The following is a 57,671-nucleotide window of genomic DNA, read 5'->3' as shown; positions in this document are numbered from 1 at the left end:
TGATAATGTCGCTCGCTCCGGTTCATGCCAAAGATTCCGCCGATGACATTTCCCAGGTCAACACGGCTTTCGATTCGGTACTCGGTACCGAACTGCGCGGGCCTCCGACCTATTCCACGCCGTTCGAGCGCCAGCTTGCCTCGGTGGCCGAAGCCTCCAAGGGCCGCATCGGTGTCGCCGCCGTCGATCTCGCCACCGGCCGCACGATCGACGTGCTGGGAGACCAGCGCTTCCCGATGGCCAGCACCAGCAAGATCGCGATCGCCGCGACGTTCATGGCCGGCGTCGAGCAAGGCAAATGGAGCCTGACCAGCGAATTCCCGCTGCTGATCCCGGTCAGGTCCGCACCGTTCTCTACCCCCGTCGCTCCGGTTCGTCCCGGCGCTTACATGACCGCGCGTGACCTGATCGAGCAGATGATTACCCGCTCTAACAACTATGCGACCGATGCGCTGCTTAAGGTGGTCGGCGGTCCTCAGGCGGTGAACGACTGGGTGTATAACACGGCCGGCATCACCGACTGGAGCCTCGACCGCGACATCGCCACCCTGGTGCGCGATGACGGGGCGATCGATCCCGCGCAGGTGATCGACAAGCGCGATAGCGCGACCCCGCTGGCCATGGCCCAGATGCTGACGGGTCTCTACAACGGCAAGTGGCTGAAGGCTGAAAGCCGTGACGTCATTCTCGGCGCGATGAGCCGTTGCCGCACCGGGCGTCACCGCATTCCGGCGATGATGCCCGATGGCGTCGTGGTCTCGCACAAGACCGGATCGCTCAACAATACCTCGAGCGATGTCGGCATTGTCGAGACGCCTGACGGCCGCGCCTTTGCCGTCGCCATCTATGTGACCGGACAGGGCAGTCGTCCGAACCGCGAATCGCGCATCGCCCAGATCGCACGCGCCGTCTACGACGGCTATCTCACCGAAAGTTCCAGCTATCTGCGCACAGCTTCGCGCTGAAGCGTGATTGCTGGGCGGGCCTCCTCGGGCCGCCCGCCACGGGAAAAACAAAGGCCCGCCGGGAAGATCCCGGCGGGCCTTTGCCGTCAACTTTGCCTGAGAGCCAGGCTCAGTTGGTGTTGCCGTTGTCGAGTTCCGCCTCGGTATCCTTTGCGGCCTGTTCGGCATCAGCCGCGATGTCGTCGGTAGTCTTTTCCGCGTCCTGCGCCGCGTCCTTGGCGGCATCGGCGGTATCGTCACCGGCGTCGCCGATCGCGTCCCCCGCCGCATCGATGGCGTCGCCGGCGTCGGTGGCGAGGTCGCTGATGTCGTCAGCGGCCGAAGTCGCGGCGGCTTCGGTCGCGTCCTGCGTCTGCTCCGAGCAGGCGGCGAGCGAGAGGGCCGCTGCGGCGGCGGCGGCGGTAATGACGATCTTGCGCATCTTGTTACAATTCCTCGTTTGCGATTTGAACCCCGACGGCGAAAGCCACGAAGCAAACCGGCCCCGCGCCGGTCTTGGTCCCGAAGGATTAGGAGTGCCTTCGCGGCGTTTCAAGCATTCGCGTCAGAACGCACCGACGCCGGTACGGTTCCCGGGAATGTTTGCTGCTGGCTGCTGACGCCCAGCTTCCGCGCTGCTAGGGCCTTTGGCATGGATTCCAAGCAGCATCTCTATCTCGTCGACGGATCGGCCTATATTTTCCGCGCCTATCACCGCTTGCCCCCGCTGACCGACCCGGAAGGCACGCCGGTAGGCGCGGTTTACGGCTATACGACGATGCTGTGGCGACTGGCCGAGGATCTGCACAAGGCCGATGGGCCGACGCATCTCGCCGTGATTCTCGATGCCGGCAGCAAGTCCTTTCGCAACGACATCTACGAAGATTACAAGGCCAACCGGCCGCCGCCGCCCGAAGACCTGGTTCCGCAGTTTCCGCTGATCCGCGACGCCACTCGCGCCTTTTCCCTGCCCTGCATCGAGGAGCAGGGCTATGAGGCCGACGACCTGATCGCCTCCTACGCGCGCGAGGCGACGCGGCGGGGCTGGGACGTGACGATCGTCTCGTCGGACAAGGACCTGATGCAGCTCGTGGGCAAGTGCGCCGAACCGGATGACGGAATCGAGGGTGGCTGCATCGACATGCTCGACACCATGAAGAACCAGCGCATCGACATCGCCGAGGTGATCGAGAAGTTCGGTGTGCCGCCCGAGAAAGTGGGTGACGTGCTCGCGCTGATGGGCGATTCGGTCGACAATGTGCCCGGCGTCTTCGGCGTCGGCCCCAAGACCGCGACCAAGCTGATCCAGGACTATGGCGATCTCGAATCCGCGCTTGCCGCAGCGCCTTCGATGAAGAAGTCCAAGCTGCAGGAGCGGCTTATCGAGCAGGCCGAGCAGGCGCGCCTGTCCAGGGTGCTGGTCACGCTCAAGGAGGACTGCGCGCTGCCGATGCCGCTCGACGCGTTCAAGCTCAACAGCGTCCCGCCCGAGCCGCTTTCCGTCTTCCTTGCCAGGCATGGCTTCACCAGCCTGTTGAAGCGTCTCGATGCCGGCACCGGCAGTCCGACGCCGACGACCCGGCTCAATCCCGCCAAGCCCGTCACCGCCGGGGCCAATCCGCAGGAGGGCGCCGCGCGCCAGCCGCTGCCGGAAATGCCGGCGATCGACTATGACGCCTACGAATGCGTGCAGACGCTCGCCGCGTTGGAGGCGTGGATCGCCAGGGCCGCGAATGCGCGCCTCGTCGCCGTGGATACCGAAACCTCGATGCTCGATGCCATGCAGGCCGACCTTTGCGGCGTGAGTCTGGCCATCGGTCCCAACCAGGCCTGCTACATTCCGCTGGGCCATGGCGGCAGCGACATGTTCGCCGAACGGCCCGAGCAGGTCCCCCTCGAAGAGGCGATGGCGCTTCTCAAGCCGCTGCTCGAAAGCGATGCGGTTCTGAAGGTCGGGCAGAATATCAAGTACGACCTCAACGTGCTGGCCCGCTACGGGATCGAGCTGGCCCCGGTTGACGACACGATGATCGAGAGCTTCTGTCTCGACGCCGGCCGCTCGATTGACGGCATCGGCGGCGGGCACGGCATGGACGAACTTTCCCAGCGACACCTCGATCACAAGCCGATGGCTTTCAAGGATGTGTGCGGCACCGGCAAGAAGGCGATTCCCTTCGGCGAAGTCCTGCTGCCCAAGGCGACCTGCTATGCCGCCGAGGACGCCGATGTCACCTGGCGGCTGCACGCGCTGCTGGATCCCCGCCTGTCGGAGGAAGGCGGCACGCGGATCTACGAGCGGGTGGACCGTCCGCTGATTCCCGTGGTGGCGCGGATGGAGCGCCACGGCATCAGGGTCGACCGCGAAAAGCTGGCGGGCCTCTCCAGCCAGTTCGCCGAGGCCATCGGGGCGCTCGAAGGTGAGATCCACGGCCTTGCCGGGCAGGCGTTCACCATCGGCAGCCCCAAGCAGCTGGGTGACATCCTGTTTGACAAGCTGGGCTACAAGGGCGGGCGCAAGGGCAAGTCGGGCCAATACTCCACCGATCAGTCCGTGCTCGAAAAGCTTGCCGGAGAGGGCGCGGTGGTCGCCACCAAAGTGCTCGAATGGCGCCAGCTCTCGAAGCTCCGCTCGACCTATACCGAAGCGCTGCAGGCGGCGATCAACCCGCGCACCGGGCGTGTCCACACCAGCTATTCGCTGGTCGGCGCGCAGACGGGACGCCTCTCTTCCACCGAACCCAACCTGCAGAACATCCCGATCCGCACCGAGATTGGCCGCCAGATCCGCGACTGCTTCGTCGCGGAGCCGGGCAATGTCCTGCTCTCGGCCGACTATTCGCAGATCGAATTGCGCCTTGCCGCACACATGGCCGACGTGCCGAGCCTCAAGGAAGCCTTCGCCCATGGCGAGGATATCCACGCGCGCACGGCAATGGAGATGTTCGGCACCGTCGACCGCGACACGCGAGGGCGGGCCAAGACGATCAATTTCGCGATCCTCTATGGCATCTCGCGCTGGGGTCTGGGAGGGCGTCTCGGCGTCGAGGCGGACGAGGCGCAGGCGATGATAGACCGCTATTTCGAGCGCTTTCCCGGCATCCAGCGCTACATCCACGAAACACTCGAAAGCGTGCGCGAGCGCGGTTATTCCGAGACGCTGTTCGGCCGCAAGACCTGGTTCCCGCGCATCAATTCGAAGAACCAGGCCGAACGCCAGGGCAGCGAGCGCGCCGCGATCAACGCGCCGATCCAGGGCACCAGCGCCGATATTATCAAGCGCGCCATGGCCCGCATGGAGCCGGCGCTTGCCGGGGCGGGCCTGGGGCACGTCAAGATGCTGCTGCAGGTCCACGATGAGCTTGTCTTCGAACTGCCCGAGGCTGACGTTGCTGCAGCCTCACCCGTGATCGAACGGGTCATGGCGGGCGCCGCTGAGCCGGCGGTCAGGCTCGACGTGCCGCTGGGCGTGGAGATCGGCTTCGGACCGAGCTGGGGCGCGGCACACTGAAGCGCAGGAGCGCTGTCATGCCCTTGAAATGGCGGCATGGTCGCCTAACCTGCCGGCCATGATCGAGTTCATCGAAGGCAACGTCACTGCCCTGCCCGACTGGGCCGAGCGGCCGCTTCTCACCGCCGCGGCCGCCATGATCGGCATCGCCGTGGCGCTGGTGGCCCATGCGGTTCTGTTCCGGATATTGCGGCGTGTTGCCCGTTCGAGCGAAAGCGACGCGGACAATATCGTGGTCAAGCGGCTGGCCCGTCCCACCCGCTACGCCTTCATCGCCCTGGGCGTCGTGTTCGCCGCGCGCGAAGTGCCGACGCTCGAGGCGATATGGTCGCGCTTCTCGGGATTCGTCATGCCGCTGCTCACCGGCTGGGTGGCTATCGCCATCCTGCACGCCTTCGTCGAGGCGATGATCCTGCGCAACGACATTACCGTCGCGGATAACCGCAACGCCCGCCGCCGCCGGACGCGGCTCGCGATCCTCAGCCGCATCGGCACGTTCCTGATCGTCTTCCTCACCATCGCCGGCATGCTTGTCTCGATCCCGGGAGTGAGAGAGATCGGCGTCACGCTGATGGCCTCGGCGGGCGTTGCCGCGCTTGCGGTCGGTGCCGCCGCGCAGCCCGCGCTCAAGGCACTGATCGCCGGCTTCCAGATGGCGCTGACCGAGCCGATCTCAATCGACGACGTCGTCATCCTCGACGGAGAATGGGGCCGCATCGAAGACATTCGTACTACTTACGTGGTCGTGCGCCTGTGGGATGACCGCCGGCTCGTCGTGCCTTCGCAGCGCTTCCTCGAGGACACGTTCCAGAACTGGACGAAGACCGGGTCGCAGTTGCTCGGCACGGTCCTGCTCTACCTTGATCATGCGGTGGACGTCGCCCCGATCCGCGAGGAATTCACCCGCCAGATTACCGCGCATCGCCTGTGGGACAAACGGTCGCAAGCCGTTCAGGTGACCGATTGCCGCGAGGAGTCGGTCGAGGTGCGCCTGCTGATGAGCGCGCAAGACGCGGGCAGCCTGTTCGATCTGCGCTGCGATATACGCGAATCCATGCTTGACTGGATCCGCCGCGAAATCCCCGAAGCGCTGGTGCGCCGCCGTACTTTGCCGGCCGCCCCGGTGGAGCTGGCGGCAGGTCCGTCGATGGCGGAGGCGATCGCGGGCGACGGCAAGGCGGCTTCGACGGGCGAACGGGCCTGAGGCGCAGGGCCGCCGCTCGCCGGTCGGCCCCACAGATCTTCGAGAGCCGGCCGGAGCCGCGAGGCCACGAAACGCGCACCTTCGTTGCTGAGGTGGTCGTCGTCCCGATAGAGAATGGCGCCGCCGGCTACCGTCGAGCAGAAAGATTCCTCCGCGCAGAAGTAGGCGCGCGGCAAAATTACCGAGACCCCGGGCGTTTCGAAGTCTGCCAGGACACGGTCGGCCAGCGGACCCCAATGGCTGTCCTTTGGCGGTGCCTTTCGACAATATTCGGGATCGGAGCCGAGCTTTGCCGCGCGGGCGAAGCAGTTGGCGGGCCAGAAGTTGAATTCCGGCGTCGATCCGATGATCAAAATGCGCGTGTCGGTGCCTGTCGTGGCCCGGATCCGGCGAACAAGAGATTCGAGACGTCCACGCAGGGCCGACATCGCGGCATGGTCGCGCCGCGGGCCTTCGACCTGCGCAGGCGCGGCATTGGCGATGCCCTGCAATATCGCCGACCAGCGCGCACTCACTATAATCGCGCCCAGGGCCGGCTGGGCGGCCGCTTCGTCAAGCGTCGCGCGGTGCACCTTCGCGCATGACGGATGCCGGGGATCGCTTGAGGACGACAGGATGGCGAGCGGGGAGCAGCCGGACGCCGTGGATTGCCGGATCGCGAAGCCCTCGCTGCGTGCAAGCCCTGCCAGTCCCGGCATGAGGTGATCGGCGTGCGAATCCCCCCAGAGCAGCACCTGGTACCCGCCACCCATTTGCCCGGTTCCGGCCATGCAGTCCGCCGGTGCTGACAGCGCTGCGGTATGGCCATCGTTATGGCAGCGCGCCCTGTAGATGTTCACGCTTTTCGTTGCATGCTCCGCAGCCGCGACCTGGGGTGAAACGAATGCTTCGAAGCCGTTGGCGACCCAGCCTCCGGCGCCGGCTGCCGCGAACATCGTCAGCATCGATCCACTCGCCCCCAGCGCGGCGCGGCGGCTGAGCCGGATCGCCCCGCGCTCGCGGAAGGGCTGCTCGACGAAGCGCAGGGAGAACGCGGCCAGAGCGAAGGCCGCGAGCACGGCCATCGCTGCTTCGGGTGCATGAAGCGGCCGGTTGAGCGCGATGTGCAACAGTACCAGCACCGGCCAGTGCCAAAGGTAGAAGCTGTACGATGTGAGCCCGACGAAGAGCACGGGCCGCCACGAAAGCATTTGCCCGGCGCGAGTCGGGGCACCCTGGCCGGCATGGATCAGCAGCAGCGTACCCAGGCAGGGCGGTACCGCGGAGAGTCCGGGAAACGGCAGGTCTTCGGTATAGATCAGCATCGGGAATGCGATCAGCGCGAGGCCTGCCCAGGCCGCGCCCTCGCGCTGGAGGCGACCGCGAAGTGACGGCAGGGCGCCGACGGCGAGTAGCGCGCCGAAGCCCAGTTCCCAGGCGCGATAGGGGATCAGATAGAAGGCCTGGCTCGGCCAGAGCCGCACGACGATCTCGGAAGCGGCGAGCGAGACCAGCACCGCCGCCCAGACGAACTGTTTGAGCAGCCGCCGGTGGCCGAGTGCGATCAGCGCCGCCGCGATCAGCGGCCAGACGATGTAGAACTGCTCCTCCACCGCCAACGACCAGGTGTGCAGCAGCGGCTTGTCACCCGCCGGCCCGTCGAAATAGCCGCCCTCATGCCAGAACAGCACGTTCGATCCGAAAGCGGCGACCGCGAGCAGGCTTTGTCCGTACTGTTTCAGTTCGCCCGGCGGCAGGATCACCACGGCGGCGCACGTGGTGATCGCCAGCATGAACGCGAGTGCGGGGAGAATGCGGCGGAAGCGGCGTTCATAGAAGCCGCCGATGGAGAACCGGCTGGCCTCCGCGTCCGATGCGATGATCGAGGTGATGAGAAAGCCGGAGATGACGAAAAAGACATCCACGCCGACGAACCCGCCGGGAAGCACGGCGGGAAAGGCGTGGTAGATGACCACGCCGCCAACCGCGACGGCCCTCAGCCCGTCGATGTCCTTGCGATACCGCATCTCCACCTTCCCGCAGCCGCGAGAAGGCTATCGAGCCGTATGCTCCCGGCTTTGGCAAGCCTGCCCGCAGGCGCGGAGACGCGAAACGCGCCGATCGCCGTCATGATCGCGACGAAAGGCGCTGCAACGTTCCGACGGCGAGTCTACGGCCTCATTCCCCGTGCTTCTTGTCGCGCGTCGATTCCACCATGCCCGGCGTGATGAAGCCGATTGGCGTCACTTCCATGGCGCGCTTTTTCAGTTCGCCCTTCATGCGGAGGTATTCGGCTTCCATTTCCTCGGTCACCGTGGCGCGGCTGTCCTCCAGGGCCTCCTCGAAGTCGGCCATGGTCACCGTGTCGACATCGGCGCCGTGCTTGCGGATGGCGGCGAGGCCGGCGCGGCGGGTCACGTCCTCGAGGTCGGCGCCGGTGAAGCGCGTCGTGCGTTCGGCGATCTCGTGCAGCGAGACGTCGTCGGCGAGCGGCATCCGGGATGTGTGGATGCCCAGGATATGCTCGCGGCCAGCCTCGTCGGGCGCGCCGACATAGACCAGCTCGTCGAAGCGGCCGGGGCGCAGAAGCGCCGGGTCGACGAGGGCGGGGCGGTTGGTCGCGCCAATCAGGACGACCGATTGCAGTTCCTCCATGCCATCCATCTCGGCCAGGATGGTGTTGACGACCCGCGCGGTCACTTGCGGTTCGCCCAGGCCGCCGCCCGATCCGCGCGCGGGTACGAGGCTGTCGATCTCGTCGATGAAGATCACGCAGGGCGCGACCTGCCGGGCGCGGGCAAAGAGCCGGGCGATCTGCTGTTCGCTTTCACCGTACCACTTCGAAAGCAGGTCGGACGATTTGATCGAGATGAAGTTAGCCTCGGCTTCCTTGGCGACGGCTTTGGCGAGCAGGGTCTTGCCGGTGCCGGGCGGGCCATAGAGCAGGAAGCCCTTGGCGGGACGGATGCCCAGCTTGTGAAAGGCTTCGGGCGTCTTGAGCGGCAGTTCGATGCCTTCCTTCAGCTTGAGCTGCGCTTCGTCGAGGCCGCCGATATCGGCCCAACCGATGTTGGGCACCTGCACCATGACCTCGCGCATGGCCGAGGGCTGGACGCGCTTGAGAGCCTCGAGGAAATCGTCGCGCACGACGGAGAGGCTCTCCAGCACTTCGGCCGGGATGGTGCGTGCTTCCAGGTCGATCTTGGGCATGATCCGGCGCACCGCCTCGATCGCCGCCTCGCGGGTGAGCGCGGCGAGGTCGGCGCCGACGAAGCCATGCGTCGTGCGGGCCAGTTCCTTGAGGTCGACCCCTTCGCCCAGGGGCATGCCGCGCGTGTGGATCGCCAGGATTTCGCGCCGGCCGCCTTCATCGGGAACGCCGATCACGATTTCGCGGTCGAAGCGTCCGGGCCGGCGCAGCGCCTCGTCGATCGCTTCGGGCCGGTTGGTGGCGGCGATGACGACGACGTGGGCGCGGGTGGTGAGGCCGTCCATCAGTGTCAGGAGCTGCGCGACGAGGCGCTTTTCCGCTTCGCCGTGGACCTGGCTCCGCTTGGGCGCGATCGAGTCGATCTCGTCGATGAAGACGATCGCGGGCGCGGCCTTGGTCGCTTCCTCGAAGACTTCGCGCAGCGCCTTCTCGCTGTCGCCGTAGCCGGAACCCATGATTTCGGGTCCGTTGATGGAAAAGAAGTTGGCCTCGCTTTCATTGGCGACGGCCTGGGCGAGGCGAGTCTTGCCGGTGCCCGGCGGGCCGTGCAGCAGCACGCCCTTGGGCGGCGCGACGCCGAGGCGGGTGAAGAGTTCGGGATAGCGCAGCGGCAATTCTATCATCTCGCGCAGCTGGCGAATGGTATCGGACATGCCGCCCACGTCGTCGTAGTTGACGTCGCCGCGCGCGTCGTGCGCTTCCTCGTAAGTCTCGCGCAGCTCGACTTCGGTATTCTCGTCGATGTGAACGATGCCGCGCGGCGTGGTCGAGACCACGGAGAGGCGAATCTGCGTCAGCGCATAGGCGGGCGCGTTGAACATGCGGCGCAGCTGCGGCGGAATGTCGGCGACCTGTTGCTGCCCGGTCGTGGCGACGAGGTCGCCCTGGACCATCGGGCGGCCGGCGAAATTGCGCTTGAGCGCGGCGGTTGGGCCTTGCAGGCGCATGTCCTTTTGCGCCGGCGCGAAAACGACGCGTTGGGCGGGGCGGGATTCGGCCTTGCGGACGGTGACGTGATCGCCCGAACCGACTTCCGCATTGCCGCGTTGCAGGCCGTCGAGGCGAATCACCTCGAGCCCCTCGTCTTCGGGATAAGCGAGCACGGCCTGGGCCACCGTCATCGCCTTGCCGGTGATTTCCAGAACGTCGCCTTCCATCGCGCCGATTGCCGTAAGCGAGGGGCGCGACATGCGGGCGATGCCCTGGCCGCTTTCTTCCTGCCGGGCGGCGGCGACTTGCAGCCTTACCGTCCGTTCTTCCACCTGGGGTTCCGCTTCCGCCATGGGTTTCCTTTCCTGCTGCCTCCCCTTTTTCACATCCATCGCGGTTGGGAATTGCGATCGCTCAAGGGAGTGAACCCGAGCTAGGTATGACGCAGGGCGTTTTCAAACGGGCAAACCCGCCTGCGACCGGATCGGTTCCAAAAATTCGCGATAGGGAGCCATTCGGGCGAGGCAAAGGCCTTGCGGGAACCGGCCGAAAAAAAGGCCCGGTCGTTACCGACCGGGCCGTGGAAGTTTTGGGAGAGGATGCCTGAAAGGCAGTTTCGTTATGAGTGCAGCCCGGATTTTGTGCAAGTGCGAAAGAGCGAATTGAAGATGTAAAATATGCAACCTTCGTTGCGCGTCCTCCAATCGCCTCCAGGACTGGACGCATTTCCAGCGGAAATACGCCGTTTTCTCATTCGGCCGCTTTCAGGATCGATTCGCAAATACGCGGCCAGGGGTTTTCAGCCTTCGATGCGGTAACGCTAACTGCTGCGCCGCGACATTTGCAGCCCGGCAAGGCCACTGCCTTCGCGGCGACTTCCCCGGATATTTCGCGGTCAGGCGCACAGGCGTCGGCGGATCGGTTTATCGACGCCGCGATCCGGTGCCTGACGGCGCGAGGGATCTCAGTGAACCAGAAGCAGCGCGGGCGCCTTCGCCTCGTTCAGGAAATAGGCCGTCACGCCGCCGAACAGGAATTCGCGCACGCGGCTTTTGCCGTAGGCGCCCATGACAAGAAGCTCCGCGTCGTTTTCGGCGACGGCGGCTGCGAGCGTCTCCTCGGTCGATCCCCGCTGCTCGTGCTCTTCGAGCTCGGCGTGGATTCCGTGGCGCGAAAGGTAACGCAGCGCGTCGGTCGTCGGAAAGCCGCCGGGTTTTTCCGCCACGCTGATGAGCTTGACCAGCTGGCAACTTCCCAGCAGGGGAACGGCCGCCCGCAGCGCGGCTGCCGCCTGCTCACCGCCGTCCCACGCGACGCAGGCACGACGTACGGGCAGTTCGAGCGGCTTGCCGTCGGGCAGCGCCAGCACCGGCGTGCGGCACGTGAGCGCGAGTTCGCCGGCCAGGCCGCCCGAGCGCGAGACAACAATCAGGTCGGCGAGGCGCGCTGCCCTGGCGAGTGCGTTGATCGGGTCGTCCTCGCTGCGAAAGACATCGAACGGCACGTCGTCACGCGCGAGGCGGGCCTCGATGGCCTTGGCAGCGGCATCGTCCTCCTCGCGCGCGCGTTCCAGCGCGTCGGCGATGACATAGCTGCCGCCCATCGGATCCATGGCAACGTATCGGGAAACCGGCGTGTCGACGAGCACGGTAACGTGGCCGCCCGAACGCCGAGCGAGATTCAGAGCCGTTTCTATTCGGGTATCGTTGTCGGCCCGGCGGTCCGCATTGACGAGAATCGAACGCATATCCTTGTCTCCCATTGCTTTTCGATCCTAAGGCCAATGGCGACTCGCCACCATGACCGGGATCAATTTCTATTCTGGAGCCAGGATGGAACTCCTGTCGATTGTCAGTCGTCCAGCCCGCTCGAACAGATCGAGAATCACCGGTTCGCGCTCGCGCGTACGAATCGCGGCCTCGAAATGTACTTTATGGGGAGGACGCGGCAAAATTTCCACGAGCGACCCGCCAAGCAGGTGCTCGCGGACCATTGTTTCGGGCAGTACGGCGGCACCCTGTCCCGTGGCGACGATCTCTATGAGCATGCGCACGTTATTACAGGTGTGCAGGGCGCGGGCGGCGATACCGTGGTCATCGAGAGACGTGATCGTGACATGATGAATCGGAGAATGATCGGGAAGCGACCAGACCGGCAACGGACTTGCGAAGCCGCCTGCCGCGCCGACCGCCGGACTCGCCGCCCAGACCAGCTCGACCGAGCCGATCGGCACGGTGCGGATGCCGGGGCTCGCGACCGGGCCGGCGAGGAAGACGATGTCGCGCATGCCCGAAAGGAGCTGTTGCAGGAGGCGTGCCGTCAGGTCGAGCTCGACTTCCATCGTCACGCCCGGCCGGTCGCGCTCGATGTCCTGGATGAAAGCGGGAAGGCAGCTCGCCGCCGCGATCTCGCCCGAACCAATGCGCACAGCGCCCGTGGCCCCGGCGAAGTCGCTCGCTTCGAGAAGGACCCGTTCGAGGCCGCTGCGCAGCGGCTCGCAGGCCTGCACCAGCCTTCGCCCCCGGGCGTTGAGGACCATTCGCCGTCCGTCGCGCTGGAACAGCGACTGGCCCAGTTGTTCCTCGATCTCGCGCACGCGGGCCGAGACCGCCGGCTGCGTGGTATTGAGCCGCTGCGCCGCCGCCGCGAAAGTGCCCAGGCGGTCGATCCACATGAGCGTCTCCAGATGGTAGAGTGCAATGCGTTTCATAATAATCGCATATCGGAATGCATAAAAAACAATCGCTATTCGTAATGACATGGCGTGTCTAGGGTGCCGCCAACGCGAGAGGAGAACCGATGAACAAACTCTACCCCAGCGCCGCAGCTGCGCTCGACGGGCTGCTCGGGGACGGCATGCTGATCGCCGCGGGCGGTTTCGGCCTTTGCGGGATTCCCGAGCGCCTGCTGGATGCCGTGCGCGATTCCGGCGTGAAGGACCTGACCTTCGCCTCCAACAATGCCGGTATCGACAATGAGGGTATCGGCAAACTCCTGCGCACCCGGCAGGTTAAGAAGATGATCTCGTCCTACGTGGGCGAGAACAAGGAGTTCGAGCGGCAGTTCCTCTCCGGCGAGCTGGAGGTGGAGTTCTGTCCGCAGGGCACCCTGGCGGAGCGGATGCGCGCCGGCGGCGCGGGCATTCCCGGCTTCTACACCAAGACCGGCGTCGGCACCCAGGTCGCGGAGGGCAAGGAAACCAAGGAGTTCGACGGGCAGGAATACGTGCTCGAACGCGGCATCTTCGCCGACCTCAGCCTCGTCAAGGCGTGGAAGGCGGACGAAACCGGTAACGTCGTGTTCCGCAAGACAGCGCGTAACTTCAACGTACCGGCCGCGACGTGCGGCAAGGTCTGCGTGGTCGAGGTGGAGGAGATCGTGCCCACCGGTTCGCTCGATCCCGACTGCATCCACCTGCCGGGCGTGTTCGTCCAGCGCCTCGTGCTGGGCGCGCCCTATGACAAGAAAATCGAATTCTCGACCACCCGCGAGAGGGAGACCGCCTGATGTCCGAGGAAATCAATAAAGGGTGGGATCGTAACCAGATGGCCGCCCGCGCGGCGCAGGAACTGCGCGACGGGTTTTACGTCAATCTCGGCATCGGTATTCCGACGCTGGTGGCGAACCATGTGCCCAAGGGGGTGACCGTGACGCTCCAGTCGGAGAACGGGATGCTCGGCATCGGCCCGTTCCCCTATGCTGATGAGGTCGATCCCGACCTTATCAACGCCGGCAAGCAGACGGTCAGCGAACTGCCGCATTCGGCCTATTTCGACAGCGCGACCAGCTTTGCGATGATTCGCGGCGGGCATATCGACCTTGCCGTGCTCGGCGCGATGGAAGTGGCCGAGAACGGCGACATTGCCAACTGGATGATCCCGGGCAAAATGATCAAGGGCATGGGCGGCGCGATGGACCTCGTCGCCGGTGTCAAGAAGATCATCGTCGTCATGGAGCACACTTCCAAGAACGGCGATCCCAAGTTCATCCCCGAATGCACGCTGCCGCTCACCGGCAAGAACGTGGTCGACATGATCGTGACCGACCTGTGCGTGTTCCAGCGCCCCGATCACGACACGCCGTTCAGGCTGATCGAGCTGGCGCCGGGCGTCACGGCGGAAGAAGTCGCGGCCAAGACCACGGCGCACTATGTGAGCTGAACATCGCCCCGGCGTGACTTGCGGTGGTCACGCCGGGGCCGCATAACTCCGGCGTAACACTTCACGCACGGGAGCTTTCCAATGGCCGACCTTTCCGCAATTCCCCTGACCCGCATCGATGGTGCCAGCGATAGCCTCGCCAATCACAAGGGCAATGTCCTGCTGGTGGTCAACGTCGCTTCCAAGTGCGGCCTCACACCGCAGTACGAAGGGTTGGAGGAGCTCTATAAGGAGTACAAGGGCCAGGGTTTCGAGGTGCTTGGCTTTCCCGCCAACGACTTCGCTGGGCAGGAGCCAGGCTCACACGACGAGATCATGGAATTCTGTTCGCTCAATTATGGCGTCTCCTTCCCGCTATTCGCCAAGGCGGACGTGACCGGTGAAGATAAGCAGCCGCTCTATGCCGCGCTCACCCAGGCGAAGCCCGAAAAGATCGGTCCGGCGGAGGAATTCCGTGAGCGGCTGAAAGGCTATGGCAAGACGCCTACCGAGGACCCGGAGGTGCTGTGGAACTTCGAGAAGTTCCTGATCGCGAAGGACGGCACGGTCGCCGCCCGCTTCGCGCCGGGCGTCGAGCCCAAGGCCCCGGAACTCGTCGGCGCGATCGAGGCCGAACTGGCGAAGTAGCGGCCAGTCAGCCCTCGCCCGTCGCCACCGGGCGGGCGGGGTCGCTGATCCATTCGCTCCACGAGCCCGGGTAGAGCCGCGCGCCGGTGAGGCCGGCGATCTCCATGGCGAGCGCGTTGTGGCAGGCGGTGACGCCCGAGCCGCATTGCAGGACGGCGGGCCTGCCTTCCAGCAGTACGGTGAACGCGGCGGCGAGTTCCGCTGCGGGGCGGAAGCGGCCGTCGCTGCCCAGGTTGTCGCGAAAGAAGCGGTTCTTCGCGCCGGGAATATGACCCGCAACCGGATCGAGCGGATTGGGTTCGCCCCGATAGCGCGAAGGATCGCGGGCATCGAGAACCTGCGCTTCGTGGCTGGAGACATTGGCGAGCACGTCCGCAGCGTTCACCGGTGCGCCGACGCGCGGTTCGCCGGGGACGAAATCCCCCGTGCTTCGCTGTAGCGGCGTACCGGTCTCCAAGGGCAGGCCCGACGCGGCCCAGGCCGGCTTGCCGCCATCGAGCACGGCGACCGGCCGGTGCCCCATCCAGCGCAGCAGCCACCAGGCCCGCGCCGCCCAGGCTCCTCCATTCGAATCGTAGGCGACGACCTGCTGCCCCCTGCTCAATCCGATCCCGCGCAGCCACGCGGCAAACCTTTCCCGGTCGGGAAGAGGGTGGCGGCCGTTGGTGCCGTCAGGCGTGCCCGCAAGATCCTGGTCGAGGTGGGCGTAGCACGCGCCCGGCAGATGCCCCGCGGCATGGATCTGTCTGCCCTTTTCGGGCGCGCCGAGATCGAATTCGCAGTCGAGCAGGAGCACATCGGTTCCGCCCGCGAGAAGGTCGCGCAAGTCCTCGACCGAAATCAGCGTCCCGTAGTCCATATCGTCTGTCCAGCCGCTTCCCGGTCGGATGCACAAGCTTGTTTCGCATCGGACCCATATCGGGTTCTTCAGATAACGCCTGCGCACCTGTTTCGGCAACCTTGCGAATCCTGCCGGGATTTGACTGGACAGACCGGATTTCCTTGGGAAAATCAGGTCATTCTGGAACGAGGAACACCCATGACAACCCGCTCGCTAACCCTGCTTGCCGGCACTGCCCTGTCGCTGGCGCTCAATTCCGCTCCCGCCGCCGCCGAAGAGGGCATGTGGACCTTCGACGGTTTTCCGCGCGCGAAAGTGCAAGCCGAATACGGCTGGGCACCCGATGGGGCCTGGCTCGACAAAGTCCGCAATTCCGCCGTGCGCCTGACCGGTGGCTGCTCGGCCAGCTTCGTTTCCGGAAGTGGCCTCATCCTCACCAACCATCACTGCGTCGCTTCCTGCCTGTTCGACAATTCCACGTCCGGCAACGACCTGCTCGACAAGGGTTTCGTCGCCGCGAGCCTGCCTGACGAGAAGAAGTGCCCCGGCCAGCAGGCCGAAGTGGTCACCAAGATCACCGACGTGACGGGCGACATAAAACGCGCGATCGGCGCCAGCACCGGAGAGGCGCTGATCAAGGCGCGCGATGCGCGGATCGCCGAAATCGAGGCCGCCGGCTGCACCGATCGTGAGAAGACGCGCTGCCAGGTCGTCACCCTGTTCGGGGGCGGGCAGTACAAGCTCTATACCTATCGCAAGTACTCCGACGTGCGGCTGGTATGGGCACCGGAGGACCGCGCGGCGACGTTCGGGGGCGATCCCGACAATTTCAATTTCCCGCGCTACAGCCTCGATGGTGCGTTCCTGCGCGCCTACGAGGACGGCAAGCCGGTCAGGACGCCCAACCACCTGAAGTGGAACCCGCGCGCGCCCAAGGAGGGGGAGATGACTTTCGTCGTCGGCAATCCGGGCTCGACCGCGCGGCTCTATACCGCCAGCCAGCTCGCCTTCGAGCGCGAAGTGCGCCTGCCGGTAACCGTCGCCACTTATTCGGAACTGCGCGGGAGGTTGATCCGCGCGATGAAGGAGAGCCCCGAGCATGAGCGTGAAGGGCTCGACGCGCTCAACGGCATCGAGAACAGCCTGAAGGTCTATATCGGCCGCACCAAGGCGCTGAATGACCAGACCTTCGCCGCCCGGCTGGCGAAGGCCGAGACGGACCTCAAGACGAAGAGCGCGGGCATGGCGGGCATCGGCGATCCCTGGAGCGAAATGGACAAGGCGGTTCAGGCCTATCGCCCGCTCTTTCTCGCCTACCGCTTCACCGATCCCGCTGGGGAACTCTACGGCTATGCCCAGACGCTGGTCATGGCCGCCGCCGAGCGCGCCAAGCCCAATGCCGAGCGCCTGCCGGGCTATACCGAAAGCGCGCTGCCGCTTACCGAAAAGCGCCTGCTCGATTCCGCGCCGGTCTATCCCTGGCTGGATGAGCTGCGGCTCGAATGGAGCCTGTCGAAGGCCCGCGAATACCTGGGCGCGGACGATCCGGACACGAAGCTGCTGCTGGGCCGGGAAAGCCCCGAGGAACTGGCGCAGCGGCTTGTTTCCGGCACGAAGCTGGCGGAGCCGGTCGTCCGCAAGCAATTGTGGGAAGGCGGACAGGCGGCGATCGAGGCCTCGGACGACCCGATGATCGTCTATGCCCGCAAGCTCGAGGCGCGCCAGCGCGAACTCGAAAAGCAGGTCGACGAGGCCTATTCCGGCCCGGCCACCGCTGCCGCCGCGAAGCTCACCGAAGCGCGCTTCGCGGCCTTTGGCGATACGATTTATCCCGATGCGACCTTCACGCTTCGCATAAGCTACGGCAAAGTCGTAGGCTGGCCCGAGCGCGGCGCGCAGGTGCCCTATCGCACCACGCTCGGCGGCACGTTCGAGCGCGCCACCGGATCGCCTCCGTTCGACCTCGCTCGTGCCTTCGCGGCGAAGGAGCAGCAGATCGACAAGTCCGTGACTTACGACTTCGTCACCACCAACGACATCATCGGCGGCAACTCCGGCTCACCGGTGATCGACCGGGCGGGAACGGTGATCGGAGCGGCCTTCGATGGCAACATCCATTCGATGGGCGGCAACTACGGCTACGATCCGGTGCTAAACCGCACCGTGATCGTTTCCACGGCCGCGCTGCAGGAGGCACTGGAGACGATCTACCCCTCGCCGCGACTGGTGAAGGAACTGGCCGCGAAGTAGAGCACAAATCACGTCGTCCCGGACCTGATCCGGGACCGGTGGAGGTTTTTACGAGCGGCCTTGCCGAAAGGGCAGGCCGAACGACCGCCGCCGGTCCCGGGTCGAGCCCGGGATGACGGCCTTTTCGGCGATGCCTCCCTTTGAGCCCGCCTGGCTCAGCCCAACGCGGCCTTGAGCGCGTCGACGAGGTCGGTACGTTCCCACGGGAACAGGTCGCCCTCAGGCTTGCGGCCGAAGTGACCGTAGGCGGCGGTCACCGCGTAGATCGGTTTGTTGAGGCCGAGGCCGAGGCGGATGCCGCGCGGGGTGAGGCCGCCGAGCCGGTCCTTGGCGACCTTGACGATCGCCGCTTCCAGCGCCTCTTCTGAGACTTTGCCGGTGTCGTGCAGGTTGACGTAGAGCGACAGCGGCTCGGAAATGCCGATGGCGTAGGACACCTGGATCGTGCAGCGCCGGGCAAGCCCCGCCGCGACGACGTTCTTGGCCAGGTAGCGCGTCACATAGGCGGCCGAACGGTCAACCTTGGTCGGGTCCTTGCCCGAGAACGCGCCGCCGCCATGCGGAGCCGCGCCGCCATAGGTATCGACGATGATCTTGCGGCCGGTAAGCCCGGCATCGCCGTCGGGCCCGCCGATCTCGAACTTGCCGGTCGGGTTGATGTGCCAGACAGTCTCGTCGGTGATGAAGCCCTCGGGCAGGATCTCGCGGACGACCTGCTTCACATAGCCCTTGAGCTCGGCTTCCTTGCCGCCTTCATGATAGCCCGGCTTGTGCTGGGTGGAGACGACGATCACGGTGGCGGCAACCGGCCTGCCATCCTTGAAGCGCAGCGTGACCTGGCTCTTGGCATCGGGCTCGAGGAACGGTGCCGCGCCGGATTTGCGGTCTTCGGCAAGGCGCTGGAGGATCTTGTGGCTGTAATCGAGCGTGGCTGGCATCAGGTCCGGCGTCTCGTCGCAGGCGAAACCGAACATGATGCCCTGATCGCCCGCGCCTTCATCCTTGTTGCCGGCCGAATCGACGCCTTGCGCGATGTCCGCGCTCTGCGGGTGCAGGTGGTTCTCGAACGTCAGGTCGGTCCAGTGAAAGCCGTTCTGCTCATAGCCGATGCGCCGCACCGTCTCGCGCACGACGCGCTGGATTTCCTCCTGCGCGCCTTCAGCCCAGTGGCCGTTCGCGTCGATCATGCCGCGCCCGCGCACTTCGCCGGCCAGCACGACGCGCTGCGTCGTCGTCAGCGTCTCGCAGGCGACGCGCGCCTCGGGGTCCCGCGAGAGGAACAGGTCGACGATGGCGTCCGAAATCTGGTCGGAAACCTTGTCGGGATGGCCTTCCGAAACGCTTTCGGAAGTGAAGACGTAGTCACTGCGCATTGTGGGACACCAGCCATATAAAGAAATCTTTATGTCTTGTGCCGTTTAACCCCGGCGGCGGCTCAGTGCAACCACCGAAACGGCCAGCGCCGCCAGCAACCCGGCCAGTGCCAGCGGCAGGGCGTTGCCGTGGCGGGCGAACGGTGTCGGCTGATGGGGAGGGGGGATGCGCCCGTCGAGCCGTCCGGCCGTGCGCCAGGGCATATGCCCGCGAACGATGCCATCGGCATCCACCACGGCGCTGATGCCGGTCGTGGTGGCGCGCACGACGGGCAGGCCTTCCTCGATCGCGCGCAGCCGTGCCTGGGCGAGGTGCTGGGGCGGGCCCCAGGCGCCGAACCAGCCATCGTTGGAGGGATTGAAGATATAGTCGGGCCGGTTGCGCGGGTCGACGACTTCGCCGCTGAAGACGATCTCGTAGCAGATCTGGACCCCGGCCTCGCCATAGCTGCCGAAGTCGTAAGTGCGCGGGCCCGGGCCCGGCCAGAAGTCGAGCGATCCGGCCACGAGGCGCCGCGCACCGAGCGGTTCGAGCAGCCAGCGCAGGGCGAGGTACTCGCCATAGGGCACGAGGTGTGCCTTGGAATAGCTGGCAAGGATGCGCCCCTTGCCGTCGAAAGCGGTTACCGTATTGCGCGCGCCGACTTCGTCCCCGTCCTCCATGACGAGGTCGACCGCGCCGGTCAGCAGCAGGCTGTGGGGGCCGATGACGCGGCCGATCCGCTCCCGGGCCAGCACCGGGTCGCCGGCGTAAGTGTAAAGGCGATAGAGGTAAGGAGGATATCCGTCCCGCAGGTAGTCGCCGAGGCCGGATTCGGGCCAGAACACCACGCGTTTGTCTCCGGATCTTTCCGGCAGGGACAGCATGGCCAGTTTGACGAAGTTTGCCTCGAACTGGCGCGGATCGTCGATCACTTCCTGCCGCAGGTCAGGCTGGACGAGAGTGTAGCGGATCTGGCCTTCGTCGCGGGAGGCCCAGCGATCCGGGCCGGTCATGACCAGCACCAGCGGCACGGCGATCGCCAGCGCCGGCGCGGTCCAGATCCAGCGCGCAAGGCCGCTTCTCGCCGCGCCGAGGCGGATGAACAGGCCCGGCAGACAGGCCAGCAGCACAAGCACGCCGGAAAGGCCGTAAGTGCCGATCCACGGCGTCAGCAGGGCAAGGCCGCGCGTGTCGAACGGTCCGAGCAGGGCGATGCCCAGCGGGTTCCAGGCAAAGCCGGTGAAGGCCCAGGCGCGCATCCACTCGGTGACGATCCAGGCCGCCGGGAATGCGAGGGCCAGCGCCAGGAACGGCGCGCCGCCGCGCAGTGATCGCCAGCCGGCCAGCGCCGCGAGGCCGGGGAAGACCGCGAGGTAGAGAGAAATCAGCACGACCGAGATCCCGCCCAGCCAGGCCGGCATCTGCGCCTGATAGGTGAAGGCCGTCGCGATCCAGTTGTTGCCGAGAGCGAAGTGGCCGACGCCGAAGCACCAGCCGGCAAGGAAGGCCCGCCGCCCGCTGTCGCTACGCGCGACGAGTTCGGCGAGCAGGGCGATCCCGAGGATCGTCAGGGGCCAGAGTGCGAGCGGCTGGAAACCGCAGGCGGCAAGCGCCCCCGCCGCGATGGCGGAAAGTCCGGCGGTAAGCCGGGGGAAGCGCTGGAAGGTCGCCGGTGCGCTGTTCAGGGCCGGTGCATGCCGAAGGGAATCCATCGGCGCTGCTATGTAGACCCGCCGGGCGACGACGCAAGCAAAGTCGCGCCTCGTCCGGTCGGTCGGTTGTCTGTCAGTCTACGGTTTCGAGCGTGCCGCCGGACCCGTCGGTTCCGTCGGTGGACGGGCCGGCCTTGCGGGTGCGGCGCCGCTTGGGCTTTTCCTCGCCTTCCTCGCCTGCCGGAGCATCGGCGGCTTTGGGCTTGGCGCGAGTACGGCGCTTGGGCTTTTCCTCCGCACCGGTCGAGATCGAGGGTGGGAGCGTCTCGGGATCAAAGCCGCCCGAAGAGGCTTCCTTGTCCGCCTCCTGCTTGCCCGCGGCGTTTTCGCTTCCGCCGGTTTCCTCGCCGTCCTCGCGGCCGCGGCGCGGCCGGCGCTGCTTCAACCCGCCGCGAGCGCCGCGGTTGTCGCGCAGGAATGGGTTTTCCGTCGGCTCATAGGTCGGGCGTTCGTCTTGCGAACCGCTCTCGTCCCCGGTTTCGGCAGGTTCGCGCTGTTCCTGAGCAACGGCGCGAGGGCTGCGCTCCCCGCGCGGCTCGCGATCCTGCTGCGACCGATCCTGCTGCGACCGATCCTGCTGCGACCGATCCTGATACGCCCGGTCCTGATACGCCCGGTCCTGATACGCCCGGTCCTGATACGCCCGGTCCTGATACGAACGAGCGGCTTCGCCGTACGTATCCTCGTCCGACGACGCATCGTCGCCGTAATCCTGCGAGCGATCGTCTTGCGAGCGGTCGTCGCGGCGCGGTTGACGCGCCTCTTCCTGGCGCTGCTTCTGGTCGGCGATGACGCGGAAGTAATGGTCGGCGAACTGGAGGTAATATTCCTCCTGCACGCGGTCACCATTGAGGTGCGCGTCATGCGCCAGCTTCTTGTATTTCTCCAGCATCTGCGGCGCATTGCCGCGCGCCCTGCTGTCGATACGGTTAGTCTGCTGACCGCCCTGTTGACGATTGCCACCGCGGCCACGCCTGCGGTTATTACCACGATTATTATTCAAGGATATTTTCCTCAAAACCCCTGGCTGCCGACCGGGTATCCGGGCGGATTGCCTTGCGTCGCATGATCACGGATCACTGCGATTGCCGTGATTTCCCCATTTGCCGTGCAGAGGCGCCCCAAGCTGCACCGCTTGCAAATGGTGGAGGTGAACCAAGCATGGGAAGTCTTCGTCCATGGACTGGTTCGTATCCATGCTTAGGCATTCCGGCGGCCGATTCCAAGGGAAATCTTATGCCGCCGGTGAAAATTCGAGGACGCGCGCGCGTCCGGCGAGGTCGCGGTGGAGACGGGCATCGAGCCCTGCGGCCTTTCCTATCGCGCTTACCGCGTCGGCCTGGGCATGCCCGATCTCGACCAGCGCGGCGCCGGCGGGAGCGAGCAGGCCGGGCAGTTGCGGAACCAGCACGCGGTAATCGTCCAGCCCCTCGGGGCCGGAAAAAAGCGCGCTGGCCGGCTCGAAGGCACGGACCGTCCGATCGAGCGGCGCCGCATTCTCGACATAAGGCGGGTTGGCGAGGACAAGGTTGAACGGCCCGCCCAGGTCTGCCGCCCAGCCCGGCTTGTTCCAGTCCGCCTGAACCATGCGAACCCGTCCCGCGAGGCCCAGCGCCTCTGCATTGGCCCGCGCGACCGCAAGGGCGCCGGGCGAGCAGTCGACGCCCACGCCGCGTGCGTCCGGCCGGTGGGAGAGCACCGCCAGCAGCAACGCGCCCGAACCCGTGCCGCAGTCGAGCACCGCGCGCGCATCGGGCCTCGCGGCCAGCGCGGCCTCGACCAGCACTTCGGAATCGCCGCGCGGGATCAGCACGTCGGGCGTGACTCTGAAGGGCAGACCGTAGAACTCCTGCGTCCCGGTGATGTAGGCGACCGGTTCGTGGGCCACCCGGCGCGCGACCAGCGCGGCGAAGCCGCCGGGCGCGGGAGCGTTCATATGACGCAGCAGCATTTCGGAGCGCGTCGCGCCCAGAGCATGGGCCATCAGCACTTCGGCGTCGAGCCGCGCGGTATCGCTGGTCGCGCCGAGGCTTTGCGCGGCTTCGCGGAGGGCCTGGGCGACCGTATTCCCCGCGTTCTCACCCATCCATCGCCGCCAGACGCTTCGCCTCGTCCTCGGCGATGAGCGCGTCGATCAGTTCGCCGAGACCGGGCCCTTCGAGCACTTCGGGCAGGCGGTGCAGCGTCAGGTTGATGCGGTGGTCGGTGACGCGCCCCTGCGGGAAGTTGTAAGTGCGGATGCGTTCGGAGCGGTCGCCCGAGCCGACCATGGCCTTGCGCGCCTCGGCCTCGGCGCCCTGCGCCTCGTCGCGCATCTTCTCATAGAGGCGCGCGCGCAGCACCTGCATGGCCTTGGCCTTGTTCTTGTGCTGGCTGCGCTCGTCCTGGCAGATCACCACCAGGCCGCTGGGCAGGTGGGTGATGCGCACGGCGGAATCGGTGGTGTTCACATGCTGCCCGCCCGCGCCCGATGCGCGGTAGATGTCGATCTTGAGGTCCTTGTCCTCGATCTGCACATCGACTTCGCTCGGTTCGGGCAGCACCGCCACCGTCGCGGCCGAAGTATGGATGCGCCCGCCGCTCTCGGTAACCGGCACGCGTTGCACGCGGTGGACGCCGCTCTCGAACTTCAACTTGGCGAAAACGCCGGTGCCCGCGATATTGGCGACCACTTCCTTGAAACCGCCGATGTCATTGGCGTTGGCCGAGATCATCTCGACCTTCCAGCCCTGCTCGGCGGCATAGCGCTCGTACATGCGGTAGAGGTCGGCGGCGAACAGCGCGGCCTCGTCGCCGCCGGTGCCGGCGCGGATTTCGAGCATGGCGGGGCGCTGGTCGGCGGAATCGCGCGGCAGCATGGCAATGGCGAGCTTGCGTTCGGCCTCGGGCAGTTCCTCCCTGATCCGGGCGATCTCCTCTGCGGCGAGCGCGCGCATGTCCGGGTCGGGATCGTCGAGCTTCTGAAGCGACGCCAGTTCCTCGCGCATCGAGGCGACCTGGGCGGCGACGCGCGCCACCGGCTCCAGTTCGGCGTAATCGCGGCTGGCGGCGACGAAGGCGTCGCCTTCGAGCGTCCCGCTCGCGAGGCGCGCTTCGAGTTCGGCGAAACGGTGCGCGATCTGGGCGAGGCGGGCGTCAGAGACGGTCACAAATAGATTTGCTTCGAAAGAACTGCATTGATCTCATCTTCGCGAGCGTCGTCAATCTGAGTGCGAGAACTGTAGCCGGGCTTTCCGTCACGAAGCTGGATAGAGGCGAGAAGGTCGGCATTCAGCTTGGCGGCTTTGTCGTAACGCTTGCGCGGCGAGCCGAAGGTTACAAGTTCAACCGAGAAACCAGCGCGTCGCAATTCGGCAGCAGCTCTAATAGCAGCGTTCAAGAGCTCATCAGCCTCCACCGCGATGGCAACATCAAGTGGCGTGTCGTTCCGTGCGCCCACCAGCATCGCCAGCCGCTCGATCCCCGCCGCCCAGCCGACCGCTGGCGTCTCCGGCCCGCCCAGCGCTTCCATCAGCCCGTCGTAGCGCCCCCCGCCCAGCACCGTGCCCTGCGCGCCCAGCCGGTCGGTCACGAATTCGAAAGCAGTGTGCCGGTAGTAGTCCAACCCGCGCACAAGGGCCGGGGCGCGGACGTAGTCCACCGAGGCCGCCTCGAGCCCTTGTGTCACCGCGCCGAAGAAGTCCTGCGCCTCGCCCGAAAGGAAATCGTCGATCTTCGGGGCCGCCTCGGTGAAGGCCTTGTCGCGCGGGTCCTTGGAATCGAGGATGCGCAAGGGATTGCGCTCCAGCCGGTCCTGCGAATCCTCGCTCAGCGAGGCCCGGTGATCGCGGAAGTATTCCACCAGCGCGGCGCGCCAGGCCTCGCGGCTGTCGGCGTCGCCCAGCGTGTTGAGTTGCAGCGTCACGCCCTCGGCAATGCCCAGGTCCTTGAGGAGCTGGTCCGCCATGACCAGCAGTTCCACGTCGGCCATCGGCTCTGCGGCGCCGATCACTTCGGCGTCGAGCTGGTGGAACTGGCGGTAGCGGCCTTTCTGCGGGCGTTCATAGCGGAACAGCGGCCCGTGCGTCGCCACCTTGAGCGGCGCGTACTGTTTCCAGCCATTGGTGAGATAGGCCCGCGCAATGCCGGCGGTGAACTCGGGGCGCAGGGTGAGCGAATCGCCGCCGCGATCCTCGAACGAGTACATTTCCTTGGAAACCACATCGGTGGTCTCGCCGATCGAGCGGCTGAAGACCTCGGTTTTTTCGAAGACCGGCATCTCGATGCGGCGGAAGCGATAGAGCTTGCGCACGCGCTCGAAGGTTTCGACGACGTGCGCGAAAGCCTCGGCATCGACGCCGAAGATGTCCTGGGTTCCCCTGATCGGCTTGGGAATGGCCTGTGGTGTGCTGCTCATGAGGCGCGCGCTTAGCCCGATTGGCGCCGTGGGGGAAGACCGGGCGGGGGCGGTTGCGCTTCGGCGCGCCGGTTGCCAAACCCCTGTCCCATGAAAAGTCTTTCCGCGGTTGCGACGCTCCTTGCCTCCCTTTCCTTGACCACGGCTCCGGTATTCGCCGCCGAGCCCGCGCGGCCGGAAATGACCAGCCCGGCGATCCCGGACGCGGCGGACACGCCCTGGCCCGGCGGGACGATCCAACTCGACATCGATGCCGGCGACACCACGCGCGCCGCCTACAAGGTGACCGAGACCATTCCGCTTGCGCCCGGCACGCGGAACCTGACGCTGCTGTTCCCGCAGTGGCTGCCCGGCAATCATGGGCCGCGCGGGCCGCTTGCCGAGCTGGTCGACCTGCGCTTCACGGTCGACGGCAAGCCCGTGACCTGGCGGCGTGACCCGGTCGAGGTCCATGCCTTCCATGTCGACCTGCCGGCCGGTGCGCGCCAGCTTGTCGCCCGCTTCGTCCATACTTCGCCGTTGCAGCCTTCCGAGGGGCGCGTGACGATGACGCCGGACATGCTCAACCTGCAGTGGGAGAAGATGAGCCTCTACCCCGCCGGCCATTACGTCGGCCGGATCCGGATCCGCCCCAGCGTGACCCTGCCCAGGGGCTGGACGCCGGGCACTTCGCTCGATGGCCAGACGAACAGCGCAAATCGCTGGAGCTGGGCCGAGACGGACTATGAGGAGCTGGTCGATTCCCCGATCTTCGCGGGCGCCTATTTCCGCAAGTTCGACCTCGGTCACGACGTTGCGATGGAAACGGTGGCCGACACGCCCGAACTGCTCGAACTGGCGCCTGACAACCTCGGCAAGCTGCGCGAGCTTGTCGATCAGGCGCTCGTCCTGTTCGGCAAGGCGCCTTTCGATCACTATGACTTTCTCGTCGCGCTTTCGAGCCGGATCGGCGGCATCGGTCTCGAACATCTCGAATCGAGCGAGAATCAGCTGGAGCCGCGCAATTTCGTCGACTGGAAGGCGCTCGACTGGGACCGCAACGTGCTGGCGCACGAGCTGGTGCACAGCTGGAACGGCAAGTACCGCCGCCCGGCCGGGCTCTGGACACCGGACTACCGCACGCCGATGCGTGACGATCTGCTCTGGGTCTACGAAGGGCAGACGCAGTTCTGGGGGCTGGTGCTCGCGGCGCGCTCGGGCGTTCAGCAGAAGGATACCGTGCTTGACGCCATCGCCCGCGCCGCCGCCGCGCTTGCGGCCAGTCCGGGGCGCGGCTGGCGTTCGGTGGAGGACACCACTTTCGATCCCGTCTTCGCGGCGCGCAAGCCCAAGCCCTATGCCTCGCTGGCGCGCGGCGAGGACTATTACTGGGAAGGCGCGATGGTCTGGCTGGAAGCCGACCAGGTGATCCGCCAGGGCACCGGGGGCAGGAAGGGCCTCGACGATTTCGCGAAGGCCTTCTTCTCCTACCGCGACGGTACGGGGCCAACCCTGAGCTATACGTTCGATGACGTGGTGGCGACGCTGAACGGGGTTTACCCGTTCGACTGGGCCGCCTTCCTCAAGGAGCGGATCTACCAGCCGGGCCGCGCGGCGCCTTATGCCGGGATCGAGAAGGCCGGGTACAGGGTCGTCTTCAAGGACGAACCCAACTCTTACGACAAGGCTCTTTTCGACAAGTACGGCAGCCTTGACCTGACGCATTCGCTGGGCATGACGGTGAGCAAGGAGGGGGAAGTCAGCGGGGTGATCTGGGATGGCCCGGCCTTCAACGCCGGGATCGTCACCGGCGCGAAGATCGTCGCGGTCGACGGCACGGTCTGGTCGGCCGATGCCATGACCAGGGCGATCCGGAACGCGAAAGGCCGGAAGGAGCCGCTTCAGTTCGTGGTGCAGCGCGGCGAAAAGGTGATGACCGTGCCGGTCGACTACCACGGCGGCATGCGCTGGCCCTGGCTCGAATCGGCCACGCCGGGCAAGGCAGGCGGTCTCGATCGACTGCTTTCGCCCCGTCGCGATTAAATCCGGCTCCGGCCATTCGCCTGTTGCGGTGCAAAAAGGGCGCGGCTAAGTCGCGCCCCGCGACAATCACACCTGCCTAACAGTCGCGGCTCTGCACAAGAAGGAAGAGTATGCGCATCGATATGATTCCCGTCGGCGAGAATCCGCCGGAAAACCTCAACGTCATCATCGAGGTTCCTACTGGCGGTGAGCCGGTCAAGTACGAGTTCGACAAGGCTTCGGGCGCGCTCTTCGTCGACCGCATCCTGCATACGCCGATGCGCTATCCGGCCAATTACGGTTTCGTTCCGCACACGCTTTCGCCCGACGGCGATCCGCTCGACGCGCTGGTCGTGGCGCGCTCACCGTTCATTCCGGGCTGCGTCGTGCGCGCCCGCCCGATCGCGGTCCTCAATCTGGAGGACGAGCACGGCGGCGACGAGAAACTGGTCTGTGTTCCGGTGGATTCGACCTTCCCGTACTACAGCGACGTCAAGGAGAAGACCGATCTTCCCGAGATCGTCTTCAGCCAGATCGAGCATTTCTTCACCCACTATAAAGACCTTGAAAAGGAAAAGTGGGTAAGAGTCGGCACGTGGGGTAACGCCGAGGAGGCGCGGAAAATCGTCCTCGAGGCCATTGAGCGCTATAATGCAACTACGCGCTGAGCGGCTCTTCGAGTCGCGCTGACAGCACGAGTTCCACTCCCCCATGTGGAACGGGGGCCGACGGTGCAAATCGTCGGCCCTTTGGTATTATAAAGGCGGAATTTTTTATTCCGGCCGCGGGCTGCATCGGTTTTGCGCGAGCGTCGCGCGGCCTGCAACCGTCAGGTGACGACGCGGCCGCCGTTGACCCCGATGGTCTGCCCGGTGACGTAGCCGGTGGCCTCGTTGCACAGCCAGGAGCAGGCATTGGCGATGTCGTCGGGCTCACCCAGACGGCGAACCGGGACGGATTTTTGTAGTACCTCGGTTGGAATCTGGAACCGCTCGCGGTTGGCCTCGGACATGATTGTGCCCATCACCGAGCCGGGCGGAATGTTGTTCACGGTGATGCCGTAGGGCCCGAATTCCTGTGCCATCGAACGGGTCATCGTCACCATCGCGCCCTTGGACGAGCTGTAGGGGATCATGTTGATCGCACCGGTCTGCGCGCTGGAAGAGGAAATGTTGACGATGCGGCCCCAGCCGGCGGACTTCATGTCGGGCAGGCATTCCTGCGTGACGATGAAGGGGCCGCGCATGTTGACGGCAAAGATGAAATCCCAGCGCTCGTCGGTCAGCTCCTCGAAAGGCGTGAAGTCGGTGACGCCGGCGTTGTTGACGAGAATCGTGATCGGGCCGAGCGCTTCGCGGCATTTCTCGACCGCCGCCCTGACCGAAGCGCGGTTGGAAACGTCGGCGCCCAGTGCGATTGCCTTGCCCCCTGCGTCCTTGATCGCTTTCACCGTATCGGCGCAGCGCTCTTCGTCGAGATCGAGCACGCCGACCGCGACGCCGTCCCCGGCAAGACGCTTGGCACAGGCGGCGCCGATCCCGGCCGCAGCGCCCGTGACGAGGGCAACTTTGTAGCTCATGATGTTCTCTCCCGGTCGTTTCCAGTGGGTCGGAAATGGCTAGGCGAGAACGCGCGCGTGCGGAAGCCGGAATCTGGAGCACATGTTCAGTCTTCGCCGGGGCGCGATATGCGCCCCGGTAAGGCGCAGTGCTTCGGCAGGGCCGCGCGGCCGATCCTGGCCGGCGGGCCCGCTTTCCACCTGGTCCGGGCGCACCGGATCAGGCGCTGGGCTGGATGCCCATGCAGAGGTATTTGACCTCCATATAGTCGTCGAGGCCGTAGTGCGATCCCTCGCGCCCGAGGCCCGATTGCTTGACGCCGCCGAAGGGCGCGACTTCGGTGGAGATCAGGCCGGTGTTGATCCCTACCATGCCCGCTTCCAGTGCTTCGGCAACGCGCCATACGCGGCTGAGGTCGCGTGCGTAGAAGTAGCTGGCGAGGCCGAATTCGGTGTCGTTGGCCATGGCAATGGCATCGGCTTCGTCCGTGAAGCGAATCACGCCGGCGAGGGGACCGAAGGTCTCCTCTTGCGCCAGCTTCATATCCGGCTTCACGCCGGCGATCACGGTGGGATTGAAGTAGGAACCGCCGCGCTCGTTGCGCGAGCCGCCTGCGAGGATCTTCGCGCCGCCATCGAGCGCGTCCCGCAGGTGCTCCTCCACTTTCTCGACCGCCTTCTCGTCGATCAGCGGTCCGATGTCGGTGCCTCCATCCATGCCGTAGCCGACCTTCATCGCCGAAACGCGCGCGGCGAGCTTTTCGACGAATTCGTCATAGACGCCGTCCTGCACATAGAAGCGGTTGGTGCATACGCAGGTCTGGCCCCCATTTCGGTACTTGGAGATCATCGCGCCATCGACCGCGGCATCGACATCGGCATCGTCGAAGACCAGGAACGGTGCATTGCCGCCCAGCTCCATCGAGCACTTCTTGATCGTCTCGGCCGATTCCTTCAGCAGCTCGCGGCCGATCTCGGTCGATCCGGTGAACGTGATCTTGGCGACCTTGGGATTGCCGGTGAGTTCGGAGCCGATCTGTCCCGCGCTGCCGGTCACGACATTGACCACGCCTGCCGGAATGCCCGCCATTTCGCACAGCGCGGCGATGGCGAGGGCCGAATAGGGGGTGGCCGAGGCAGGCTTGATGACGATCGTGCAGCCTGCCGCCAGCGCCGGCCCTAGCTTGCGGGTGATCATCGCATTGGGGAAGTTCCAGGGCGTGATCGCGCCGACGACGCCGACCGGCTGCTTGATAACGACGATGCGGCGGTCCGCCGCGTGGCCGGGAATGACGTCTCCATAGGCGCGCTTGCCCTCTTCGGCGAACCATTCGATGAAGCCGGCGCCATAGGCGATCTCGCCTTTGCCTTCGGCGAAGGGCTTGCCCTGCTCGCGGCTGAGCAGTTCGCCGAGATCGTCCTGGTGCTGCATCATCAGGTCGTAGAGCCTGCGCATCAGCCTGGAGCGCTCGCCCGCGGTTTTCGCCCGCCAGGCCGGGAGCGCGGCTTCAGCGGCGTCGATGGCGCGGGCGGTCTCGGCCTTGCCCATCTTCGGTACGGTGCCAAGCGCCTTGCCGCTGCCCGGATCGGTCACGTCGAAAGTGGCGCCCGAATCCGCGTCGCACCACCTGCCGTCGATGTAGCACTGCTGCTTGAGGAAGTCGGTGTAGGCCATCGCGTGAGGTTCCCTGGTCTCCCGGCTCCGCCCTGCGGAACCGCTCCTTCGCTGCCCCGCATAGGATTGCCCGGCCAAGGTGGCAACCGCTCGCCGCCATGCGAAGCCGGTGGCACTGCGAACATCGCCATCCCGGCATCGCATCTGCGCATTGACGCGAGGCCGGCGTGCGGATACCATCCACATAACGAAAAAATATTCGTAATAGCGAATTTGAGGTGGAGAAGGACGACGGACTACGCTGGCTACATTGATGGCGCCTTCGTCAAGGGCGAAGGAAAGGCCTTCACGGTCGAGAACCCCTCGGACGAAAGCTGCGTCGCGAGGCTGACAGGCGCGAGCGGCGCGCAAGTCGACGGTGCCATCGCGGCGGCGCGGCGCGTCTTCGACGAGGGCGTATGGCCCGGCCTCTCGATGAAGGAGCGCGCCGCGATCATGACGCGCTATGGCGAAGCGCTGCGCAAGGCGGCGGGCCGGCTCAGGGAACTGGCGATCCTGGAGGCGGGTTGCCCTGTGTCCTCTACAGTCATGGGCGCGCAAGTCCACGCGCCGCTCAGGATGACGGACGAGATCATCGAGCTGTTCCTGCGCCTTCCGGAGATCGAGGAAAACCCGCTGCCCCTGCACGAGCGGGTCAATGCCCACTTCGTCGTCCAGAGTCTCAAGCGGTACTCGCCGCTGGGCGTGGTTTCGGCGATCCCGGCCTACAACGTGCCGTTCTATACCGCGTTCTGGAAGGTCGTCCCGGCGCTGATGGCGGGCGATACGGTGATCCTGCGGCCGAACCCGCTGACCCCCCTTTCGGCAATGATCTTCGCCGAGGCCGCCGACGAGGCGGGCCTGCCCAAGGGCGTGCTCAACGTGATCACGGAGGACGGGCTGGAAGGCGGTATCGCGATGACCACCGATCCGCGTGTGGACATGGTTTCGTTCACCGGCTCCTCCAGCGTCGGCACGAAAGTCGCCGCGCAGGCGGCGCCTACGCTCAAGCGGCTGGTGCTGGAGCTGGGCGGCAAGTCGGCGCAGATCTACCTGCCCGATGCGGTGGCGCGCGCGCCACAGGCCGCCTACTCGGTCTGCACCTCGCATGCGGGACAGGGCTGCGTGCTGGGCACGCGCGTCTTCGTGCCGCAGGAGAGCAAGGCCGAAGTGCTTGAAGGCATGGCCAAGGCGCTGGCGGGCGTGAAGATCGGCCCTGCCAGCGATCCGGCGACCCAGCTCGGCCCCGTCATCAGCGCGGCCCAGCGCGACCGCTGCGAGCACTTCACGCGCGCCGCCGTCGAGGCGGGCGGGCGCGTGGTATGCGGCGGCAGGAGACCGGAGGGATTAGACAAGGGCTTCTACTGGGAACCAACCGTTCTCGACCTGCCGGACAACGGGAACCCGGCCGCGCAGGAGGAGATCTTCGGGCCGGTCGTCGGCGTCATTGGCTACCGCGACCTCGACCATGCGGTGGAAATGGCGAACGATTCCCGGTTTGGCCTCTCCGGCTGGGTCCACGGCGCCGACAAGGTCAAGTCGCTCGAAGTCGGCCTGCGCATCCGCAGCGGCGCGGTCAACGTCAACGGTGCGCTGATGTCGAGCTACGCCAGCGGCGGCGGCGTCAGGATGAGCGGCCTCGGGCGAGAGCGCGGCATCGAGGGCCTGCGCGAATTCCAGATGATGACCACGCTGAATATCGGCGGGTGAGGAGAATGGGCATGGATGGACTGGTTCAGGGCAAGGTCGCGGTCATTACCGGCGCGGGATCGGGCGTGGGGCGCGCGGCGACGCTGCTGTTCTGCGAGCATGGCGCCAGAGTGATCGCGGCGGACATCGATGGCGGGAATGCGGAAGCGACCGCGATGATGGCGCGCGACGCGGGCGGCGAGTGCAGGGCGGTGACCTGCAATGTCGCCGATCCCGCATCGGTGGAGGCGGCGGTGACGGCGGCGGTCGCGGCTTTCGGGCGGCTCGACATTATCTACAACAATGCCGGCATCACTATCAGCCCGGTACCCGGCAAGGGGCTACGCAGCCTCGTCGAATGCGATCCGGAAGAGATGAAACGGGTCGAGGACGTCAACATCAACGGCGTGATCTATGGCTGCCAGGCGGCGATCCGGCAGTTCGAGAAGCAGGCCAGGGAAGGCGCGGGCAGCGGCGGCGCGATCGTCTCGACCGCTTCGGTGGCCGGGCTCATGGGCTATGGCGGCGTGCTCTACGGTGCGACCAAGGGCGCGGTCGTCCAGCTGACCCGCGCGCTCGCCATCGAAGTCGCCGGCAAGGGCATCCGCGTCAACGCGGTCTGCCCGGCGGGAATGCTCACGCATTACGCGGGCATGGACCCCGACTCCGAGCACCGCGGCCGCATTCTCGAAGGCATGGGCAAGGCGCACCCGCTGGGCAAGCCGATCGACCCCGCCGATACGGCGGCGGCGGCAATGTTCCTGTGTTCGGACCTTGCCTCGAACATCACGGGCGTAAACCTGCCCGTCGACGGCGGCCTTGCCGCCGGCCGCAAGGTAGGAGACTGATACCATGGCAACCTGTCCCGCACATTCCAACGCGCTCGCTTCCCTGATGTCGGACAACCCGCGCTATGCCGAGATGTTCGACGTCAACAGCCAGAGCGCCAATGCCGGTGTCGACGGCAATCGCGACTATACCGACGACATGAATGCGCTGCGAGAGCGGGGCGCGGTGCAGAAGGGCTCTCTGCGTGAGCTTCTCGGCGTGCCTGAATTGACGCATTCGATGGGTCCCCCGCGCGAGGCGATGACCTTCTTCTCCTACCGTGCATGCGAGATCGGCTTTCGCGAGAACCTCGTCTTCTCGTCGGAAGGCTATAATGAGAGCCCCGGCGTGCGCACTATCGGCAAGACCATCCTCTCGATGGTCGGCAAGCCGCACAAGCGCCTGCGCTCGGCGGCCCAGCCCTTGTTCAAGCGCCCCAAGGTGATCGACTGGTGGAACAAGCGCTGGATCGAGGAGACTGTCGCGGCGATCCTGGATCGCATGGACGGCTGGAAAACCACCGACCTGAACTTCGAACTCTGCGCGAGGCTGCCCATGGCCACGGTCACTCGCGCGATAGGCCTCGAAGGCGAGGATGTGATCGAGTTCCGATACCAGCTGGACCGCGCGACCTTCGGCGCGGCCAAGCTGCCGCCCGAGGAGTCGGCGGCTGCGCGCACCTACATCGACGAGACCCTGCGCGCGCTCATTGCCGAGAACACGCGGGCCCCCGGTGATAACCTCATCTCCGGGCTGATCGCGGCCGAGATCGTCGACGAGGAGGACGGTATCAAGCGCCCGCTCACCGAGGATGAGATCTTTGGCTATTGCAAGCTTGCGATCTTCGCGGGCGGGGGCACGACCTGGCGGCAGCTTGGCATTACCATCGACGCGCTGATGACTCACCGCCATTTCTGGGACGCCTGCCGCGAGGACCGTTCGCTGGTGGAGGCCGCCGTCGAGGAATCGCTGCGCTGGCGCTGCACCGACCCGATGATGCCGCGCCTGTGCGTGGAAGATTACGAAGTGGAGGGGGTGACGGTGCCCGCGGGTACGCGCGTGTTCCTGTGCTTCGGCGCGGCGAATCACGATCCTGATGTCTACGAACGTCCCACCGAGTACGACATCTTCCGCAAGAAGAGTGCGGCCAACATGGGCTTCGGCTTCGGCCCGCACCGCTGTCTCGGGATCGAAGTCGCCCGGCAGGAGATGATCGTTGCGATCAACGGTCTGCTCGATCGGTTCCCGGACATGTCCTATGATCCTGCCCGTCCGCGCCCCGAGTACCGTGGGCTCGAACATCGCGGCATGACCTCGGTACCGGTGCGCCTTAAATGAGCGGGACGATGAAACGGGTTGTTCTGGCCAGCTACGCCAGAGGCAATCCCAGGCCGTCGGATTTTCGTGTCGAGGACGTGCCGGTCCCTGAAGCCGGCGAGCGCGAAATCCTGCTCAGGACGCTGTGGATCGCTGTCGATCCGCTGATCCGCTTTTCGCTGGACGAGAACCTGCTTTCGGGCGCCACCCGAATGGAACCGGGCAGCCTCATGGTCGGGCCGACCGTCTCGCAGGTCGTGGCCTCGAACCATCCCGAATATGCCCCGGGCGATTTCGTGGAAGGGCGTTCCGGCTGGGCCGAGTACAATGTCCTCGCGCCGGATGAGGCCGATTATCGCGGCCCGCCGCGCAAGCTCGACCCGTCGCTGGCGCCCGTCTCCACCGCGCTGGGCGCGCTGGGAGGGCCAGGCCAGACCGCGTACGAGGGCATCGTCAACGTCGGTCGGGTCAAGGCGGGCGAGACCGTGGTGATCTCCGCTGCCGGCGGCGCGGTGGGTTCGATCGCGGGGCAGATCGCAAAAGTGCTGGGCGCGCGCGCGGTCGGCATCGCCGGCGGGGAGGCCAAGTGCCGCGCGCTGCTCGATCTCGGCTTCGATGCGGCGGTCGACTACAAGGCGCCCGATTTCGCCGACCGGCTCAAGACGGCATTGCCCGAGGGCGCCGACGTCTATCTCGACAATGTGGGCGGCGATGTGACGCTGGCGGTGCTGCCGCTGCTCAAGCGCGGCGCGCGCATGCCGATGTGCGGCTTCATCGCCTATTACGGCATGGGCATGGAGGGGCCGGGGCCGGACCGCCTGCCGGGGTTCTACCGTCAGATCATGGCCAAGGGACTCGAGATCAGGGGTTTCGCGGGCATATTCGCGGGCCAGAAGGGCCTGAACGACATCGCCGGGTGGATGAAAGAGGGCCGGCTGCGCTTTCCGGAGGCCATCGTCGAGGGCATCGAGGCGGCTCCGGAGGCCTTCTCCAGCGTGTTTTCGGGCCACGACCACGTCGGCAAGCTGCTGGTGCGCATCGCGCCCGAGGCTTGATTAGACGCATGAAGAGGGACACGGTGGATCATGATGACCACTGAAACGCGCCCGCCCCCACCTCGCAGCACCGCCAATCCCGCGCCCGTGCGTCTGCGCGATTCGGTGCGGCGAACATCGAGCATCGATGTCTCTTGGCCCGAGGGCATAGAGAAGGACCGTCTTCTCATCGGCCGCGCGCGCGATCTGCTGACGCCCGCGAGCGGTCTGCCCCCGCGTGTGCTGGCCGAAGGCCGCTTCGAGGCTCTGCTGGCCGAGGACAAGACGATCACCGCGATCCGCGCGGATGCGCCCGCGCCCGATCTCTCGCACCTCGTAGGCGAGCGCGGTGGCGGGCATCTGCGGATGGTGCTGCGCGAAACGATGCCGCGGCTCGTGGCGGATTGCGATCCGCTCTACCTCGTGCTCGACGATATTTCAGGTTCGGCGCTAGTCTCCGCCTTTGCCTGGAGCCAGTGGTATCCCGATTGGGCGGCCAAGTTTCGTGAGCGCATGGGTGCGGAAGAGCATGACCGGCTCCTGGCGCAGCGCGTCAACGTTTGCTGGGGACTGCGCGAAGGCAATAGCGGCGTGACCGGGACGCTGAAGAATGTGGCCGACGCCGATGCCGGCGACCTGCGAAACCCGGCCGATCCCGAAGGCTGGCACCAACTCGCCGATGCGGATGGTCCTGGCTTCCGGCGGGCGCGCCGCATCGACGTGACGCACGACGATGCCGCAGGCGTGATCCGCATCGATTCCGCGTTCCAGGACAGCGCGAAGCGGCGCGAGCGCGGGCGCGTGGCGATCCACGAATACCGGCTCCGGGCCACGGCGGATATCAGGACGCTGGAGATCCTGACGCTCGAACCGGAAGCGCGCATCCTGCCCTTTTCCGAATGCCCGGGGGCAATCGGCAATACGGCCCGCCTCCTGGGCAAGAGGCTGCCCGACATTCGGGACGAAGTGCTTTCATTGCTGCGCGGGTCCGAGGGCTGCACGCATCTCAACGATGCCCTGCGCGCGCTGGCCGACGTGCCGAAGCTGGTGAGCTGCCTGCGCGAACCGGCCTGACAGCCAACTCGCTCCGCTGGGGCGGTATGTGCCCAAGCCGGTTTGCTCCGCCGGGGGTTTTGACGCACCTCTCAGGCAACGGGACAGCTCTCGAATCCCGACAGGTCCGGGAGAGATCAAATGGACAACGCGGAGTTTGCCAGGCGCTATGGGCCATGGGCGCTGATCGCCGGGGCATCGGAAGGAACCGGCGCGTCCTTCGCGCGTCGCCTTGCGCAAAGCGGGCTCAATCTCATTCTCGTCGCCCGCAGGGACGGGCCGCTGGCTCGGCTCGCGGAAGAACTGCGCGCGGCCCATGGCATCGAATGTGTCACTGCCTCGATCGACCTCGCCGGTGAGGATGCGGCCGCGCGGCTTCTTGCCGCGGCCGGCCCGCGCGAAGTCGGCCTGCTGATCCTCAATGCCGGCGCCGATCCCAATGGTGCGATGTTCCTCGACAACCCGATCGCGAACTGGGACATGCTTGCTATGCGCAACGTCATGACGGCGATGCGCGCGCTTCATGCGTTTGGAACGCCGATGCGCGAGCGCGGACGCGGCGGCCTGATGGTCGTGGGTTCGGGCGCCTGTTATGGCGGCTTGCCGGGAATCGGTGTCTATGCCGCGACCAAGGCTTTCGATCTTGTCCTGTGCGAGGCGCTCTGGGCCGAGTTGGAGCCGCATGGCGTCGATGTGCTGAGCTACGTCATCGGCCGCACCGACACGCCCGCGCACCGCGAACTGATGGAAGCGCGCGGCATGCCCGTTCCAACCGGTCTTGCCGATCCCGACGACGTCGCTCGCCTCGGCCTCGAACGGCTCGCCTACGGTCCGGTGTGCAACTGGGGCGAGGCGGACGACGAGGCGGTAATGTCGGCGACTTCCGCCGCCCAGCGCCGCGAACGCATCCGGGCGATTGCCAAGGCGTCAGCCGCCTATGCCGGAAAGGATTGAGCCATGACCGACGCACTTGCCCAGCTTGCCGACAAGCAGGCGATCACCGAGCAGCTCTATCGCTATTGCCGATCCGTCGACAGACTGGACGTTCCGCTGGGCCAGTCGGTGTTCCACGCGGATGCCACCGCCGATTACGGACCGACCGGTTACCAGGGGACCGGGCATGGCGCGATCGAGTGGATCTGCCAGGCGCACAGCCAGCTCCTGTGCCACTCGCACCAGGTCAGCAACATCCTCATCGAACTCGACGGCGACCGTGCCGGCAGCGAGGCATACGTTACCGCGACCCTGCGCATGGAGCGCGGGGGCAAGATGATGCTCATCGAGAACTGGGCGCGCTACTGCGACCGCTGGTCACGTCGCGACGGATTCTGGCGGATCGACCACCGCGATACCGTGATCGATTACGATTCCATCCGCGAAGTCGCGCCGATGCATGCCCACGAACGGGGCCGGCGAGACGAGACCGACCCATCCTATCCCGCTTTTGGAGTTCATGCGTGAAAGACATCAGGATCACCGTCTCGTTCGACATGCGCTCGCCCGAATGGGCGACGCCGACCGACGAGCTTTACCGTGCCGCGATCGAGATGGCGGCCTTTGCCGACAGGATCGAGGCCGACCGGATCGGGCTGATGCAGCACCACGGATCGGAAGACGGCTATCTGCCCCAGCCGTTCGTGCTCGCGGGCGGCATGGCGGCGGTGACCGAGCGCATCCGCTTCCTGCTCGGCGCGGTAATTCTCCCGCTGCACGACCCGGTCGAGCTCGCCGAGCAGATCGCGATCGTCGATCTCATGTCGAAGGGCCGGCTCAACGTGATCTTCGGCGCGGGCTACGTTCCGAGCGAGTTCGCCATGTTCGGCAAGTCGCTCAAGGACCGGGCGAAGCTGATGGATTCCGGGCTGGAGATCATCCTGCGCGCGCTCAGGGGCGAGCGTTTCGAATATGAGGGCCGCCCGATCTTCACCCGTCCGCTGCCGGTGCAGGAACCGGAGGACATCGTCATGGTCGGAGGCGGCGTTCCCGCCTCGGCCAAGCGCGCTGCGAAGTTCGGAGTCGGCTTCGGGCCGATGAAGCCGGACCTCGTCGATCTCTATCTTTCCGAATGCGAGCGGCTGGGCAACAGGCCGCGCACCTGTTTTCGGCCCGCTCCGGGCATGCCGAACGCCATCCATCTTTGCGAAGACCCCGACGCCGGGTGGGAAGCGATCGCGCCGCACGCTGTCCACGTCATCACCGAATATGCCAAATGGGCCGAGCAGGAGGGCAATGCTTCCAGCTCGCCATTCAAGGGCCTGACCGATCCTGCGGCGCTGCGCCACGCCGGCATGTTTGTCGCATGGACGCCGGAAATGCTGCTCGAGAAGGCGCGGACGATGGAGGGCGGCAACATCGGCTTTCAGCCCCTGCTCGGCGGCCTCTCGCCCGAGGAGGGCCGGAAGAGCTTGAAGCTGCTGGAGCAGGCCATGCCCGAGCTGAACGAGATCATCGGCCGATAGGGCCGTCAGTCCGCCGTGACGCCGGCGTCGATGTTGATGCAGGCGCCGTGGTAGGAGCGCGCGGCGGGTGTGGCGAGGAAGGCGACGCAGTCGGCGACATCGTCCACCTCGCAGAGCCCGCGCAGGCTGCCCATGCGGCTGGTAAGCTCACGGTCACATTCGGCCAGTGCCGCCATGCCGCCGACGAGCCCCGTCATCATCCCGCCCGGCGCCACCGCGTTGATGCGCACCGGCGTCTTCATATATTCCATGGCCAGAGCCTTGGTCATGTGCGTGAGGCCTGCCTTGGTCGCGCAGTAGGCGGCGAAATAGGCCTGTCCCTGGAACGCGGCGCAGGACGTGACGTTGACGATCGCGCCCTGGCTCTCGATGAGGTGCGGGATGCCGGCCCGGATCAGGAAGAACGGTGCTTCGAGGTTGACCTTCATCGTCAGGTCCCAGGCCTCGTCGGGGAAGGTTTCGGTCGGCCCGGGTTTCATGACCCCGGCGACGTTGCACAGTGCATCCAGCCGGCCGGCATCCGCGACGGTTGCCTCGACCGCTTTCGCGCAATTCGCGCGCTGCGACAGGTCGAGCGCCAGCACCAGGGCCTCGCCGCCCGCCTCGCGGATGGATGTGGCAGCTTCTTCAAGGCCCTCCGCCGCCACATCGACCAGCGCCACTTTCGCGCCCAGCCCGGCCAGCCGCTGCGCCGTTGCCCGGCCCAACCCCGCGGCCGCGCCGGTGACTAGTGCGACCTTTCCATTCATGTCCGCAGGTTGCAGCATCGTTCCCTCTCACGCTTCGTACCGGATCATTCCTTGCCATAATGGCGCCGGACAAGCGCGATGAAGGGACTCGAATGCGCCTGGGCGATATGGGCGTCGCTGGCATGGAGCAGACCGATTTCGCGGGTGAGCTCGAAATCCTTGACCGGTACGAAGCGGACCGACGGTTCGGCGAAGCATTCGGGCATCATGCCGACGCCCGCGCCAGCACGAGCGATGGCCAGCACGCGTTCGTCGCTGGTTGTCTTGAGCACGAAGCGCGGGCGCACGCCGCGCGCGATGAAGAAGCGGTTGATCTCCGGCAGCGCCTCGCAATGGCGGCGCAGCGCCATGCGGTCCCGCGCGAGCTGTTCGGCCATGACTTCGCTTTCGCCGGCCAGCGGATGATCCTTCGGCAGGACCATCATGTAGCGCTCGCGTGCCAGTACATCAGGATGAAAGCGCGTATGGTGCGCCCGCACGACGGTAAGCGCCACGTCGATGCGCCCGCGCTCGAGCCGTTCGGCCAGGTCGCGCTCGCCGCCGTCGAGGATCTCCAGCGCCTCGCTCGAACCGAGCGCGCGATGCGCTTCCAGCAGGCCTTCGACGGTCCGGGTGGGGATGGTGCCAAGGATCCCGATGCGCAGCAGCGTCGGGTCCTGGACTTCGGATAGCTCCACCAGCGCATGCTCGTATTCGGCGGCGATGCGGCGCGCCCGCACGAGGAAACGGCTCCCGGCCGGTGTCAGCGCCACGCCCTGGCGATCCCTGTCGAACAGGCGCGCGCCCAGCTCGCGCTCCAGCTTGGCGATTCCCGCCGAAAGCGTCGGCTGGGTGACGCTGACGGCCTTGGCTGCCCGGCTGAAGTTGCCGTTTTCCGCCACTGCCAGGAAATAGCGCAGGAGGTACTGATCTATCATAGATGCTGTCTATAACGAGACAGTGAAATTTTCAATTTCCAAGCCGGTTTGCAGCGCGTTAGATAGACACCGCAAATCAGTCGATCTCGGGAAGAATGGATGCCCCTCGCAGCAACAAGGATGATCCGGGCATGAGCGCGCCTGTCCTCCAGACCAACGTCAATCTCGACAGTCCCGAGGCGCAGACCCGGGCGAAACATAACCGCGCGCTGGTCGAAGAATTGCGCGAAAAGGTCGCCCTGGCCGCGCTCGGCGGCAACGAGAAATCGCGCCAGCGCCACGTCAGCCGGGGCAAGCTGCTTCCCCGCGAGCGTGTCGAGCGCCTGCTCGATCCCGGCTCGCCGCTGCTCGAGCTGGGCCAGCTCGCCGCGAACGGCCTTTATGGCGAGGATATTCCCGGCGCCGGCCTCATCACCGCCATCGGGCGCGTCTCGGGCCGCCAGTGCATGATCGTGTGCAACGATGCCACGGTGAAGGGCGGCACCTATTATCCGATGACCGTGAAGAAGCACGTCCGCGCGCAGGAGATCGCGCTGGAGAACAACCTGCCGTGCATCTACCTTGTCGACAGCGGCGGCGCGAACCTGCCGCATCAGGCGGAAGTCTTCCCCGATCGCGATCATTTCGGCCGCATTTTCTACAATCAGGCTAACCTGAGCGCGCGGGGCATTCCGCAGATCGCCTGCGTCATGGGTTCATGCACCGCAGGCGGCGCTTATGTCCCCGCGATGTCGGACGAAACGGTGATCGTGAAGGAACAGGGCACGATCTTTCTCGCCGGCCCGCCGCTGGTACAGGCCGCGACCGGCGAAGTCATCTCCGCGGAGGATCTGGGCGGCGGGGACCTGCACTCGCGCAAGTCGGGCGTCACCGATCACCTTGCCGACAATGACGAACACGCGCTGTCCATCGTGCGCGACATCGCCAGCCACCTCGGCCCGCGCTTCGACAACGGCCTGGAACTGTTTGAACCGCGCGCGCCGAAGTACGACCCGGAAGAGCTTTACTCGATCATCCCCGAAGACGTACGTGCGCCCTATGACGTGCGCGAGGTCATCGCCCGCGTGGTCGATGGCAGCGAGTTCCATGAGTTCAAGGCGCTCTATGGTTCCACGCTGGTCTGCGGCTTCGCGCATGTTCACGGGATGCCGGTGGCGATCCTCGCCAACAACGGCGTGCTGTTCTCGGAAAGCGCGCAGAAGGGCGCGCACTTCATCGAACTCGCCTGCCAGCGCAAGATTCCGCTGCTGTTCCTCCAGAACATCTCCGGCTTCATGGTCGGCGGCAAGTACGAGGCCGAAGGCATCGCCAAGCACGGCGCCAAGCTGGTGACGGCGGTGGCCACCGCGAGCGTACCCAGGATCACCGTGCTGATCGGCGGCAGCTTCGGCGCAGGCAACTATGGCATGTGCGGCCGCGCCTATGACCCGCGTTTCCTGTTCACCTGGCCCAACGCGCGCATCTCGGTGATGGGCGGCGAACAGGCCGCCAGCGTGCTTGCCACCGTCCACCGCGACGCTGCCAAGTGGGATGAGCGCGAAGCGGAAGCCTTCAAGGCGCCGATCCGCCAGAAGTACGAGGATGAAGGCAACCCATACTATGCCACCGCGCGCCTGTGGGATGACGGCGTGATTGACCCCGCGCAGACCCGCGACGTGCTGGGTCTGGCGCTGGCGGCAAGCCTTGAGGCGCCGATACCCGATCGTCCGCAGTTCGGCGTTTTCAGGATGTGATGATGACCACCATTCGCGACCGCCTTTTCGTTCTCGAACACGAGTTTTCCGACCCCGCGCTCGACGGCGTCTATTACTGCAAGGATTGCGTGACCGTGGAAGGGCTGTTGGCGCTGTTCCCGGAACGCGCCGCCGATCTGGAAGTGGTTCGCGTGCCGTGGCCGCGTCCGCGCCAGGCGGTTGTCGACGCGCTGGGTGAGGAAAACCAGAATCTGCCCGCGCTCGCTTTCGCCGAAGGCGGCGTCGTCAACGAGATCGAAGCGCTGCTTTCCGCCCTCCATTCCCGACACGGCTTTCCGAAACGGCACCCATGATCAAATCCCTCCTCATTGCCAACCGTGGCGAAATCGCCTGCAGGGTCATCCGCACCGCGCGCAGTCTCGGCATCCGCACGATCGCGGTCTATTCCGATGCCGATGCACACGCTCTCCACGTCCGGGAAGCCGACGAGGCCGTGCACATCGGCCCGGCACCCACGCGCGAATCCTACCTTGTCGGCGAGAAGATCATCGCCGCTGCCAGGCAGACCGGCGCCGAGGCGATCCACCCGGGCTACGGATTCCTGTCCGAGAACGCGGCGTTCGCGCAGGCGGTCATGGATGCCGGGATCGTCTGGGTCGGGCCTAACCCGTCCTCGATCACCGCGATGGGCCTCAAGGACGCGGCCAAGAAGCTCATGGCCGACGCCGGGGTGCCGGTGACGCCGGGGTACATGGGGGAGGACCAGTCTCCCGGTGTGCTGGCGGATGAAGCGGGCAAGGTCGGCTATCCGGTGCTGATCAAGGCCGTCGCCGGCGGCGGCGGCAAGGGCATGCGGTTGGTTGAGAGCGAAGAGGATTTCGCCGATGCGCTGCAATCGTGCAAGCGCGAGGCGGCATCCTCCTTCGGCAACGATCACGTGCTGATCGAGAAGTACATCGCTTCGCCCCGCCACATCGAAGTGCAGGTGTTTGGCGACAAGCACGGCAATGTCGTCCACTTGTTCGAGCGTGACTGCTCGTTGCAGCGCCGCCACCAGAAAGTGATCGAGGAAGCGCCTGCTCCGGGCATGGATGCGGCAACGCGCGAGGCTTTGTGCGCCGCGGCCGTGCGTGCTGCAAAGGCCGTCGACTACGTCGGTGCGGGCACGATCGAGTTTATCGCCGACGGATCGGGCAAGCTCTCGGCGGACAAGATCTGGTTCATGGAAATGAACACCCGCCTGCAGGTCGAACACCCGGTGACCGAAGAGATCACAGGCGTCGATCTGGTCGAATGGCAGCTTCGCGTGGCCTCCGGCGAGCCGATCCGCGCGCGGCAAGAGGACCTCGCCATAAACGGCTGGGCGATGGAAGCGCGGCTCTATGCGGAAGACCCGGCCAAGGGCTTCCTGCCGAGCATTGGCAAGCTGGAATTGCTGCAGTTTGGCGAGGCGGAAGGCGGGCGCATCGATACCGGCGTCTACGAAGGCGCCGAAGTCTCTCCGCACTACGATCCGATGATCGCCAAGGTCATCGCCTGGGGCGAGGACCGCGAGGAAGCGCGTGAACGCCTGGGTGAAATGCTCGCCGACAGCGCGGTCTGGCCGGTCAGGACCAATGCCTCGTTCCTGGTGAAAGCGCTGCAGCATCCGGACTTCGTCTCGGGCAGGGTCGATACCGGCCTGATCGGGCGCGACGGCGAGGAGATGGCGGAGCCGCCGGTGCCGTCCGATGACGTGCTTCAGGCCGCTGCCGACGCGCTTGTGCCTGTCACCGACATGGCCGGGTTTCGCCTCAATGCCGCACCGGCGCGTTCAGCATGGTTCCTGCTCGACGGGGAGAAGGTCGAGATCGAACTCACCGGCGATGGCAGCGAGGTACCGGCTCCCGGCGTGCTGGTCACCGATCAGGGTCAGGCCTGGCTGCTCTCGCCATGGCGCCACGATGCCGCGCATGGCGCCGCCGACGGTTCGGGCGCGATCCTCGCCCCGATGCCGGGCAAGGTGATCGCCGTGGAAGTCGCGCACGGTGATGCCGTGACCAAGGGCCAGAAGCTTCTCACGCTGGAAGCGATGAAGATGGAACATTCGCTGACCGCGCCGTTCGACGGCGTTGTCGCGGAACTCACCGTCGAGGCGGGCGCGCAAGTGCAGGTCGAGGCGCTGCTGGTGAAGATCGAGGAGAGCGAATAATGCCGGGCCGGTTTTTCGACGAATGGAACGTGGGCGACAGGATCGTCCACCAGCCGAGCCGCACGGTTACCGAGACCGATAACCTGATGTTCTCGGCCATGACGCACAATATGCAGCCGCTGCACCTCGATGCCGAGGCTGCCAAGGCGAGCGAGTTCGGCCAGATCCTCGTCAATTCGACTTTCACCTTCAGCCTCGCGGTCGGCCTCTCGATAGCCGACACGACCGTAGGCACGCTCGTCGCCAACCTCGGCTTCGACAAGGTGGTGACGCCCAAGCCGACTTTCATCGGCGATACGCTCACCTGTTCGAGCGAAGTGGTCGAGATGCGCGAAAGCAAGTCCCGCCCGACGCAGGGCATCGTCGTGTTCAAGCACGAGCTGACCAACCAGCGCGGTGAGATCGCGCTATCGATGCTGCGCACGGTATTGCTGAAGAAGAAGGACGCTTGAGGCGGCTCTCCGCGCCTTGGGGATGACTTATCCCGACATCTGATCGCTGAGCATCCGCGCCGCGTTCTGCAGCGCATCCTTGAGGCGCGGCATGGCTTCGCCGCGCATGGCGCCGCCGATACCGATGGCGACGAGCGCGTGGCTCGGCCGGCCTTCTCGCCCGCCCTTCCAGACGGGGGCAGCAATCACGGTAACGCCGGAGATATAATGACCCGCGTCGACGGCGACGCCGGTCTCGCGCGCGTCGGCGACCTGCTGCGTCCATTCCTCCCAGCCCGGAGCCTCGTCCCAGCGCAGCTTCTCGAAGCGGGGGCGCAGTTCCTCTATCCGGTGGTTCCCGAAGGCCGCGATGCAGCGGCCCGTGGCCGATACCAGCGCCGGAAAGCGGCTGCCGACCTGGGTCGAGAGCTGAAAGGCCTCGCCCGATTGCGACATGGCCGTGACGATGATGTGGTCGATGCCGAAGATCTGCACGCCCAGCATCGTCAGGCCGAAATCGCGCGCGATCCGGTCGAGCGCCGGTTGCGCAAGATCGCTGAACCCGTCGCGCCGCAGCCATTGGCGTGCCAGCGTCAGCACACCGGCATCGAGCGCATAGCGCTTGGTGTCGGGATCGAAGGATACCATTTCTTCGGTCACGAGCGCGCGCAGCACGTAAAGGCAGGTGCTCGGCACGAGGCCCAGTTCGCGGGCAATCGCCTGCACGCCCATGGGGGTGCCGCGCTTGCCCAGAAGCCGGAGAACCGCAGCTGCGCGCGAGATGGCGGGCGCCTTGCTGCCTTTGATGGCAGCGTTCGGTGAGGGGGTGTCCATCATTCAATATATTGAATAACGTTCAATATTTGCAATAGCAAGCCAAATATGTCATTTGCATCGCGAGACACACGGAAAGGGCGCGATTCGCACGCGGCGATGCGCTCCGTACGGGAGAGCCATTGGTGAAGCTGACTGATTTCACGAGCTACGCGGACGCGCAGGCCCACGCCTCGTCGGCCGCGCTGTGGGAGCTGTTCGACGGCGACCGCGAGCACCTCAACATCGCGCACGAATGCATCACGCGCCACGCGGACGGGTCCGGCCGTCCGGCCGTGCGCATTGCCCATGCGGATGGCGACGATGAAATTCTGAGCTTCGACACGATCTCGACCGGCGCCGCCCGGTTTGCGCACTGGCTCGATGCCGAAGGCGTCAAGCCGGGCGAACGCATCGCCTTCATGCTCGAACCTTCGCTACCCTTCTACGTCTGCCTCTTCGGCGCGATGCAGACCGGCGCGATCTCGGTTCCCCTCTTTACCCTCTTCGGCCCCGATGCGTTGCGTCTTCGGGTCGATGACTGCAAACCCAGCATACTGATTACAAACGCCGAGAAGGCGGAGCTGGCCCGCAGCATGAATGGACCGCGCGTGATCGTGGCCGACGAGGGGCTGCTTGAGGAAATCGGGAAGTTTCCTGACACTTACGCTCCGAAGACGAAGGCCAATGACATGGCCGTCTTCCAGTACACCTCGGGCACCACGCGCGAGCTGCCCGAGGCGGTCAAGCATTCGCACCGCACGCTGGTGACGCTGATGTTCGCCGCGCTCTATGGCACCGGCATTCGTCCGGGCGACGAGTTCTTCTGCCCGTCCAGCCCCGCCTGGGGTCACGGGCTGTGGCACGGCACGCTGGCGCCGCTGGCGATGGGCGTGACCACCGGAACCTTTGCCGGCCGCTTCGATCCGGTTCGCCTGATGAAGGCGCTGGACGATTTCACCATCACCAATATGTCGGCCGCCGCCACGCACTACCGCATGATGAAGAACAGCGGGAAGGGCGGCGATTTCACCTTCCACTTCAAGAAGCTGTCCTACACGGGCGAGCCGATCGATCCGGGTACGCTCGAGTGGATCGACGAATATTTCAAGGTTCCGGCCTGCTCGATGTACGGCACCACGGAGATCGGCGTGGTGCTGGTGAACTATCCGGGCGCCAAGGACTTCGTGGTGAAGCCGGGCTCGCTGGGCAAGGCGGTCCCCGGCCAGAAACTGGAAGTCCACCGGCCGGACGGCACCGTGTCCGACCCCGGCGAAATCGGCGAACTGATGCTCTGGCGCGGTGGTGGCTGGATGACCACCAAGGACCGCGCGAAGACGGATGAGGACGGCTATTTCTACCATTGCGGCCGCGCCGACGACGTCATCATCTCGGCGGGCTGGACGATGTCGGCGGTCGAGATCGAGAATACCATGCTGCGGCATGACAACGTGCTCGAATGCGGCGTGATCGGCGTGCCTGACGAAAAGCGTGGGCAGGTCGTAAAGGCCTTCGTCGTCGCCAATTGCGAAGGCAGCGACGCGCTGACCAAGGAACTGCAGGACTTCACCCGCGAGCGGCTCGCCCAGCATGAATTCCCGCGCATCGTCGAATACGTGGCGGAACTGCCCAAGAACCCGGCCGGAAAGGTCCACCGCAAGAAGCTGCGGGATCTTGAAGCCGAGCGCGCGGCGGCCACGGCGGCCGGATAAGTATTCCCCCTCTCCTTCAGGGGAGGGGCAGCGAGACTTGGTCCGGTGAAGCCGGGCCTAGTCGCAGCGGGGTGGGGCCTGTCCTTTGCGCGCAGCGTGGTGTGCAACGGAGAGCCCCCACCCCAACCCCTCCCCTGAAGAGGAGGGGCTTAGTGACCAAAGTTTTTGAGGAGCCAAGCAAAATGTCAGCCAAATTTCCGAAGATAACCGAGGAAGGCCTTGCCGACCTGCGCAGCCGCATCGGCGTGAAGATCGAGAACACCGTCGAGCCGTGGAACTACGAAGCCACCCGCGACGCCATCCGCCACTATGCCCACGGCATCGGCGACGACAATCCGCTGTGGTGTGAGCCTGAATATGCCGAGGGCACCAAGTACGGCTCGATCGTGGCGCTGCCTTCGTTCCTGTTCACCACCAGCCGCATCGTCTCGGGCTACTGCGGCGGCCTGTCGGGCGTCCACGCGATGTGGGCTGGCGCCGACTGGACCTGGCACAAGCCGGTCCTGCGCAACGACACCATCCGCACCGAGGCTTACCTGAAGGATCTCGTCGAGCACCAGACCAAGTTCGCCGGCCGATCGTTCCAGCAGATCTACCACGTCGATTTCTACAACCAGCATGGCGACCATGTTGCCGGAGCCGATTCGTGGGTGTTCCGCACCGACCGTGACGAGGCCCGCGAGCGCGGCACCAAGTACACCGAAGCGCGTGGCCGCGTTGAGCCCTTCACCCAGGAACAGCTCGACGAATTCTACGACATCTACGACCAGGAAGAAATTCGCGGCAATACCCCGCGCTACTTCGAGGACGTGAACGTCGGCGACAAGCTGCCGCCGATGATGAAGGGCCCGATGACCGTCACCGGCTTCATCTGCTACGCGCAGGGCTGGGGCGGCCTCTACATCCGCGCCAACAAGCTGGCCTACAAGATGCAGAAGGCCCACCCGGGCCTGGGCATCCGCAACCGCTTCAACGTGCCGGATTGCCCCGAGCGCGTGCACTGGGACGAAGCCTTCGCTCTCGAAGTCGGCGCGCCGGGCGCTTACGACTACGGTCCGGAGCGTTGCTCGTGGCTGACGCACCACATGACCAACTGGATCGGCGACGACGGCTTCCTGCACAAGTCGAACTGCCAGATCCGCCGCCACAACCCGGACGGCGACGCCATCATCATCACCGGTGAGGTGACCCGCAAGTTCGAAGAGAACGGCAAGAAGTACGTCGAAGTGGCGCAGAAGGCGACGACCCATCGCGGCGAAACCTCTGCCTTCGGCACCGCCGTCGCGGAACTGCCGAGCAAGGGCTGATCGCGCGCTGGCGATAATCGCCAGCACCGGCAATACGATTTCGGCCCGGTCCTTTACGAAAGGTCCGGGCCGTGTCGTAAATGACCGGGAAGACAGCGCGAGAGGAGAGGGCCGTGGAACAGCAGAACACCGCAAAGCCGCAATTCGATCCGAATGGAGATGTGAAGGTGCCGGCGTTCGTCCTGCCGGTTTCAGGGCTCGTGAGCGATGAGGCGGCTGCGTTCCAGCGGATGCGCGCGACCATGCCGGCCTTCGACGCTGCGGGGCAGGCGTCCGACGTGGCCGAGCGCCGCGAGCAGATCAATACCTTCATGGCGCCGCAGATCGAACGCTTGCGCGCGATGTTCGCGGTCAACATAGACCGCACCACGATCGGCGGCGTCGAAGCGCTCGACGTGACCCCGGCCGACAGAAGCCACGATCCCGATCGCGTGCTGATCAATCTCCACGGCGGCGCGTTTATCCTCGGCTGGGACGGCATCGCACAACTTGAATCCATTCCGCTGGCGGTGCTGGCCGGCTACCGCATCGTCAGCGTCAATTACCGCATGGCGCCCGAGCATCGCCACCCCGCGGGCGTCGAGGATACTGCAAAGGTCTATGCCGAACTGCTCAAGGACTACGCGCCCGGTCGGATCGGCATCTACGGCGGATCGGCGGGCGGCGCGCTGACGGCGCAGGCTGCGGCCTGGCTTCCCGCCCACGGCCTCCCACAGGCGGGCGCCGTGGGCATCTTCGGCGCGGGCGGCGTGCCTTTTTATGCCGGAGAATCGGCATATACGGCAGGTTACATCGACGGTTCGTTCCCGCCTCCGCCGGCCGATGGCAGCGAACCGGAAGACATCACCTGCGGCCATTTCGACGGCATCGACGAGCGGAACGATCCAAGCGCCTGGCCGGGCTATCATCTCGACACGCTCGCCACGTTTCCGCCCACGCTGATCATCACCGGCACGCGGGCGCTCGACCTCAGCTCCGCGATCTACACCAATTCGCAGTTGCTCAAGGCCGGCGTGCGCTCCACGTTGATCGTCGGCGAGAGCATGGGGCACTGCTATCACTATCAGGTCGCGATACCCGAAGGGCGGGACGCCGTGGACCAGATCGTCGCCTTCTTCCGAGAGAACCTGAATTGAGCTTATGCCTGTGACCGATGAGACTGTCTGGAAAGGCCCGCTGGCAGGCGTTCGCGTGCTGGATTTCACGCGCGTTCTGGCGGGGCCGGCGGCCAGCCTTGCGCTTGCCGATCTCGGCGCCGAAGTGTTCAAGATCGAACCGCCCGGCACGGGGGACGAAACCCGCACCTTTCCGCCGATGCGCGATGGCGAGAGCCACTATTACCTCGCGGTCAATCGCGGCAAGAAGTCGATCGTCGTCGATCTCAAGACGGAAGAGGGCGTCGCGCTGGTCAAGGATCTGGCCGCGAAATGCGATGTGCTGGTCGAGAACTACCGGCCCGGCGTGATGGACCGTCTCGGCCTCGGTTACGAGACGATGAAGGCGATCAATCCGCGCCTGATCTACTGTTCGATCTCCGGCTATGGCCAGACCGGCCCCCTGAAGGATCGCCCGAGTTTCGACATTGTCCTTCAGGCCATGTCCGGCGCGCTTTCGATGAACGGCGAGTCTGACGGCCTACCCACCAAGCTGGGCATACCGCTTGGCGACCTGGTGGGCGGCATCAATGGGCCGATCGGCATTCTCTCGGCGCTCTACGAGCGCGAGCGCACCGGCGTGGGGCGGCACATCGACGTCAGCCTGATGGACGGACTGATGGGCATGCTGGGCTACATCGCGCAGCTGGCCTTCTTCACCGGCACCGACCCGCAGCGCGTCGGCTCGCAGCATCCCAACCTCGTGCCCTACGGCATATTTCCGGCGAGCGACGGCTCGATCGTCGTCGCCTGCCTTACGCCGGGTTTCTGGAGCCGCATCTGCCGCTCCATCGAACGGCCGGAGCTGATCGAGGATACGCGCTACGACACGCTCGAGAAGCGCCGCGATGCCCGCGATGAGGTGAACGCGATCGTCTCGGCCTTCACCGAGCGGCACACGGTCGACGAACTGGTGGAGATCTTCACCGCGCACGAAGTGCCGCATGCCCCGATCCTGGGCGTGCTTGAGGCGCTCTCGCAGCCGCAGGCCGTCGAACGGCAGATGGTGGTGGAGGCCGAGCACGCGGCGCTGGGCGCGATCCCCATCGTCAACCGCTCGATCCGCTTCACCGATGCCGAGCAGCCGGCTCCGGCCGCGCCTCCGGTGCTCGGCCAGCATACCGATTCCATTCTTGGCGAACTGCTCGAACTATCGCCTGAGCGGATCGCCGCGCTGCGCGCCGCGGGGGTCGTTGCCTGACCGGCCGGTTTCGCTAAGGTCCGCGCATATTCTGCGGACGTATGAGAGGACCTGCCATGACCGAACTGCGCTTTGACAACCGCGTCGCGGTAATCACCGGCGGCGGGCGCGGGCTGGGCCGTGCCCACGCGCTGCTGCTGGCCAGCCGGGGGTGCAGGATCGTGGTCAACGATCCGGGCGTCTCGATGGCGGGCGATGCCACCGAGGAAGGTCCCGCCGAGGCGCTCGCCGCCGAGATTCGCGCGATGGGCGGCGAGGCCGTCGCCAATACCGACAGCGTTGCCACGCCGGAGGGCGGCAAGGCGATCATCGATAGCGCGATGGACGCCTTTGGCCGCATCGACATCCTGATTCACTCGGCCGGCAACGTGCGGCGCGGCAAGCTGACCGAGCTGGCCTACGAGGATTTCACCGCCGTTCTCGATGTCCACCTGAAAGGCGCCTACCATGTCGTGCGCGAGGCTTTTCCGCACATGATGGCGCAGGAATATGGCCGGATCGTGCTGACCAGCTCGATCAACGGGCTTTATGGCAAGTCCGACAATGTCACCTATTCGATGTGCAAGGCGGGGTTCATGGGCCTGTCCAACACTGCGGCGATCGAGGGGCAGAAGCACAACGTGAAGTCCAACCTGATCGTGCCGGCGGCGGTCACCCGCATGTCCGAAGGGATAGACACCAGCCAGTTTCCGCCGATGACGCCCGAGCAGATCGCGCCGATGGTCGGCTGGCTATGCCACGAGGACTGCACGGCAAGCGGTGAGATGTACGTGGCCATGGGCGGCCGCCTGGCGCGGGCCTGGATCGCGGAAAATGGGGGTGTCTACCTCCCCGAATGGTCGCTGGAGGACGTGGCGGAGCGGATCGAGGCAATCCGGTCCGGCGGTGAGCAACTCGCCTTCCCGCCGGTGCCCGACGGCCAGCTCGAACACCTGCTCTACGGATTCGGCATGATCCGCAAGGCGGCTGAAGGCTGACCCGCAAGAGGAACGTGGCTATCGCGGCGGAGCGCCGCTTTCCTGTTCCTCATCGCCACCGGCGCTCGCCAGGATCGTCTCGAGGTTTTCGCCTTTCCACGCCGGTTCGTTGTCAAGCCGGGTCAGCATGGTCCGCGCGCTCTTGGCAAGAGCGCCGCCATGGGGGTTGAATGCGACGGGTCGCAGGGCGATGCGCGCCTCGTCGCTGCGCCCCAGCCTGATCAGCGCGGTTGCCAGGTTCATCCTCAGCCCGAGATCGAAAGGTGCAAGCTCGACGGCCCGGATAAGGCCCGAGACCGCGAGGGGCGGGGGGGATTTACCCTGCTCGACGAAGCTCCGGTAGTAGTAGATCAGCGGCAGCGGGTGATCGTTCTCCCGGTGATTGAGCGCCACGAACGGCGCGCGGGCGCGTTTGTAGGCGGTCGCCGGGTCATCCGCTTCGGCCGCGAGGCGGAAGAGGGCGTAGCCTTTCTGCACGTAGGCGTTCACCTTGTCGGGGTCGAGGGCTAACGCCGCATCCGCCGCCGCGATCGCCTCCTTGTCGTCGCCCGCGTCGTATTCCGCTTCCGCCAAGGACGAAAGGACAGCGGCATCCCCCGGGAACCGGGCCGCGATCTCTCGCGCTTGGACGACGAGTTCGCCCGCTTCCTCTTCGTTGACGCCGCGCTTGGAACGGATGCGAACCGGCATCATGGCCGCCTCGCCTTCGCTCAGCCTGCGTATCCTCACCGAACCGATCGAGAGCATCGAGGGCTTCAGGTTGAGCGCCATGATTCGCGGTTTCGCCAGATAGCGATCGAGTTCCTTTTCCAGCTTGTCGGGATCGCCGAAGGCTTCGAGCGCGGCATCGCGCTGGCTTTCTCCCCGCCTCAGGAGAGCGAGGTAGCGGGTGAGCTGGCCTTTGCGCGTCTCTTCGAAAGTAAGATAGTGACACAGAAGCCAGCTCTTGCCGTAGAATGCGTCCTGGCTGCGCCTGGAGCGCTTTTCGTACTCGGTGGGATCGAGAAGATCCGCGACGCGCACGTCGTTCGCATAATACAGCTCTCCCGCCCGGTGCGCGGCGGCCCGGCCCATGATTATGCTGCCGTCCCTTTCGAAGCTGGTCGATGCGAAGAACTCGGCGGAACCCTCCGAAAGCCAGCGCGGCATCTCCATGGTGTTTGACGAGATCAGGAAGTGGTGCGCGTACTCGTGCAGCAGCACGACCATGGAAAACTCGGGCCGGCCCGTGCCCGAATTGACCTGGGGCACGATCGCCAGCGACCCTCCCGCGCGCGGAACATAGAAGCCCGCCACGAACCTGCTGTCGCCCCCGTGCAGCTTCCGCACCGCGTTCTCGTTGCGGACGACATAGACAGTGACCCGGTTCGACGGGCTCGGCGGGGGAGCTTCGCTTCCCAGCAACAGCGCCATGCCGGCATGATAGCGTTCAAGCTGTTCCGAAAAGCGGCGCACGTCCCGCTCGCTGTCATCGGCGTAAATCACGAAGTGATCGCTCGACGCTTCCAACCACTCGGCCCGTGCCAGTCCCGGCCAGAGCAGGAGCGCCAGCATGCCGACAATGATCGAGGATCGCATCTGTCTGTAATACCCCCTTGTTATTCACGTTTCTTGTATAGGGCCGTCCTGCCGGCGCAATGAGTTACAAGAATGTAAGGTGGGTATGGTGCGGCCTGCAGGCCTGCCGCAATTGCCTTTGGTGCAGCGTAAATGCGAATCAATGTCATTAGCGATTGACATTGCGATCGACTCGCAATAGCGGGGCCCCTGCATTCAAACAGGGGAAACAACACGTGTCAGGGTCCAGCTTCAATTCGTCCGTCCGGGTCGCGACGGTTTCGCTCGCCGCCGCCATGATCATGGCCGGGCCGGCTCTTGCGGCCGAGGCGGACGACGCCGGTGATGCGGAACAGGGCAGGGAGCCTATCCTGGTCAATGGCCACCGCGAGGAAGTCAATCTGCCGACGGTGCGCGGTCCGATCATCGACGTCCCGCAGATGGTAAACACCATTTCCGCCGAGACGCTGCGTGACCGTCAGGTCGTTTCGCTCGAGCAGGCTCTGCGCAACGTCGCCGGCGTCACCACGCAGGTTGGTGAGGGCGGCGCGCTGAACGGCGACCAGTTCGTCATTCGCGGCCAGTCCGCCAAGAACGACATCTTCACCGACGGCCTGCGCGATTTCGGCGTCTTCACGCGCGATGCCTTCAACTACGAATCGGTCGAAGTGCTCAAGGGCTCTTCCTCCACCGCGCTGGGCCGCGGCGTTACCGGCGGGGCGATCAACACCACGTCGAAGCAGCCGCGCACCGAGGATTTCTTCAGCGCCACCGGCGGCATCGGCAGCGCCGACTACGGCCGCATCACGGTGGACGCCAACAAGGGCCTGACCGACACGATCGGCCTGCGGCTCAACTTCATGGCGCACCGCAACGACGTGGTCGACCGCGACGACATCTGGGCGCGCCGCTGGGGCTTCGCGCCCTCGCTCGGCTTCGGTCTCGGCACCGACACCAGCTTCACGCTGATCTACTTCCACCAGGAAGAGGACAGGCAGGTCGATTACGGTGTGCCCGTGGCCGAAACGGTCGATCCCGACGACATCCACCGGCCGGTGACCGAGTTCGGCGTTCCGCGCTCCACCTATTACGGATTTCCGGGCGATCAGGATAACGTCGTGGTCAACACGCTGACCGCGAAGTTCCTGCATCAGGCCGGTGACTGGCTGACAGTGACCAGCGACACCAAGCTGGGCGCGTACAAGCGCCGCTTCCGCCAGACCGTTCCCGGCTGCCGCGACGACGAGCAATGCGGGGACTTCCTGCTCGACGGCGATCCGACGACCGTGCCAATTTCCCGCACGACCCCGCGCGGTGCCTATGAGCAGACGACCAAGGGCATCCAGAACGTCACCACGGTCAACCTGACCAAGCCGCTCGGCGGAATGAAGAACGACCTCATCATCGGCTGGGACATGTCCTACCAGACCAACGACCGCTCGGACGATGCGCGGCCGAGCCCCGAGCTTCAGGATCTGCTGAATCCGGTCGGTTCGCCACTGCCGGAATATCCCGGCGTCGTCTATCTCAACCGCGATACGCGCGCGACCGACATTGCCTTTTTCGTCGACGATCGCTTGTGGCTGACGCCGCAGTTCTCGATCAATGCCGGTATCCGCTACCAGCACTATAAGGTGACGCAGGAGGAGGTGGCCTTCTTCACCAACACCGGCGGCGTGCTCGCTGAATGCAATGGCGTGGTAGGTGCCACCGCGGCCTGCGTCGTGGACGGCAAGGCCACGCATGATCTGTGGAGCCCCAAGTTCTCGGCGATCTGGGAACCGTCGGAAACGATGACGTTCTACGCCACCTACAGCAAGGCGCTGAACCCTCCGGGCAACTCGGTGGCCAATGGCGACACGCTGCGGACGCCGAGCGACGGTGACACCATCAGCCGCACCGATCTCGATCCGGAATCGACCGAAACCTTCGATCTGGGTGCCAAGTTCGGTTTGTTCGGCAACCGCATGCTGGTCCAGACCGCCGTCTATCAGGTCAATCGGCATAGCCCGGTCGAGATTGACCCCGTTTCCAACAACCTCATCGCCTCGTCCGAGCCGAAGCAGCGCCTGCGCGGCTTTGAGTTGGGCGTGAGCGGAGCGGTGACGCCGGAATTCCTGCTCAACGTCAACTACGCCTACATCAACGCGAAGTACCGTCGTGACGGAACCGAGGACGGCGACGAGGTTGCCGGCAACCAGGTCCGCTACGTCCCCGAGCACGCGGTATCGGGGTGGGCCAGCTACAAGCCCACCACGGGGGTCCTGCAGGGCCTCGAGATCGGCGGCGGCATGAACTACCAGTCGAAGGTCTATCTCAACCCCGACAACAATCAGGTCGTGCCGTCCTACGTCAGCTTCGACGCGCTTCTGGCCTACAACTTCGGCAAGTTCCGCGTGGCGCTGAACGGCTACAACCTCAGCAACGAACTCTATTACGCCCAGGTCAATTCCAGCCGTATCGTCCCTGCCGCGGGTAGGACTTTCGTCGGAACGATTGGTGTCGCTTTCTGACCCAGGCGGCTAAGGGCATCGAGGCCGGCGGCGCGAGCTGCCGGCCTCCTCATGATTGGAAAAGATGACGCCATGCTGATCCACGTCCCCGGCGTGCTCACGCCCGAACAGGTCGCCCATTGCCGCGAAGTGCTGAACAGCACCGAGTGGGTCGACGGGCGCGTGACGGCCGGAGTGCAGTCGGCCATCGCCAAGAACAACCTGCAGGTGCCCGAGGACGCGCCCCAGGCGCAGGCGCTCGGCCAGATCATCCTCCAGGCACTCGGCGCGAATCCCACGTTCAACGCCGCCGCGCTGCCGCTGCGGGTCTTTCCCCCGCTGTTCAACCGCTATGACGAAGGCATGGGCTTCACCGCCCATGTCGACAATACCATCCGCTACATCGCCGGCGCGCGCCAGCGCATGCGCACCGACGTGTCCTCGACGCTGTTCCTTAGTGAGCCGGGCGACTACGACGGCGGCGAGCTGGTGATCGAGGACAGCTATGGCGAGCAGCGGGTGAAGCTGGCCGCCGGCGACATGGCGCTCTATCCCGCCGACAGCCTGCACCGTGTCGAGCCGGTGACGCGCGGCAGCCGCTGGGCCGCGTTCTTCTGGACGCAATCGATGGTTCGCGACGATTCCGAGCGCGCGCTGCTCTACAATTTCGACCGTTCGATCACGCTCGCCCGCGCGGAACTGGGCGACGGCCATCCGGCGGTGCTGGGTATCACGTCCACCTATCACAACCTCTTGAGGAAATGGGCCGAACTGTAATGGCACTGCGTTTCAACCAGTCGGGCCTGCTGTTCGTCCCGGTCAGGTGGCAGCGCGTCGCCTTTGTCCGCTGGCTCAGGCGCATTCATGCCTGGACGGGCTTCTGGGGCGCGGTCCTGTTCTTCGTGCTCGGCCTGTCCGGCGTCCTGCTCAACCATCGTTCGATCATGAAGCTGGAGACGGGCGAGGCGGTGGAAGTGAGTGCGATGGAAATCGCCGTGGACCCCGCGCGCCTGCTCGACCGCGACGCACTGGGGCGCTGGGCGGCGAAGGAGTTCGATCTCACGGCCGAACCGCGCCCGCCGCGCCGCAAGGGCGGCGCGGAAGAGGCCGCTAGGGGCGGCGAGCGCAAGAGTTTTCTCGGCCGCGAACGGCAGGAAGCCGAGAAGTGGGAACTCGCTTTCTCGCAGGCCAACGGCAAGGTCACCGTGGAATACACGCCCGGTTCGCGCAGCGTCTCGGTTCGGCAGGAGGCCGACACGCTGCTCGGCTTTCTCAAGAACCTCCACAAGGGCTCCGGTCTGGGCGTTCTCTGGGTGCTGTTCCTCGACACGATCGCCGGCGCGCTGGTGGCGATGAGCCTGACCGGCTTCCTGCTGTGGACCCGGCTGCATGGCGGCCGCCTGCTCGCCGGGGGTATCGTCACCGCAAGCCTGGTCCTCGCTGTAGCGGCGGTATGGCCACACTTGCTATAGGGCATCGAGCCTGAAATCTGAATCCTGAGCTTGTTGAAGGGTATTTGGACCTCACGCAGCGCCGGGCGCCNTCGCGGCGGTCTCCCGAGAAATCGATGAACACGGTCTTGGTCTGGGTGAACTCCAGGATTCCGGCTTCGCCGCGCACCCGGCCGTAGCCTGAATCCTTCATGCCGCCGAACGGGGCCTGCGGCGCGGCGACGCGGTAGGTGTTGACCCAGACGACACCGCTCTGGATCGCGCGCGTCATGCGCATGCAGCGCGAGATGCTTTCCGACCACACACCGCTGGCG

Annotated in this window: 47 protein-coding genes and 1 pseudogene; 29 read left to right on the top strand and 19 right to left on the bottom strand. The window is 65.6% G+C overall.

Annotated elements, in window-relative coordinates:
* The first annotated feature begins 5 nt into the window (after positions 1 to 5).
* Entirely contained in the window at positions 6 to 965 is a 960-nt protein-coding gene (locus IEX32_RS14505) for a serine hydrolase (RefSeq protein WP_188772266.1), read from the top strand.
* 109 nt (positions 966 to 1,074) lie between these two features.
* Here the strand turns inward: IEX32_RS14505 and IEX32_RS14500 are convergent, their stop codons facing one another.
* The gene (locus IEX32_RS14500; RefSeq protein ID WP_188772262.1) at positions 1,075 to 1,386 is read right to left on the bottom strand and encodes a hypothetical protein; all 312 of its coding nucleotides are present in this window, start codon (positions 1,384 to 1,386) and stop codon (positions 1,075 to 1,077) included.
* Positions 1,387 to 1,596: 210 nt separating this feature from the next.
* Here IEX32_RS14500 and polA point away from each other — a divergent pair, with 210 nt between their 5' ends.
* Both polA and IEX32_RS14490 read left to right on the top strand, forming a co-directional pair.
* Positions 1,597 to 4,452, top strand: coding sequence for a DNA polymerase I (gene polA / locus IEX32_RS14495; protein WP_188772261.1), 2,856 nt, complete (start codon positions 1,597 to 1,599; stop codon positions 4,450 to 4,452).
* Positions 4,453 to 4,510: 58 nt separating this feature from the next.
* Positions 4,511 to 5,656: a mechanosensitive ion channel family protein gene (locus IEX32_RS14490; protein WP_188772265.1), complete on the top strand. Its 1,146-nt coding sequence runs from the start codon at positions 4,511 to 4,513 to the stop codon at positions 5,654 to 5,656.
* Positions 5,657 to 5,715: 59 nt separating this feature from the next.
* Here the strand turns inward: IEX32_RS14490 and IEX32_RS14485 are convergent.
* The 4 genes and pseudogenes from IEX32_RS14485 to IEX32_RS14470 form a co-directional block, all read right to left on the bottom strand.
* Positions 5,716 to 7,662, bottom strand: a pseudogene (locus IEX32_RS14485) (acyltransferase family protein); the annotation flags it as partial.
* Between the two features lie 151 nt (positions 7,663 to 7,813).
* Positions 7,814 to 10,129 carry a CDC48 family AAA ATPase gene (locus IEX32_RS14480; protein WP_188772260.1) on the bottom strand — a complete coding sequence of 772 codons (2,316 nt, stop codon included), beginning with the start codon at positions 10,127 to 10,129 and terminating at the stop codon, positions 7,814 to 7,816.
* A gap of 611 nt (positions 10,130 to 10,740) precedes the next feature.
* The gene (locus tag IEX32_RS14475; RefSeq protein ID WP_229736389.1) at positions 10,741 to 11,538 is read right to left on the bottom strand and encodes a universal stress protein; all 798 of its coding nucleotides are present in this window, start codon (positions 11,536 to 11,538) and stop codon (positions 10,741 to 10,743) included.
* 54 nt (positions 11,539 to 11,592) lie between these two features.
* Positions 11,593 to 12,486: a LysR family transcriptional regulator gene (locus IEX32_RS14470; protein WP_188772259.1), complete on the bottom strand. Its 894-nt coding sequence runs from the start codon at positions 12,484 to 12,486 to the stop codon at positions 11,593 to 11,595.
* 89 nt (positions 12,487 to 12,575) lie between these two features.
* Here IEX32_RS14470 and IEX32_RS14465 point away from each other — a divergent pair, with 89 nt between their 5' ends.
* The 3 genes from IEX32_RS14465 to IEX32_RS14455 all read left to right on the top strand — a co-directional run bounded on the left by IEX32_RS14465 (position 12,576) and on the right by IEX32_RS14455 (position 14,563).
* On the top strand, positions 12,576 to 13,283 hold the full coding sequence (locus IEX32_RS14465; RefSeq protein ID WP_188772258.1) for a CoA transferase subunit A: 708 nt from the start codon (positions 12,576 to 12,578) through the stop codon (positions 13,281 to 13,283).
* Entirely contained in the window at positions 13,283 to 13,936 is a 654-nt protein-coding gene (locus IEX32_RS14460; RefSeq protein WP_188772257.1) for a CoA transferase subunit B, read from the top strand. The genes IEX32_RS14465 and IEX32_RS14460 overlap by 1 nt, the downstream gene beginning before the upstream one ends.
* A gap of 81 nt (positions 13,937 to 14,017) precedes the next feature.
* A complete protein-coding gene (locus IEX32_RS14455) occupies positions 14,018 to 14,563 on the top strand; it encodes a glutathione peroxidase (RefSeq protein WP_188772256.1) in 546 nt (181 codons plus the stop codon).
* Positions 14,564 to 14,570: 7 nt separating this feature from the next.
* On the opposite strand, the gene IEX32_RS14450 is transcribed toward IEX32_RS14455, so the two are convergent.
* On the bottom strand, positions 14,571 to 15,422 hold the full coding sequence (locus IEX32_RS14450; protein ID WP_188772255.1) for a sulfurtransferase: 852 nt from the start codon (positions 15,420 to 15,422) through the stop codon (positions 14,571 to 14,573).
* A 180-nt stretch (positions 15,423 to 15,602) separates the two neighbouring features.
* On the opposite strand from IEX32_RS14450, the gene IEX32_RS14445 reads away from it, so the two are divergent.
* Positions 15,603 to 17,654, top strand: coding sequence for a S46 family peptidase (locus tag IEX32_RS14445; protein ID WP_188772254.1), 2,052 nt, complete (start codon positions 15,603 to 15,605; stop codon positions 17,652 to 17,654).
* A 155-nt stretch (positions 17,655 to 17,809) separates the two neighbouring features.
* Here IEX32_RS14445 and metK read toward each other — a convergent pair whose 3' ends face one another.
* From metK to hisS, 6 genes are all read right to left on the bottom strand, one after another.
* The gene (gene metK, locus IEX32_RS14440) at positions 17,810 to 19,027 is read right to left on the bottom strand and encodes a methionine adenosyltransferase (RefSeq protein ID WP_188772253.1); all 1,218 of its coding nucleotides are present in this window, start codon (positions 19,025 to 19,027) and stop codon (positions 17,810 to 17,812) included.
* Between the two features lie 45 nt (positions 19,028 to 19,072).
* Positions 19,073 to 20,722 carry an apolipoprotein N-acyltransferase gene (gene lnt / locus IEX32_RS14435; RefSeq protein WP_188772252.1) on the bottom strand — a complete coding sequence of 550 codons (1,650 nt, stop codon included), beginning with the start codon at positions 20,720 to 20,722 and terminating at the stop codon, positions 19,073 to 19,075.
* Positions 20,723 to 20,795: 73 nt separating this feature from the next.
* Positions 20,796 to 21,725: a DUF4167 domain-containing protein gene (locus tag IEX32_RS14430; RefSeq protein ID WP_188772251.1), complete on the bottom strand. Its 930-nt coding sequence runs from the start codon at positions 21,723 to 21,725 to the stop codon at positions 20,796 to 20,798.
* A gap of 231 nt (positions 21,726 to 21,956) precedes the next feature.
* Positions 21,957 to 22,808, bottom strand: coding sequence for a peptide chain release factor N(5)-glutamine methyltransferase (gene prmC, locus IEX32_RS14425; RefSeq protein ID WP_188772250.1), 852 nt, complete (start codon positions 22,806 to 22,808; stop codon positions 21,957 to 21,959).
* Positions 22,801 to 23,871 (bottom strand): peptide chain release factor 1, encoded by a 1,071-nt coding sequence (gene prfA / locus IEX32_RS14420; RefSeq protein ID WP_188772249.1) that lies wholly within the window; start codon positions 23,869 to 23,871, stop codon positions 22,801 to 22,803. Before prfA ends, prmC begins: the two co-directional genes overlap by 8 nt.
* A complete protein-coding gene (gene hisS, locus IEX32_RS14415; RefSeq protein WP_188772248.1) occupies positions 23,868 to 25,118 on the bottom strand; it encodes a histidine--tRNA ligase in 1,251 nt (416 codons plus the stop codon). Before hisS ends, prfA begins: the two co-directional genes overlap by 4 nt.
* Positions 25,119 to 25,208: 90 nt before the next feature.
* Between hisS and IEX32_RS14410 the strand changes: the two genes are divergently transcribed.
* Positions 25,209 to 27,140, top strand: coding sequence for a M61 family metallopeptidase (locus IEX32_RS14410; RefSeq protein ID WP_188772247.1), 1,932 nt, complete (start codon positions 25,209 to 25,211; stop codon positions 27,138 to 27,140).
* A 110-nt stretch (positions 27,141 to 27,250) separates the two neighbouring features.
* Positions 27,251 to 27,787: an inorganic diphosphatase gene (gene ppa / locus IEX32_RS14405; RefSeq protein WP_188772246.1), complete on the top strand. Its 537-nt coding sequence runs from the start codon at positions 27,251 to 27,253 to the stop codon at positions 27,785 to 27,787.
* Positions 27,788 to 27,948: 161 nt separating this feature from the next.
* Here ppa and IEX32_RS14400 read toward each other — a convergent pair whose 3' ends face one another.
* Positions 27,949 to 28,698, bottom strand: a complete 750-nt coding sequence (locus tag IEX32_RS14400) for an SDR family NAD(P)-dependent oxidoreductase (protein ID WP_188772245.1) — start codon at positions 28,696 to 28,698, stop codon at positions 27,949 to 27,951.
* Positions 28,699 to 28,897: 199 nt separating this feature from the next.
* Positions 28,898 to 30,352: an NAD-dependent succinate-semialdehyde dehydrogenase gene (locus IEX32_RS14395; protein WP_188772244.1), complete on the bottom strand. Its 1,455-nt coding sequence runs from the start codon at positions 30,350 to 30,352 to the stop codon at positions 28,898 to 28,900.
* Between the two features lie 213 nt (positions 30,353 to 30,565).
* Between IEX32_RS14395 and IEX32_RS14390 the strand changes: the two genes are divergently transcribed.
* The 8 genes from IEX32_RS14390 to IEX32_RS14355 all read left to right on the top strand — a co-directional run bounded on the left by IEX32_RS14390 (position 30,566) and on the right by IEX32_RS14355 (position 38,711).
* The gene (locus IEX32_RS14390) at positions 30,566 to 32,041 is read left to right on the top strand and encodes an aldehyde dehydrogenase family protein (RefSeq protein ID WP_188772243.1); all 1,476 of its coding nucleotides are present in this window, start codon (positions 30,566 to 30,568) and stop codon (positions 32,039 to 32,041) included.
* Between the two features lie 11 nt (positions 32,042 to 32,052).
* Positions 32,053 to 32,868 carry an SDR family NAD(P)-dependent oxidoreductase gene (locus IEX32_RS14385; RefSeq protein ID WP_188772242.1) on the top strand — a complete coding sequence of 272 codons (816 nt, stop codon included), beginning with the start codon at positions 32,053 to 32,055 and terminating at the stop codon, positions 32,866 to 32,868.
* A gap of 4 nt (positions 32,869 to 32,872) precedes the next feature.
* The gene (locus tag IEX32_RS14380; RefSeq protein ID WP_188772241.1) at positions 32,873 to 34,186 is read left to right on the top strand and encodes a cytochrome P450; all 1,314 of its coding nucleotides are present in this window, start codon (positions 32,873 to 32,875) and stop codon (positions 34,184 to 34,186) included.
* An 8-nt stretch (positions 34,187 to 34,194) separates the two neighbouring features.
* Positions 34,195 to 35,220 carry an NADP-dependent oxidoreductase gene (locus tag IEX32_RS14375; protein WP_229736388.1) on the top strand — a complete coding sequence of 342 codons (1,026 nt, stop codon included), beginning with the start codon at positions 34,195 to 34,197 and terminating at the stop codon, positions 35,218 to 35,220.
* Positions 35,221 to 35,250: 30 nt separating this feature from the next.
* Positions 35,251 to 36,273 (top strand): DUF2889 domain-containing protein, encoded by a 1,023-nt coding sequence (locus tag IEX32_RS14370; RefSeq protein ID WP_229736387.1) that lies wholly within the window; start codon positions 35,251 to 35,253, stop codon positions 36,271 to 36,273.
* A 120-nt stretch (positions 36,274 to 36,393) separates the two neighbouring features.
* Positions 36,394 to 37,206 (top strand): SDR family NAD(P)-dependent oxidoreductase, encoded by an 813-nt coding sequence (locus IEX32_RS14365; protein ID WP_188772238.1) that lies wholly within the window; start codon positions 36,394 to 36,396, stop codon positions 37,204 to 37,206.
* Between the two features lie 3 nt (positions 37,207 to 37,209).
* Positions 37,210 to 37,713 (top strand): nuclear transport factor 2 family protein, encoded by a 504-nt coding sequence (locus IEX32_RS14360; protein WP_188772237.1) that lies wholly within the window; start codon positions 37,210 to 37,212, stop codon positions 37,711 to 37,713.
* On the top strand, positions 37,710 to 38,711 hold the full coding sequence (locus tag IEX32_RS14355; RefSeq protein WP_188772236.1) for an LLM class flavin-dependent oxidoreductase: 1,002 nt from the start codon (positions 37,710 to 37,712) through the stop codon (positions 38,709 to 38,711). Before IEX32_RS14360 ends, IEX32_RS14355 begins: the two co-directional genes overlap by 4 nt.
* A gap of 5 nt (positions 38,712 to 38,716) precedes the next feature.
* Here IEX32_RS14355 and IEX32_RS14350 read toward each other — a convergent pair whose 3' ends face one another.
* Positions 38,717 to 39,478, bottom strand: coding sequence for an SDR family NAD(P)-dependent oxidoreductase (locus tag IEX32_RS14350; RefSeq protein ID WP_188772235.1), 762 nt, complete (start codon positions 39,476 to 39,478; stop codon positions 38,717 to 38,719).
* Positions 39,479 to 39,504: 26 nt separating this feature from the next.
* On the bottom strand, positions 39,505 to 40,377 hold the full coding sequence (locus tag IEX32_RS14345) for a LysR family transcriptional regulator (protein ID WP_188772234.1): 873 nt from the start codon (positions 40,375 to 40,377) through the stop codon (positions 39,505 to 39,507).
* A 131-nt stretch (positions 40,378 to 40,508) separates the two neighbouring features.
* Between IEX32_RS14345 and IEX32_RS14340 the strand changes: the two genes are divergently transcribed.
* Genes IEX32_RS14340 through IEX32_RS14325 form a run of 4 tightly spaced genes read left to right on the top strand, consistent with a single transcriptional unit; the run spans position 40,509 to position 44,714 of the window.
* The gene (locus tag IEX32_RS14340; RefSeq protein ID WP_188772233.1) at positions 40,509 to 42,110 is read left to right on the top strand and encodes a carboxyl transferase domain-containing protein; all 1,602 of its coding nucleotides are present in this window, start codon (positions 40,509 to 40,511) and stop codon (positions 42,108 to 42,110) included.
* A gap of 2 nt (positions 42,111 to 42,112) precedes the next feature.
* The gene (locus IEX32_RS14335; RefSeq protein WP_188772232.1) at positions 42,113 to 42,424 is read left to right on the top strand and encodes a DUF3088 family protein; all 312 of its coding nucleotides are present in this window, start codon (positions 42,113 to 42,115) and stop codon (positions 42,422 to 42,424) included.
* On the top strand, positions 42,421 to 44,262 hold the full coding sequence (locus IEX32_RS14330; protein WP_188772231.1) for an acetyl/propionyl/methylcrotonyl-CoA carboxylase subunit alpha: 1,842 nt from the start codon (positions 42,421 to 42,423) through the stop codon (positions 44,260 to 44,262). Before IEX32_RS14335 ends, IEX32_RS14330 begins: the two co-directional genes overlap by 4 nt.
* Positions 44,262 to 44,714: a MaoC family dehydratase gene (locus IEX32_RS14325; RefSeq protein ID WP_188772230.1), complete on the top strand. Its 453-nt coding sequence runs from the start codon at positions 44,262 to 44,264 to the stop codon at positions 44,712 to 44,714. The genes IEX32_RS14330 and IEX32_RS14325 overlap by 1 nt, the downstream gene beginning before the upstream one ends.
* A gap of 27 nt (positions 44,715 to 44,741) precedes the next feature.
* Here the strand turns inward: IEX32_RS14325 and IEX32_RS14320 are convergent, their stop codons facing one another.
* Positions 44,742 to 45,530 (bottom strand): IclR family transcriptional regulator, encoded by a 789-nt coding sequence (locus tag IEX32_RS14320; RefSeq protein ID WP_188772229.1) that lies wholly within the window; start codon positions 45,528 to 45,530, stop codon positions 44,742 to 44,744.
* A 119-nt stretch (positions 45,531 to 45,649) separates the two neighbouring features.
* Between IEX32_RS14320 and IEX32_RS14315 the strand changes: the two genes are divergently transcribed.
* The 5 genes from IEX32_RS14315 (at position 45,650) to IEX32_RS14295 (ending at position 51,857) form a co-directional block, all read left to right on the top strand.
* Positions 45,650 to 47,218 (top strand): acetate--CoA ligase, encoded by a 1,569-nt coding sequence (locus IEX32_RS14315; protein ID WP_188772228.1) that lies wholly within the window; start codon positions 45,650 to 45,652, stop codon positions 47,216 to 47,218.
* Positions 47,219 to 47,400: 182 nt separating this feature from the next.
* Positions 47,401 to 48,525, top strand: coding sequence for an FAS1-like dehydratase domain-containing protein (locus IEX32_RS14310; RefSeq protein ID WP_188772227.1), 1,125 nt, complete (start codon positions 47,401 to 47,403; stop codon positions 48,523 to 48,525).
* A gap of 113 nt (positions 48,526 to 48,638) precedes the next feature.
* Complete coding sequence (locus IEX32_RS14305; RefSeq protein ID WP_229736386.1) at positions 48,639 to 49,661, top strand: alpha/beta hydrolase; 1,023 nt, start codon at positions 48,639 to 48,641, stop codon at positions 49,659 to 49,661.
* A 4-nt stretch (positions 49,662 to 49,665) separates the two neighbouring features.
* Positions 49,666 to 50,880, top strand: a complete 1,215-nt coding sequence (locus IEX32_RS14300) for a CaiB/BaiF CoA transferase family protein (RefSeq protein ID WP_188772225.1) — start codon at positions 49,666 to 49,668, stop codon at positions 50,878 to 50,880.
* Between the two features lie 56 nt (positions 50,881 to 50,936).
* On the top strand, positions 50,937 to 51,857 hold the full coding sequence (locus tag IEX32_RS14295; protein ID WP_188772224.1) for an SDR family NAD(P)-dependent oxidoreductase: 921 nt from the start codon (positions 50,937 to 50,939) through the stop codon (positions 51,855 to 51,857).
* 18 nt (positions 51,858 to 51,875) lie between these two features.
* On the opposite strand, the gene IEX32_RS14290 is transcribed toward IEX32_RS14295, so the two are convergent.
* Entirely contained in the window at positions 51,876 to 53,435 is a 1,560-nt protein-coding gene (locus IEX32_RS14290) for a DUF1570 domain-containing protein (RefSeq protein WP_229736385.1), read from the bottom strand.
* A 215-nt stretch (positions 53,436 to 53,650) separates the two neighbouring features.
* Between IEX32_RS14290 and IEX32_RS14285 the strand changes: the two genes are divergently transcribed.
* The 3 genes from IEX32_RS14285 (at position 53,651) to IEX32_RS14275 (ending at position 57,378) form a co-directional block, all read left to right on the top strand.
* Entirely contained in the window at positions 53,651 to 55,927 is a 2,277-nt protein-coding gene (locus IEX32_RS14285) for a TonB-dependent receptor (protein ID WP_188772223.1), read from the top strand.
* A 72-nt stretch (positions 55,928 to 55,999) separates the two neighbouring features.
* Positions 56,000 to 56,683, top strand: coding sequence for a Fe2+-dependent dioxygenase (locus IEX32_RS14280; protein ID WP_188772222.1), 684 nt, complete (start codon positions 56,000 to 56,002; stop codon positions 56,681 to 56,683).
* A complete protein-coding gene (locus tag IEX32_RS14275; RefSeq protein ID WP_188772221.1) occupies positions 56,683 to 57,378 on the top strand; it encodes a PepSY-associated TM helix domain-containing protein in 696 nt (231 codons plus the stop codon). The genes IEX32_RS14280 and IEX32_RS14275 overlap by 1 nt, the downstream gene beginning before the upstream one ends.
* Here IEX32_RS14275 and IEX32_RS21095 read toward each other — a convergent pair.
* Positions 57,326 to 57,661 carry an aldehyde dehydrogenase family protein gene (locus IEX32_RS21095; RefSeq protein WP_373285453.1) on the bottom strand — a complete coding sequence of 112 codons (336 nt, stop codon included), beginning with the start codon at positions 57,659 to 57,661 and terminating at the stop codon, positions 57,326 to 57,328. The two genes, IEX32_RS14275 and IEX32_RS21095, sit on opposite strands and share 53 nt — an antisense overlap.
* Positions 57,662 to 57,671: the final 10 nt, after the last annotated feature.

The sequence above is a fragment of the Novosphingobium endophyticum genome (genome assembly GCF_014640675.1).
In the GTDB taxonomy this organism is placed as follows: Bacteria; Pseudomonadota; Alphaproteobacteria; order Sphingomonadales; family Sphingomonadaceae; genus Novosphingobium; species Novosphingobium endophyticum.
This window is presented reverse-complemented; position numbering and strand designations above follow the sequence as displayed.

Bases quoted from the DNA above. Each gene is read 5' to 3' on its own strand.
- hisS (WP_188772248.1), bottom strand. From the start codon at position 25,118: ATGAGCAGCACACCACAGGCCATTCCCAAGCCGATCAGGGGAACCCAG.
- IEX32_RS14325 (WP_188772230.1), top strand. From the start codon at position 44,262: ATGCCGGGCCGGTTTTTCGACGAATGGAACGTGGGCGACAGGATCGTC.
- IEX32_RS14310 (WP_188772227.1), top strand. From the start codon at position 47,401: ATGTCAGCCAAATTTCCGAAGATAACCGAGGAAGGCCTTGCCGACCTG.
- IEX32_RS14345 (WP_188772234.1), bottom strand. From the start codon at position 40,377: ATGATAGATCAGTACCTCCTGCGCTATTTCCTGGCAGTGGCGGAAAAC.
- IEX32_RS14295 (WP_188772224.1), top strand. From the start codon at position 50,937: ATGACCGAACTGCGCTTTGACAACCGCGTCGCGGTAATCACCGGCGGC.
- lnt (WP_188772252.1), bottom strand. From the start codon at position 20,722: ATGGATTCCCTTCGGCATGCACCGGCCCTGAACAGCGCACCGGCGACC.
- IEX32_RS14385 (WP_188772242.1), top strand. From the start codon at position 32,053: ATGGATGGACTGGTTCAGGGCAAGGTCGCGGTCATTACCGGCGCGGGA.
- IEX32_RS14445 (WP_188772254.1), top strand. From the start codon at position 15,603: ATGACAACCCGCTCGCTAACCCTGCTTGCCGGCACTGCCCTGTCGCTG.
- IEX32_RS14340 (WP_188772233.1), top strand. From the start codon at position 40,509: ATGAGCGCGCCTGTCCTCCAGACCAACGTCAATCTCGACAGTCCCGAG.
- polA (WP_188772261.1), top strand. From the start codon at position 1,597: ATGGATTCCAAGCAGCATCTCTATCTCGTCGACGGATCGGCCTATATT.
- IEX32_RS14280 (WP_188772222.1), top strand. From the start codon at position 56,000: ATGCTGATCCACGTCCCCGGCGTGCTCACGCCCGAACAGGTCGCCCAT.
- IEX32_RS14330 (WP_188772231.1), top strand. From the start codon at position 42,421: ATGATCAAATCCCTCCTCATTGCCAACCGTGGCGAAATCGCCTGCAGG.
- IEX32_RS14395 (WP_188772244.1), bottom strand. From the start codon at position 30,352: ATGGCCTACACCGACTTCCTCAAGCAGCAGTGCTACATCGACGGCAGG.
- IEX32_RS14370 (WP_229736387.1), top strand. From the start codon at position 35,251: ATGATGACCACTGAAACGCGCCCGCCCCCACCTCGCAGCACCGCCAAT.
- IEX32_RS14465 (WP_188772258.1), top strand. From the start codon at position 12,576: ATGAACAAACTCTACCCCAGCGCCGCAGCTGCGCTCGACGGGCTGCTC.
- IEX32_RS14475 (WP_229736389.1), bottom strand. From the start codon at position 11,538: ATGGGAGACAAGGATATGCGTTCGATTCTCGTCAATGCGGACCGCCGG.
- IEX32_RS14335 (WP_188772232.1), top strand. From the start codon at position 42,113: ATGACCACCATTCGCGACCGCCTTTTCGTTCTCGAACACGAGTTTTCC.
- IEX32_RS14480 (WP_188772260.1), bottom strand. From the start codon at position 10,129: ATGGCGGAAGCGGAACCCCAGGTGGAAGAACGGACGGTAAGGCTGCAA.
- IEX32_RS14450 (WP_188772255.1), bottom strand. From the start codon at position 15,422: ATGGACTACGGGACGCTGATTTCGGTCGAGGACTTGCGCGACCTTCTC.
- prmC (WP_188772250.1), bottom strand. From the start codon at position 22,808: ATGGGTGAGAACGCGGGGAATACGGTCGCCCAGGCCCTCCGCGAAGCC.
- IEX32_RS14290 (WP_229736385.1), bottom strand. From the start codon at position 53,435: ATGCGATCCTCGATCATTGTCGGCATGCTGGCGCTCCTGCTCTGGCCG.
- IEX32_RS14470 (WP_188772259.1), bottom strand. From the start codon at position 12,486: ATGAAACGCATTGCACTCTACCATCTGGAGACGCTCATGTGGATCGAC.
- ppa (WP_188772246.1), top strand. From the start codon at position 27,251: ATGCGCATCGATATGATTCCCGTCGGCGAGAATCCGCCGGAAAACCTC.
- IEX32_RS14410 (WP_188772247.1), top strand. From the start codon at position 25,209: ATGAAAAGTCTTTCCGCGGTTGCGACGCTCCTTGCCTCCCTTTCCTTG.
- IEX32_RS14500 (WP_188772262.1), bottom strand. From the start codon at position 1,386: ATGCGCAAGATCGTCATTACCGCCGCCGCCGCCGCAGCGGCCCTCTCG.
- IEX32_RS14455 (WP_188772256.1), top strand. From the start codon at position 14,018: ATGGCCGACCTTTCCGCAATTCCCCTGACCCGCATCGATGGTGCCAGC.
- IEX32_RS14380 (WP_188772241.1), top strand. From the start codon at position 32,873: ATGGCAACCTGTCCCGCACATTCCAACGCGCTCGCTTCCCTGATGTCG.
- metK (WP_188772253.1), bottom strand. From the start codon at position 19,027: ATGCGCAGTGACTACGTCTTCACTTCCGAAAGCGTTTCGGAAGGCCAT.
- IEX32_RS14350 (WP_188772235.1), bottom strand. From the start codon at position 39,478: ATGCTGCAACCTGCGGACATGAATGGAAAGGTCGCACTAGTCACCGGC.
- IEX32_RS14460 (WP_188772257.1), top strand. From the start codon at position 13,283: ATGTCCGAGGAAATCAATAAAGGGTGGGATCGTAACCAGATGGCCGCC.
- IEX32_RS14360 (WP_188772237.1), top strand. From the start codon at position 37,210: ATGACCGACGCACTTGCCCAGCTTGCCGACAAGCAGGCGATCACCGAG.
- IEX32_RS14275 (WP_188772221.1), top strand. From the start codon at position 56,683: ATGGCACTGCGTTTCAACCAGTCGGGCCTGCTGTTCGTCCCGGTCAGG.
- IEX32_RS14400 (WP_188772245.1), bottom strand. From the start codon at position 28,698: ATGAGCTACAAAGTTGCCCTCGTCACGGGCGCTGCGGCCGGGATCGGC.
- IEX32_RS14300 (WP_188772225.1), top strand. From the start codon at position 49,666: ATGCCTGTGACCGATGAGACTGTCTGGAAAGGCCCGCTGGCAGGCGTT.
- IEX32_RS14490 (WP_188772265.1), top strand. From the start codon at position 4,511: ATGATCGAGTTCATCGAAGGCAACGTCACTGCCCTGCCCGACTGGGCC.
- IEX32_RS14505 (WP_188772266.1), top strand. From the start codon at position 6: ATGTCGCTCGCTCCGGTTCATGCCAAAGATTCCGCCGATGACATTTCC.
- IEX32_RS14320 (WP_188772229.1), bottom strand. From the start codon at position 45,530: ATGATGGACACCCCCTCACCGAACGCTGCCATCAAAGGCAGCAAGGCG.
- IEX32_RS14375 (WP_229736388.1), top strand. From the start codon at position 34,195: ATGAAACGGGTTGTTCTGGCCAGCTACGCCAGAGGCAATCCCAGGCCG.
- IEX32_RS14365 (WP_188772238.1), top strand. From the start codon at position 36,394: ATGGACAACGCGGAGTTTGCCAGGCGCTATGGGCCATGGGCGCTGATC.